The organism is Anaerocolumna sp. MB42-C2, from assembly GCF_030913705.1.
In the GTDB taxonomy this organism is placed as follows: Bacteria; Bacillota; Clostridia; order Lachnospirales; family Lachnospiraceae; genus Anaerocolumna.
Map to the genome: position 1 here is coordinate 2,422,199 of NZ_CP133190.1, position 57,671 is coordinate 2,479,869.

At 36.6% G+C, this 57,671-nt stretch carries 46 protein-coding genes (2 of these 46 running past the window's edge); 6 read left to right on the forward strand and 40 right to left on the reverse strand.

What is annotated here, in order from left to right:
- From RBU59_RS10665 to RBU59_RS10680, 4 genes are all read right to left on the reverse strand, one after another.
- Window positions 1–841 carry the 5' portion of an AraC family transcriptional regulator gene (locus RBU59_RS10665; protein ID WP_308147850.1) on the reverse strand. 1,484 nt of this gene lie to the left of the window's left edge, so the window shows 841 of its 2,325 coding nt (coding positions 1–841); it begins with the start codon at window positions 839–841; its stop codon lies off the left edge, out of view.
- Between the two features lie 142 nt (window positions 842–983).
- Window positions 984–2,609: an extracellular solute-binding protein gene (locus tag RBU59_RS10670; RefSeq protein WP_308147851.1), complete on the reverse strand. Its 1,626-nt coding sequence runs from the start codon at window positions 2,607–2,609 to the stop codon at window positions 984–986.
- A 129-nt stretch (window positions 2,610–2,738) separates the two neighbouring features.
- Window positions 2,739–3,608, reverse strand: coding sequence for a carbohydrate ABC transporter permease (locus RBU59_RS10675; protein ID WP_308147852.1), 870 nt, complete (start codon window positions 3,606–3,608; stop codon window positions 2,739–2,741).
- A gap of 258 nt (window positions 3,609–3,866) precedes the next feature.
- Window positions 3,867–4,829 (reverse strand): ABC transporter permease, encoded by a 963-nt coding sequence (locus RBU59_RS10680; protein ID WP_308147853.1) that lies wholly within the window; start codon window positions 4,827–4,829, stop codon window positions 3,867–3,869.
- Window positions 4,830–5,141: 312 nt separating this feature from the next.
- On the opposite strand from RBU59_RS10680, the gene RBU59_RS10685 reads away from it, so the two are divergent.
- From RBU59_RS10685 to RBU59_RS10700, 4 genes are all read left to right on the forward strand, one after another.
- Window positions 5,142–5,474 carry an ArsR/SmtB family transcription factor gene (locus tag RBU59_RS10685; protein WP_308147854.1) on the forward strand — a complete coding sequence of 111 codons (333 nt, stop codon included), beginning with the start codon at window positions 5,142–5,144 and terminating at the stop codon, window positions 5,472–5,474.
- A gap of 97 nt (window positions 5,475–5,571) precedes the next feature.
- Window positions 5,572–6,912, forward strand: a complete 1,341-nt coding sequence (locus tag RBU59_RS10690) for an MATE family efflux transporter (RefSeq protein WP_308147855.1) — start codon at window positions 5,572–5,574, stop codon at window positions 6,910–6,912.
- Window positions 6,913–7,110: 198 nt separating this feature from the next.
- Window positions 7,111–8,013: a UvrD-helicase domain-containing protein gene (locus tag RBU59_RS10695; protein ID WP_308147856.1), complete on the forward strand. Its 903-nt coding sequence runs from the start codon at window positions 7,111–7,113 to the stop codon at window positions 8,011–8,013.
- Window positions 8,014–8,038: 25 nt separating this feature from the next.
- On the forward strand, window positions 8,039–9,211 hold the full coding sequence (locus RBU59_RS10700; protein WP_308147857.1) for an ATP-binding domain-containing protein: 1,173 nt from the start codon (window positions 8,039–8,041) through the stop codon (window positions 9,209–9,211).
- Between the two features lie 79 nt (window positions 9,212–9,290).
- Here the strand turns inward: RBU59_RS10700 and RBU59_RS10705 are convergent, their stop codons facing one another.
- The 21 genes from RBU59_RS10705 to RBU59_RS10805 all read right to left on the reverse strand — a co-directional run bounded on the left by RBU59_RS10705 (window position 9,291) and on the right by RBU59_RS10805 (window position 36,212).
- Entirely contained in the window at window positions 9,291–10,256 is a 966-nt protein-coding gene (locus tag RBU59_RS10705) for an ABC transporter substrate-binding protein (protein ID WP_308147858.1), read from the reverse strand.
- Between the two features lie 234 nt (window positions 10,257–10,490).
- Window positions 10,491–11,495 (reverse strand): ABC transporter permease, encoded by a 1,005-nt coding sequence (locus RBU59_RS10710; protein ID WP_308147859.1) that lies wholly within the window; start codon window positions 11,493–11,495, stop codon window positions 10,491–10,493.
- Window positions 11,496–11,518: 23 nt separating this feature from the next.
- Entirely contained in the window at window positions 11,519–13,030 is a 1,512-nt protein-coding gene (locus tag RBU59_RS10715) for a sugar ABC transporter ATP-binding protein (protein WP_308147860.1), read from the reverse strand.
- Window positions 13,031–13,215: 185 nt separating this feature from the next.
- Entirely contained in the window at window positions 13,216–14,667 is a 1,452-nt protein-coding gene (locus tag RBU59_RS10720; RefSeq protein ID WP_308147861.1) for an ATP-binding cassette domain-containing protein, read from the reverse strand.
- A 45-nt stretch (window positions 14,668–14,712) separates the two neighbouring features.
- Complete coding sequence (locus RBU59_RS10725; protein WP_308147862.1) at window positions 14,713–15,723, reverse strand: sensor histidine kinase; 1,011 nt, start codon at window positions 15,721–15,723, stop codon at window positions 14,713–14,715.
- Between the two features lie 16 nt (window positions 15,724–15,739).
- Window positions 15,740–17,347, reverse strand: a complete 1,608-nt coding sequence (locus tag RBU59_RS10730) for a response regulator transcription factor (RefSeq protein ID WP_308147863.1) — start codon at window positions 17,345–17,347, stop codon at window positions 15,740–15,742.
- Window positions 17,348–17,380: 33 nt separating this feature from the next.
- Complete coding sequence (locus RBU59_RS10735) at window positions 17,381–18,244, reverse strand: hypothetical protein (RefSeq protein WP_308147864.1); 864 nt, start codon at window positions 18,242–18,244, stop codon at window positions 17,381–17,383.
- A 73-nt stretch (window positions 18,245–18,317) separates the two neighbouring features.
- Complete coding sequence (locus RBU59_RS10740) at window positions 18,318–19,367, reverse strand: ComEC/Rec2 family competence protein (protein ID WP_308147865.1); 1,050 nt, start codon at window positions 19,365–19,367, stop codon at window positions 18,318–18,320.
- A 432-nt stretch (window positions 19,368–19,799) separates the two neighbouring features.
- Complete coding sequence (locus RBU59_RS10745) at window positions 19,800–21,605, reverse strand: FAD-dependent oxidoreductase (RefSeq protein WP_308147866.1); 1,806 nt, start codon at window positions 21,603–21,605, stop codon at window positions 19,800–19,802.
- A 12-nt stretch (window positions 21,606–21,617) separates the two neighbouring features.
- Window positions 21,618–22,505, reverse strand: coding sequence for a carbohydrate ABC transporter permease (locus tag RBU59_RS10750; RefSeq protein WP_308147867.1), 888 nt, complete (start codon window positions 22,503–22,505; stop codon window positions 21,618–21,620).
- Window positions 22,506–22,515: 10 nt separating this feature from the next.
- The gene (locus RBU59_RS10755) at window positions 22,516–23,403 is read right to left on the reverse strand and encodes a carbohydrate ABC transporter permease (RefSeq protein WP_308147868.1); all 888 of its coding nucleotides are present in this window, start codon (window positions 23,401–23,403) and stop codon (window positions 22,516–22,518) included.
- Window positions 23,404–23,534: 131 nt separating this feature from the next.
- Window positions 23,535–24,359, reverse strand: a complete 825-nt coding sequence (locus tag RBU59_RS10760; RefSeq protein ID WP_308147869.1) for an alpha/beta hydrolase — start codon at window positions 24,357–24,359, stop codon at window positions 23,535–23,537.
- A gap of 66 nt (window positions 24,360–24,425) precedes the next feature.
- Window positions 24,426–25,799, reverse strand: coding sequence for an ABC transporter substrate-binding protein (locus RBU59_RS10765; protein ID WP_308147870.1), 1,374 nt, complete (start codon window positions 25,797–25,799; stop codon window positions 24,426–24,428).
- 180 nt (window positions 25,800–25,979) lie between these two features.
- Entirely contained in the window at window positions 25,980–27,266 is a 1,287-nt protein-coding gene (locus tag RBU59_RS10770; RefSeq protein WP_308147871.1) for a response regulator transcription factor, read from the reverse strand.
- The gene (locus tag RBU59_RS10775; RefSeq protein ID WP_308147872.1) at window positions 27,244–29,085 is read right to left on the reverse strand and encodes a sensor histidine kinase; all 1,842 of its coding nucleotides are present in this window, start codon (window positions 29,083–29,085) and stop codon (window positions 27,244–27,246) included. The genes RBU59_RS10770 and RBU59_RS10775 overlap by 23 nt, the downstream gene beginning before the upstream one ends.
- 244 nt (window positions 29,086–29,329) lie before the next feature.
- Complete coding sequence (locus RBU59_RS10780; protein ID WP_308147873.1) at window positions 29,330–31,942, reverse strand: ABC transporter permease; 2,613 nt, start codon at window positions 31,940–31,942, stop codon at window positions 29,330–29,332.
- 35 nt (window positions 31,943–31,977) lie between these two features.
- Window positions 31,978–32,646, reverse strand: a complete 669-nt coding sequence (locus RBU59_RS10785) for an ABC transporter ATP-binding protein (protein ID WP_308147874.1) — start codon at window positions 32,644–32,646, stop codon at window positions 31,978–31,980.
- A gap of 195 nt (window positions 32,647–32,841) precedes the next feature.
- Window positions 32,842–33,759 carry a sensor histidine kinase gene (locus RBU59_RS10790; RefSeq protein WP_308147875.1) on the reverse strand — a complete coding sequence of 306 codons (918 nt, stop codon included), beginning with the start codon at window positions 33,757–33,759 and terminating at the stop codon, window positions 32,842–32,844.
- A gap of 40 nt (window positions 33,760–33,799) precedes the next feature.
- Window positions 33,800–34,480, reverse strand: a complete 681-nt coding sequence (locus RBU59_RS10795) for a response regulator transcription factor (RefSeq protein ID WP_308147876.1) — start codon at window positions 34,478–34,480, stop codon at window positions 33,800–33,802.
- 16 nt (window positions 34,481–34,496) lie between these two features.
- Window positions 34,497–35,390 (reverse strand): GNAT family N-acetyltransferase, encoded by an 894-nt coding sequence (locus tag RBU59_RS10800; RefSeq protein WP_308147877.1) that lies wholly within the window; start codon window positions 35,388–35,390, stop codon window positions 34,497–34,499.
- Between the two features lie 219 nt (window positions 35,391–35,609).
- Window positions 35,610–36,212, reverse strand: a complete 603-nt coding sequence (locus RBU59_RS10805) for a hypothetical protein (RefSeq protein WP_308147878.1) — start codon at window positions 36,210–36,212, stop codon at window positions 35,610–35,612.
- 288 nt (window positions 36,213–36,500) lie between these two features.
- Between RBU59_RS10805 and RBU59_RS10810 the strand changes: the two genes are divergently transcribed.
- Together RBU59_RS10810 and RBU59_RS10815 are read left to right on the forward strand one after the other, a co-directional pair.
- Window positions 36,501–37,610, forward strand: coding sequence for a tetratricopeptide repeat-containing glycosyltransferase (locus tag RBU59_RS10810; protein WP_308147879.1), 1,110 nt, complete (start codon window positions 36,501–36,503; stop codon window positions 37,608–37,610).
- Window positions 37,603–38,685 carry a tetratricopeptide repeat-containing glycosyltransferase gene (locus RBU59_RS10815; protein WP_308147880.1) on the forward strand — a complete coding sequence of 361 codons (1,083 nt, stop codon included), beginning with the start codon at window positions 37,603–37,605 and terminating at the stop codon, window positions 38,683–38,685. Before RBU59_RS10810 ends, RBU59_RS10815 begins: the two co-directional genes overlap by 8 nt.
- A 250-nt stretch (window positions 38,686–38,935) precedes the next feature.
- Here RBU59_RS10815 and secD read toward each other — a convergent pair whose 3' ends face one another.
- From secD to xylB, 15 genes are all read right to left on the reverse strand, one after another.
- Window positions 38,936–41,098 (reverse strand): protein translocase subunit SecD, encoded by a 2,163-nt coding sequence (gene secD / locus RBU59_RS10820; protein WP_308147881.1) that lies wholly within the window; start codon window positions 41,096–41,098, stop codon window positions 38,936–38,938.
- A gap of 113 nt (window positions 41,099–41,211) precedes the next feature.
- Entirely contained in the window at window positions 41,212–41,646 is a 435-nt protein-coding gene (locus RBU59_RS10825; protein ID WP_308147882.1) for a hypothetical protein, read from the reverse strand.
- A 257-nt stretch (window positions 41,647–41,903) separates the two neighbouring features.
- A complete protein-coding gene (locus RBU59_RS10830; RefSeq protein ID WP_308147883.1) occupies window positions 41,904–42,065 on the reverse strand; it encodes a hypothetical protein in 162 nt (53 codons plus the stop codon).
- A gap of 189 nt (window positions 42,066–42,254) precedes the next feature.
- Window positions 42,255–43,457, reverse strand: coding sequence for a substrate-binding domain-containing protein (locus RBU59_RS10835; RefSeq protein ID WP_308147884.1), 1,203 nt, complete (start codon window positions 43,455–43,457; stop codon window positions 42,255–42,257).
- A gap of 62 nt (window positions 43,458–43,519) precedes the next feature.
- Window positions 43,520–44,515, reverse strand: a complete 996-nt coding sequence (locus RBU59_RS10840) for an ABC transporter permease (RefSeq protein WP_308147885.1) — start codon at window positions 44,513–44,515, stop codon at window positions 43,520–43,522.
- 12 nt (window positions 44,516–44,527) lie between these two features.
- Complete coding sequence (locus RBU59_RS10845; protein WP_308147886.1) at window positions 44,528–46,021, reverse strand: sugar ABC transporter ATP-binding protein; 1,494 nt, start codon at window positions 46,019–46,021, stop codon at window positions 44,528–44,530.
- Between the two features lie 25 nt (window positions 46,022–46,046).
- Window positions 46,047–47,030, reverse strand: a complete 984-nt coding sequence (locus RBU59_RS10850) for an ABC transporter permease (RefSeq protein WP_308147887.1) — start codon at window positions 47,028–47,030, stop codon at window positions 46,047–46,049.
- Between the two features lie 13 nt (window positions 47,031–47,043).
- Complete coding sequence (locus tag RBU59_RS10855; protein ID WP_308148576.1) at window positions 47,044–48,537, reverse strand: sugar ABC transporter ATP-binding protein; 1,494 nt, start codon at window positions 48,535–48,537, stop codon at window positions 47,044–47,046.
- A 348-nt stretch (window positions 48,538–48,885) separates the two neighbouring features.
- On the reverse strand, window positions 48,886–49,869 hold the full coding sequence (locus tag RBU59_RS10860; protein WP_308147888.1) for a substrate-binding domain-containing protein: 984 nt from the start codon (window positions 49,867–49,869) through the stop codon (window positions 48,886–48,888).
- Window positions 49,853–51,664, reverse strand: a complete 1,812-nt coding sequence (locus RBU59_RS10865) for a sensor histidine kinase (protein WP_308147889.1) — start codon at window positions 51,662–51,664, stop codon at window positions 49,853–49,855. The genes RBU59_RS10860 and RBU59_RS10865 overlap by 17 nt, the downstream gene beginning before the upstream one ends.
- Before the next feature lie 5 nt (window positions 51,665–51,669).
- Window positions 51,670–53,316 (reverse strand): response regulator, encoded by a 1,647-nt coding sequence (locus RBU59_RS10870; protein ID WP_308147890.1) that lies wholly within the window; start codon window positions 53,314–53,316, stop codon window positions 51,670–51,672.
- A 124-nt stretch (window positions 53,317–53,440) separates the two neighbouring features.
- Window positions 53,441–54,454, reverse strand: a complete 1,014-nt coding sequence (locus tag RBU59_RS10875) for an aldo/keto reductase (RefSeq protein ID WP_308147891.1) — start codon at window positions 54,452–54,454, stop codon at window positions 53,441–53,443.
- Between the two features lie 40 nt (window positions 54,455–54,494).
- Window positions 54,495–55,430 (reverse strand): 1-phosphofructokinase, encoded by a 936-nt coding sequence (gene pfkB, locus RBU59_RS10880; protein WP_308147892.1) that lies wholly within the window; start codon window positions 55,428–55,430, stop codon window positions 54,495–54,497.
- A 137-nt stretch (window positions 55,431–55,567) separates the two neighbouring features.
- Complete coding sequence (locus RBU59_RS10885) at window positions 55,568–56,617, reverse strand: galactitol-1-phosphate 5-dehydrogenase (RefSeq protein WP_308147893.1); 1,050 nt, start codon at window positions 56,615–56,617, stop codon at window positions 55,568–55,570.
- 5 nt (window positions 56,618–56,622) lie between these two features.
- A protein-coding gene (gene xylB, locus RBU59_RS10890) for a xylulokinase (protein WP_308147894.1) crosses the window boundary here: on the reverse strand, window positions 56,623–57,671 show its 3' portion. The gene runs 463 nt beyond the window's last position; 1,049 of the gene's 1,512 nt are visible here — the last part of the coding sequence; the start codon falls outside the window, past its right edge; the stop codon is at window positions 56,623–56,625.

Genomic DNA, 57,671 nt, shown 5'->3' on the forward strand with positions numbered 1-57,671 from the left:
TATAAAAAGAACATAACTGGTTTTTTCCGTTAACATCTAATGAGAAATACCCTTGTTCTGACTTTCTTTTATTAATCATCTGATATAAATTCATCTTAAGAAGTTCCAGATTATTTGAATGCTTCGCATTTGAGATTACCTCACCCCTGTTATTAAGGATTGTTACAAAACCATCATCCCCTTTATCAACTGTATATAAGCTGCGCAGCTTATCTTCATTAATGTTAAAAACCAGTGCACCTTTTAGGTTTGAGGTATATGGTGTAATTTTATAAATATAGGAAATACAGGTTTGCCCCTTATCCGCTTCTTTGTTGGAAAGAGATATTACATTAGACCGTACAAAATGTGAGGGTAAAATTATATTGCTGTAAGTACCGCTTTCCAGTTTTTCATACTCCCGTATCCACTTTTTATCGGCAAGCTGGTTAATTCTCACTACCCCAATATCGGAAGAGATAATATAATCAGCTCCATTTACATAAAAATAGACGGAGTAAAATAAATCATTTGTTCTTGCGTAATCTATGATAGAAGTTTCCAGCTTTAATAAATCAAACATATCATTGTGTCTTTTCACTATTTCATCAATGTTTTTATAACCGGCTAAGCTTTTTAAGGTTGTATCTACAGAAAAACGCATGGCATCCCGAAAGATGCTGTCGAATACTAAATCATTGGCATTACTGACCATTTGCAGGCGGTGAATTTCAGAATTGGCTATGCTATCTTTTGAAAAATGTGCAGTAGCATAATTATTTATCGTAGTTATGATACTAATTGGTATAATTAAAAATAGAATCAAAGCTACTAATAGTTTAAAAAAGTAAAACCGCTTCAAAATACCCCCCCTCCTTACCGTATAATTAATACTAATTTCATAGCTTAGTCGTTTATTAACAGTCTGTTTTAACTCTGAAATTGTATTAATTATACAGTATATAGACAATAGTCTAGTTTTGCAATTATCTACGACTTATTATTTATTGGTGGTTGGCATCCCAAACCTTTTGTCTTTCATCTACAATAGCCTGACCGCCTGATTCCAGAAATTCCTTAATTCCGGCATTCCATACATTTTCAAAATCCTCCGGTTTTGCAGTAATCGCTTTCGCAAATATTTCTTTCTGTTTTTCTTTCAGAGTATTTGAAAATTGTGCTTCTGAATCAATAGGATCCAAGAGTGTGGGTATGGTGTATCCATCATTTAGACTTATTTTATAAGCTTCTCTGAATACATCTTCATATCCCGGATAAGATCTGGCTATTACATCGATATTTTTAGCAGGGTCATCCATCTCCATACCGTTTACAACAAGTACATAGTCAATATTATTTGGTGAATTCATAATCATATCTCCGGTTGCTGCTTTCATCGCCGGCAGACCGTCCACCATATCGTAATTTACTCCCTCTTCACCTGTTTCAAGATAATAACGGATTGGCTGTTTACTCATCCAGTTCAGATATTTAACCGCACCATCAATATTTTTACTTGCTGCAGGAACAATTACATTAATTCCGTTTGGACTGTAATTCGTTTTAAAATATTTCCCGTCCGCATTTTTAAATGTATCAATCGGAACAAATTCTGCGGTAGGTACATTGGTTTTAAGCTGATCCATAATTCCGGGGCTGGAACGCAACGGCTGGTCATAAGCATGGATATAGGAACCAACAATACCTCTTGCAGTATCTGCATCCCCTTGTATATCGTCTTTGTAGAGCGCGAATTGCGGGTCTAATAAACCTTCGTTGTAAAGTTTATTTAAGAAACGAACTCCTTCTATGTAACCTGGAAGTAACAGGGTAAAGCTGCCCATCGGGCAATTAACGTACATCGTTTCTTCTGACAGGTTTGGTTCTATAAAGGATTCCAGAATTGTTGCACAACGCCAGGCGACATCGGAAGTTGCAGTAAGGGGAATCACATGGTCAACCTTACCGGGATTTTTCTCCTTAAAAGCTTTTAAGGCCTGATAGTATTCTTCCGTAGTAGTCGGCAAAGGCATGTTAAGTGCATCCAGCCAGTCTTTACGAATGTAGGTACCATATTTACCAAGTACGATTCGTTTAGCGGGAATTGCATATTGCTTTCCGCCAAATTGTCCCATGGATAAAATTGAATCTCCAAGATAATTTTTTAGATCACTGCCGTTTTGCTCCAGGCTGGAAGTTAAATCTGCTATACCGTTGTTCTTATAATAATTATAAATCGTACCTATATCATATGTAAAGCAAATATCGGGAGCCGTGCCGGCTGCCATTAAAACATTTAACTGGTCAATTTCCTGGGAACGTGGAACACTTACAAATTTCACATCCAGATTCAGGTCTTTTAAAGCATTTTCCTGTATCCATTTGGTCCAATAATTATTGGTGGGGTCACTTGCCCCGGTGGCACCACGGTCAAAAATCTCTACAGTCAGTGGTGCGGCAGGTTCTGTAGTTGGTTCCGTTTCCGCGGAAGATGATGCCTCCGTTGATGTCGATTTCGATTCTGCCGGTGCTGCTGTTTTTTTTGTTTTGGCTGCACATCCGCTTACCATAGCTACTATCAAAGTAAGCACCAGTGCTGTACGCCCCATTTTACATAATACTTTTTTCATACTGATTCCTTATTCCTCCTTATTAATATATGTGTCTATTCGGTAACTTAGTTGATTTCACGCTGCCAAATAGTCACTATTTTTATATACAAGCCTGAATGGCTGAATATAAACTAGCTTCAAAACAAATTAGCCCTTCACTGCGCCAATGGTTGCTCCCTCAATAAAATACCGTTGAAGCCAGGGATAGATTAGTAATATCGGAACTGTTGCAAACATGACCGTAGCTGCTTTCATGCTTTCACTTGTAACCATAGTAACAACATTTGCCTCCGCATGTGTGTCTATGGAAGAAAGATTATTTACGATCTGATAAAGTTTAAGCTGAATTGTATAAAGATTACGGTTTGATATGTAAAACAATGCATCCTGAAAACCATTCCACCGTCCAACCGCATAAAACAGTGCCAGGGTTGCCAATACAGGTGTTGAGAGCGGCAGATAAATCCTTGACAGAATTGTCCAATGGGAAGCACCGTCTAATTTGGCAGACTCTTTCAGGCTTTCGGGTATCGATCTAAAAAATGTTTTAAGTATAATCATATTAAATACACTAAGACAGGACGGAATAACCAGCACCCAGAAATTATCCAATAAGTTAAGATTTTTTATATTGATATAATCCGGAATAATCCCGGCATTAAAGTACATGGTTATAATAATTATTATATTAATAGCCCTTTTTCCTACAAGCTTTGATTGTGCCAACGGATATGCACAAAAGGTGGTAATAATCATAGAGATTACCGTACATATTAAGGTCAGATATGCTGTAAAAAAAAGGCTTTTTACCACACTTGCATCGGATAATACGTAACTATAAGCTTTTGTCGTAAATTCAACCGGCAATAAAAACACTTTATTGTTGGTAATGGCAGAATTTGAGCTTAAGGAAACTGCCATAACGTTCAAAACCGGAAATATACAGATACAGATGATCAAAAATGCAACTATTACGATGATCCAATCCGCTGTTTTCGTTTTTTTTGATTTAATCATTATTTTACCCAGTACATACTACAGACAGGTCTGCAGTACGTCCACTCCTAAAAACGGTCGAAAGAAATCGTACGTGGTAGTCCTTTCTTTTCTATTTTCCTTTCAACCTAGTGCCCGTCCTTAGGGCATAAATCCTGAAGAACAATCTCTATTTTCTATTCACCTAAGTCTATGTACCGAGGCTTTGGGCCTGTTTGTTCCTGGCAGGACTATTCAACCTAACCCAAATGGCATAAGAATCTGCCAGCAGCTATAAAACTACATAATTCCTTCTTCTCCTAACCGCTCCGTAATTACATTAGCAAGGACAAGAAAAATAATACATACAAGAGACTGAAATAACCCAACTGCCGTTGCTATGGAATACTGCTGTGACTGTAAACCAACCCGGTAAACAAAGGTACTAATAACATCTCCCACATTCGTTACAAAATAATTACTCAATGCATAGGGTCTGTCAAATGCAATGGATAAAATACGTCCTAAATTTAATATTAACAGAGTCACTATGGTTGGGCGGATACCTGGCAGCGTTACATGCCAGATTTTTTTCCACCGGTTTGCACCATCGACAACGGCTGCTTCATAAAGTTCTGTATTCACTCCGGTAATTGCCGCTAAATATATTATCGTATTCCATCCAATACTCTGCCATACACCGATTAGGATATAAGAAATGATCCAATGTACCGGTTCATTTAAAAACGGTACGGCTTCCATACCAAATTTTCTTAAGAGCAGATTAACAAGTCCTGTATTCGGGGCAAATACCTGCAAGGCTATACCGCTTATTATAATCCAGGATAAAAAATGGGGCATATATACCACCGTCTGTGTAAGCTTCTTGAACTTCTTAAAACATATTTCATTAATTAAGAGTGCTAACAAAATCGGTGCCGGAAAACCTACAATTAAATCTAAAAAATTTAGTACAATCGTATTTCTTAATGCCCGATAAAAACCATCCATAGAAAATACTTGCTTAAAAATATCCAATCCCACCCAGGGACTTTTCCATATTCCCTGAAACATATTATAATTTTTAAATGCAATAACAATGTTTGTCATAGGAACATATTTAAAGATAATCAGATAAATAATAGGTAATAAAAGCATTAAATATAGTGCATAATCATTTTTGACCTGTTTCAATTTTTGATTTTTAACTCTTACTCTTTCTGTTTTATGACTATTTGCCTTTAATCCGCGAGTTGAACTCATTGAAAAACCTCCTGTATTTTTATCGTAATGTGCAAATAGCACAAAGCGTAACTAATATATCTGGAATTATATAGCTTATTACACAAATTAACAATTGACAGAAATGATTTTTTACGGACACTTTTGATTTTTTGCAATGAAACCTAATATTTTACCGGGTTAAGGTGTTCTATAGTCACAAATTTTTGGATATTTCAACAAAAATAATGATTAATTTAAATGATCTCAGATAAAATCTAATTAAGTCTTGACTTAATCAAACAGAATACTATAATCTAATTCATATATACTTTAAGAAAAGAGGATGTCCCTATGGATATTACAATGCAGCTAAAAGCTATATCCGAACCTAACCGATATAAAATTATCAATTTACTTCTGGAACGGCATTACTGTGTCCGGATCATTGCCAAAAAGTTAAATATCAGTGAATCTGCGGTGTCACAACATATGAGTGTTTTAAAGGAAGCCGGCATTGTATACGGTAAGAAACTGGGTTATCATATGCACTACATTGTTAAGACGGACACCTTAAGATATATAAGAGATGAGATGTCTAATATGCTGCAAGCAGCCGAACAATCTGCATTAGAAATAAAAAATTGTTCCTGTGAATTGTCTCGCGAAAAAATTGCGAGCCATTAGAAGAATAGTAAAAGGCGCTATTCTTCGAGATTTTACACTGGGTGAGTTTAAGCCTTAGCGTAAAGAAATTTTGAATTATGAAAGGTTATTAAAACAAATGAAAACAAATGATATGCTTCGTGGCAGTGCAGGGAAATCTTTATTTTTATTTGCGCTTCCCATGATTATAGGAAACCTGTTCCAGCAATTTTATACTATGGTTGATGCTGTTATTGTCGGGCGTTTTGTCGGAGAAGATGCACTGGCAGCCGTTGGCGCTTCCTATGCTCTTACAACTGTATTTATTTCCATCGCAATCGGGGGTGGCGTGGGTGCTTCGGTCCTGACAAGCCAGTACCTTGGCGGAAAAGATTACACTAAAATGAAAACCTCTATCTTTACCGCACTTTTTACTTTTCTGGCAATCAGTCTTTTCTTAGGGTTATTCGGTGTCCTCTTAAGTTCTTCCATTATGCAGTGGTTGAATACGCCGGTAAATATCTTAGGACAGGCCTCATTATATTTGCGGATCTATTTCTTTGGTTTACCCTTTTTATTTATGTATAATGTGCTGGCTTCCATATTCAATTCCCTTGGGAAATCACAAATACCACTCTATTTATTAATATTTTCATCTATATTAAATGTATTTTTAGATCTTATTTTTGTTATTAATTTTAATATGGGTGTAGCAGGTGTAGCATGGGCCACCCTATTAGCCCAGGGAGTTTCTGCGGTCATATCCTTTTCTTTATTGCTAAAACATTTAAATATCTATTCGGACAAAGGAACTATTAAAAAATACGATCTCTCTGCTTTGGGAAAAATGTTTAAAATAGCAGTTCCCTCGATCCTCCAGCAGTCCATCGTATCCATTGGTATGATGTTAGTTCAGTCTGTAGTAAATGGTTTTGGTTCCGAGGTTCTGGCCGGTTACTCTGCTGCAATGCGGATTGAAAGTATTGCTGTCGTCCCCCTTGCAGCCATGGGAAATGCCGTATCCACCTTTACCGCACAAAATATAGGTGCCAATCAGAAGGACCGCGTTAAAAAAGGATATCAAAACGGATATATTATTGTTGCCGCCTTTGCCTTAATAATCTGTGTGACGTTGGAATTATTCCATACCCCAATCATATCAGCTTTCTTAAATAAAGAAAGCAGCACTCTGGCTTTACAGACAGGTACTGCTTATCTAAAATTTATGGGATTTTTCTTTATAATGATTGGCCTTAAAATGATAACGGACGGTTTGCTTCGAGGTGCCGGTGATATGAAAGTATTTACCATTGCTAATCTTGTGAACTTATCAATCCGTGTTTTTGTGGCATTTAAATTTGCCCCTGTCTGGGGAGTAGCCGCCGTATGGTATGCGGTTCCTATGGGTTGGACCGCCAATTACCTATTATCTTTCAGCAGATATTTGACCGGGAGATGGAAAAACATAAAGTTAAAGTAATTAAAAATATTTATATATCAAACGACGAAATCAAAGATAAGATAAATTACTACTTTTGAAAAACAACGTTATTTTCTTTTATTCATATGTTAATAACAGAAATTTAGAATTTACAAATTCTGGATAGCGATGTATGATTTATATATTGCATATAAATATTTAGTATTTCTATGAGTATACCTGATGGAGGTAATTCACATGACTGATGAAATAATAAGAGATGAAGCGGGTTATTTAGCAAAAGTACAAAAAGCGATACATGAAAAACTAGATGAAATTGAAGTTTCAATGGATAAAAATAAGCAGTTAGTCATCAATCAGAAAAAATATTTATGGGGAAATATTTATGAAATGGATTTGCAGGAAATAGCCTCAAACAGGGAAGACATCTCCCGTGATATTGATGATCAAAATTCTATGTTTAAAACGAAACGTTTATTAGAAAAACTACTTGATAATACTTATTTCGGAAGAATTGACTTCGTATATGAAGGTGAATCGGACGAAAATGCCGAGAAAATATATATCGGTTTAGGAGGTTTTTCACCTAAGTCAAGTATTGGACAACTTGTGTATGACTGGCGGGCACCTATTTCCAGTTTATATTACGACTATGAAAAAGGACCGGCCTCCTATGAAGCTCCTGCTGGAGATATTGCCGGCAAAATCATTTTAAAAAGGCAATTTAAGATACGTAAAGGAATTATGGAGTATGCTTTTGATGGCAGTATTAAGATTGATGATGACATATTACAGCGGGAATTATCACAAAACGGAAGTGTGAAGATGAGAAATATTGTATCTACCATACAAAGAGAACAAAATTTAATTGTACGTGATAAAGATACCAAGATTATGGTGGTACAAGGAGTTGCCGGTTCCGGGAAAACATCAATCGCACTTCACAGAATTGCTTATTTATTATATAAAAACAGGAAAAATATTAATTCAAGCAATATTATTATCATATCACCTAATGCAGTTTTCTCAGATTATATCTCAAACATTTTACCAGAACTGGGAGAGGAAAATATCTGTGAAATGAAATTTGATGAATTGGCACACAAAGAATTAAAAGGATTAGGAACTCTCGAGGGGTAAATACACACAGACTGAATATATTATTATGGTTAACAAACCAGATGATATACGAATTCAAAGAATAAATCTTAAAAATACTTCCGTATATACAAAAGAAATTATAAGCTATATCGATGTATTGGAGCGAAAGATAATATCTTATAAAGATTTAGTTTTTCATGATATTATCTATGAAAAAGAAGTCATACAATCTTTATATGAAAACCGATTTCACACAAAACCAATATTTGAGAGGCTTAAAATGATAAGCGACTACATTGCGGATAGATACGAAACAGATTTTAATGTATCAGTCAGTAAAAAGAACAGACAACAAATATATGATAGTCTATTGGAAATGCTTAATTTTACAGATGTTGTAGCACTTTATCAAAATTTTGTTGATTATTTGTCAAACAAATATGATATTCTTAAGGGTGACAAAATTGATACATGTGAAATTCTATATGAAGATATCTATCCAATCGTATTGATTAAGATATTACTATTTGGAACACATGGATTTCAAAATATAAAACATGTGATTATTGATGAAATGCAAGATTATAATGCTACACAATACGAAATACTGAATCGAATATTTGATTGTAATATGACTATCTTAGGTGATATTCAACAAGTTATATATAAAACAAATGATGATGTAATTGAAAAACTAAAAGATATGTTCCAGGACAGAGTTAAATTAATAAAAATGATGAAAAGTTACAGGTCAACTTTGGAAATAAGTGAATTTTGTAAAAATATCTGTAATGCCACGGAAATGGAACCTTTTGACCGGCATGGAAAAGAACCATTAATCGTAAAGTGCAACGGATACAATAACATGGTTTTAGGCATAGAAAAAACCATTAATAAAGTTGATCCAAAAAGTTATTCAACAGTGGCTGTAATATGCAAATCCAAAAAATCAGCTCAGAAATTCTATAATAGTATCAGGAATAAGGACGATTACTATTTGATGAACGACGAAAATACAGAATTTAGGGAAGGTAAAATAATCACAAATGCATTTCTTGCTAAGGGACTTGAGTTTGACATGGTTATTATACCAGAAGTTACAATAACAAATTATAAAACTGATATCGACAGGCAGATCTTGTACGTGGCATGTACGCGGGCATTGCATGAATTATATTTATATTATTATGATGAAGTAAGTGAGTTCATTCAAAAGTACCCTGTGAAAATACCTTAAAATTCCCCAAAATAAAATCTCGGATATGCTGTAAAAGCTGAATACTTGCCTTAACAGCATTTCCGGGATTTTAAATTTATTATTCCAGACTAGCTTTGTTTATTACAGATACTCCGGTATCTACATAATCAGCTCCGGTGTCTTCTCCTGCTAAAGCTTTTGCTGCTTCTTTCATTCCCTCATACCCCATAACATCAGGGTTCTGAGCCATTGCACAAAGAATATAGCCGCCTTTGATCAGTTCAAGGATTGTATCGGATTTATCAAAGCCTACACCAATGATCGTATCCCCTGATTCCTGAATTGCATTACCGATACCAACACTTGATCCTTCATTCGCCCCAAATAATCCAACACAGCCGGAGGTAATATAGTTAGCCGCGATATCTTTGGATTTGGCCGCATCCCCTTCTCCGTATTGGGTTTCCAGTAACTCATAAGCCTTACCGTCAAACGCGGAACGGAATCCTTTTTCACGGGCTACACAGGAGGCGGTAGCTGCATTTACATTGACAATACCTATCTTACCGGCTGTTTTACCGGCTGCCTGTAAGCCTTTTAACATCTCTTCACCTGCTGTTTTACCGGCTGCTTCATTATCGGTTGCCAGAGTTTGGATTGCAGGATAATCTGCTGCAGAGTCAACATAGATAATTTTAACTCCGGAGGCTTCTGCTTCTTTTAAGGCTGAAGTTACTGCATCAGGACCATTCGCTGCAAGAAGGATAGCGTCTGCTCCGCCTGCAACCGCATTATTGATACATTCGATTTGTTTTGCATCATCTTTTACATCAGGAGCCAGCCACTCATAATCAATATTACCAAGTTCCTCTACCGCTTTCTTACATCCTGCGTCAACATTAACCCAGTGCTGATCCATCTGATCCATGGTGATTAAGTATACTTTAAACTTTTCTCCGGTTGAAGCTGCCGTTGCTTCTCCCTTATTGTCCGTACCTGAGCTGGTTACCGCCTGATTTTTAGAACACCCCGCTGCCAATACCAGACATAACCCCAGAATAATTGCCAATACCTTTCTCTTCATAAAAGAAACCTCCCTTAATTATTTTATATTTAAGTAAAAGCGAAACTACTATATGTTCTATATGCCATACTATTGATACAATTTCAGAGCAAAGCTTGCTCTTAGGTCAATTAAAGCCAGAAGCAAATATCAGCTGTATGGTACTTTCGGAAAAACCATATCGTTTCGCAAATTACCTAATATCTATATCTAATCTTTCGCTTTAACATCTGTAACTTATATTCAATATGTAACCTAATTTACTTTTTTCTTTCTCGGTTTACCGGTACGTACTACAACGTCTAATAATACGGATACCACCACAATAATACCAATGGTAATATTCCGGATTGCAACCGGTGCACCGGCAAATTGAAGTCCGTTCTGTAGGACACCCCATATAGATGCACCTATCACGGTCCCAAGGAGAATTCCCTGTCCTCCCAGTGTACTAACACCTCCGATTACAGATGCCGCCACCGCATATAATTCATAACTGTTACCGGCATCCATGGTACCCATCCCGGTTGTCGCACAGATCATAAGCCCCACCGTACAGGCACAGAGCGCACTGACTAAATACGCTTTCATTGTTGTAGAATGTACGTTAACACCGGAAAGCCTGGCTGCATCCAGATTACTTCCAACTGCATAGATATGTCGTCCCGATCTCGTTTTGCTTAAGATAAAATCAAAAATCACCCATAATACGGCAGCAATCCAGATTGCATTATATAATCCTAACGTTTTACCATAATAGAAAAAATTACGAAATGTTTCTGCACCCTCTCCAATGGAATTAGTATTATAATTGTTATTAACTATCTGTGCGATTCCCCGTGCAATTGTCATTGTACCAAGGGTAGCAATAAAAGGCGGCAGCTTACACTTTGAAACCAATTCACCATTTAATACTCCAACCGCAAGACAGCTTATAATGTTAATCAATACAGAAACCCATGGGTTCAGACCCTTAGTCATCAGTGTTGCCGATATCATACAGCTCATCCCCACGACAGAACCGATGGACAGATCAATATTGCCTGTAATAAGTACATAAGACTGTCCAATCCCTATAATCAGGATAGGCGCTATCTGTCTGAGCAGATTCGCTACATTCTTCCCCGAAAAAAATATAGGATTAACTATACCAAAAACAATACATAAAACGATAAGACCAATTGTAACGGTAATTACCTGGCCCATCCCCCTAACAGCCAGGATTCTTCTAAGCACATTCTGTTTTTCTGCTTTATCCATGTTAAATTCTCCTTTATAAGCTATTATGATTTCAGCTCTGTCTTTTTATCAAAACTGGTCGCTAACTTCAGAATCTTATCCTGAGTGGCTTCCTCTGTTTTTAATTCACCAGTTATCTTACCGTCACACATAACAATAATACGATCGCTGATTCCCATTATTTCAGGCATTTCTGAAGAAACAAACAGAACTCCGATTCCCTGTTTTTTTAAATCATTCATTAAATTATAAATCTCTATTTTTGCAGCTACATCAATCCCTCTCGTTGGTTCGTCAAAGATGACTACCCTTGATCTTCTTCTAAGCCATTTGCCGACTACAACTTTCTGTTGATTTCCGCCGGACAGACTTCCTGCATCCACATCTGAATTAGGCAGTTTTATTTTTAAATCTTTTATGGCTTTATCTGCCATCTCATTTTCTTTTCTACGGTTCACAACTCCGGTTTTACCGCAAAGGATATCCAGATTTGGTAATGCAATATTATCCCGGATACTGAGTTTGGTACACAGACCATCTTTTTTCCTGTCTTCAGGAACCAATACAATACCGTTTTTGATTGCATCCATGGGTTTTTCTATTTTCACCGGTTTCCCGTCCAGAATGATTTCACCGTTCTCTTTCTGATCCACTCCGAATACAGCTCTTGTAGTTTCCGTTCTTCCAGCTCCCATAAGTCCGGCGATTCCTACAATTTCTCCCGCATATAATTTAAAATTAATATTTCTTACCATACGGCCGGCATTCAGTTTTCTTACCTCCATGATCTCTCCGCCTAAATCACAGGTGACTCTCGGAAACTTTTCTTTAATCTCACGTCCGGCCATACAAGATATTATCTCTGACAAGGAGGTATCTTTATAATTCATGCTTTTAATAAACTGTCCGTCCCGTAATATGATTACACGGTCCACAATATTTTCCAGTTCTTCCAACCTGTGTGATATGTATACAATACCGCAGCCTTCCTTTTTCAGCTTATGGATTATGGTAAATAATTCTTCAATCTCTTTGGAAGTCAGAGCTGAGGTTGGTTCATCCATAATAAGTATTTTTGCATTACAAGACAGTGCTTTTGCAATCTCTACCATCTGCTGCTTCGAAACAGCCAGATCTCCCACAATGGTTTCAGGATGGATATCAATATTTAAGCTGGTCAATATTTTTTCTGCTTCTTCATTCATTTTCTTAACTGAGAGCATTCCATATCTGGTAATCTCACGGCCCAAAAAGATATTTTGTGCAACAGTTAAATGTGCACACATATTAAGTTCCTGGTGTATAATGGCAATCCCCAATTCCTGTGCCTTTTTCGTATTCATCTCCTCAATAGTTTGACCAAATACTTTTATTGTACCGCCATCTTTTAAATATACACCGCTTAATATTTTCATTAAGGTTGATTTGCCTGCACCATTCTCACCAAGTAATGCCAGTACCTCACCTGACATTAAATTAAAGGAAACATCATTTAAGGCCATTACACCCGGAAAGCTTTTTGATACATGTTCTATTTCAACAATATATTGATTCATAAATACACCCAGTCTTTCTGTTTCTTATATTTGCAGCAGTCTTTCTTTTTCTATATTTTTATTTTCGCCGTTTTGAGTAATCATCAGCCGTAAATAGAACCTAAAATAAGTATATCACCCCTATTCTTTTGTAACAGGGGTGATTCCTTGGATTAATGGGGATATTCTTTTGTTTTTAATTTGGATCATACCATGGTTTTTATGGAACCGAATTCTTCCTTGGAATACTCTTTCACTACGGCACCTTTCTCTATTACTAAAAGCCGATCCGCAACCGTTAAAGTATCCGATATATTAACTGCTAATATAATAACGGTAATTCCTTTTCTTTTTAGTTCCCGGATTAAATCTGCAATGTGTTTCCGAAGATACATATCCGCTCCCGAAAAAGGCTGCAGACAGAATACTATACCCGGATTGTATAAGTGAATACGGTAATAAACCAGGTTATAAAGGGATGTTAACTCTAATTTCGATAAATCTTTCGCATAAACATCGTCTCCCAAAATACTTTTATATTCACGTATGATACTCTTTTTAATCTTTCTCCTCATAATATTAATATCTAACTTTTTATCTACCAGAAAAGTGAGGTTATCAATATAACTAAGGCTATAAAAAAGCATTTTTTGGGTGGCATTTTCGGGAATGACTGATATTCCATTCTGTAAGGCTTTCTTAGATATACTTTTCGTGTAATTCTGATTGTTATATAAAATCTGTCCATATCTGGGGGGCTGCTCTCCGTTCATAAGTTCTAATAAATCCTTGAATATGGTATTATTCATATCAAAAAGTACGGTACAATCACCCTTTTTAATTGAGAAAGACATGTTATTTAAATCAGCCGTAAACACATTTTCGAATTTCAGGATTCCCTTTTCACTGTTTCCCGGGATTTTTGGTTTTGTATCATAAAAGGAGATGGTATAAACATGGATCAGGTCACTCTTCTTTTCCATCTCGTCCAATATCTTAATAACCGAACCATCTTTCATCAACGCTGCTCTATCGCAGATAGAAAAGATTTCTTCATGATGGCTTCCTATAATCATAAAAGTATATCCCTTACCTGAATAGTAATGAATTAAACGGTATAACTGATTTAAATCCACTACACTTAAGACATTACTGATATCACTGATAATAATTAAATTCGAACCGGTAATAACCGCCTTTAATAATTCTACAACACACTGTTCAAAGGGATTTAGATTGGCGACCAGTTCACCCGGATCTATTTGAATCTCCATTTCTTTTAAGAAACGGTTAACCTGTCCTCTTAACACCTTGTTATTTATGATGTACTTTTTAAAACTTCTGCGAAGAACAAAAATATTATCGGAAACAGTCAAGTCCTGAATCAGTTTGCTTTTCTGGTCAATGACATATACCCTGTTCATATTGTTCGTGCTGTGTTCATAATAGTTTACCAATTCATTATTCATATAAATCCGCCCATAATCAATGGGACTATTCTGGCACAACAGCTGTACAAGTTCTGTTTTCCCCTGCCTGTCGATCGGAATTAGTCCCATAATTTCACCTTTATAAATCTGCAGATTAATATTGTCCAGGTATGTAACACCGTCACAGACCTTTGTTACATTCTCCATTCGAAGTATTTCTTCTCTCATACTGACTCCCCTTGCAGAGACTTATGCTGAATATCTGCCTGCAGTTCATTCTTTCACCTTTGGCAATGTTATGATTACATCCGTTCCAACCCCTACGGTACTGTAAATATAAATACCATACTGATCACCAAATAATAATTTAATACGGTTATTAACATTAACAATGGCTATTCCGCCCTGCCTACCTTTTAGCCCTGTTACATCATCAAGACTGGCAGAACGAAGCTGTTTATTTAATAAATCCAGCTGTCCCTTTTCTATCCCAAGCCCATCATCCGATATCAAAATCAGAAGACGGTCCGGTGTAGTCTGAATCTTTATCCGCAGATTTCCAATTCCTATCTTTCTCTCTATTCCGTGATAAATGGAATTTTCTACGATCGGCTGCAAAGTCAGTTTAGGCAGACGAAGTATTAGTACCTCTTTTTCATCTTCTTCCGCATACTCTACATTAACTTTTAACCGGTCTCCAAACCGGTACTGCTGAATGATATAATAATTCTGTATATTGGTCAGCTCATCTTCTAACGTAACCAGGTGATCCACATTGGATATGGTATATCGAAAGAATGTAGCAAGCGCTTCCGTCATATCTGCTACTCCGTCCATTCCCGCACATAACGCCTCACTTCTGATTCCCTCCAGTGTATTATATAAAAAATGAGGATTAATCTGGTTTTGTAATGCCAGGTATTCTGCCTGCTTTTTAGACAGGTTAAACAGTTCCTTGGTATCTAACATATCTTTCAGGCGCCCTGTGGCCGCTTCCATCTGTTTGCTTAATGGGCATCGCAGATCGAAAATGCCCTGTAATATTAATCCCTTTGAAAATAGGTCCAGTGCTTTGCTTGTCTCCTTATATGGCTTATACACCCATTGATACCCTAAATAAAATAGTAGAATATAAAAACAAAAACCAAATGCAACAAACAATCCATACTTTTTCTCTTTCATGACAGCTATTGTAAAAATCACAAGTGTAAGTAATGCCAAAAATGACATCAGGCAAAATAATACCAGACTTCGAAAGGAAAGATACCTGTTCTTTTGTTTCATACCAGCTCCCATTCCACTAGGAATATAATTTACGGTATTCATTTGGTTTTAGATTGGTATATTTCGTAAAAATCTTGCTGAAATGCTTTAAATCGCTGTAGCCAACCTGTTCACAGATTACCGCAATACTATGGTTCGTTTCTTTTAAAAGTTCCTTTGCTTTATTGATCCTTACCTCCGATAGATATTCTAAAAAAGTATAACCTGTCTCCTTTTTAAATAAAGAGCTAAAATAAGTTGCATTAAATCCCACTGTATAACTTACCTCGTCCAAAGTGATTGGTTTCATGTAATTGCTTTGCATATATTGTTTTGCCTCTCTGATTGGTTTTGTATCCATCAATTTCTTATCTTCAATGACTTTCTCTAAACAGGCAATTATCAGATCTGTGAGATATTGGTATAAAGAATTTACGGATCCCATATCATCGGCGTTTACATTAAATTCATCAATAAAGTTTTCTCCGGTTAATATGGGTAATTTATTATTTCGCATGGAAAATAAAAATATATTACACACTTCTTTTGCCATCTGAAGGATCTCATGTCCACTGGTTTCCGTACGGCTTTTTAATCCCTCCCTTAAAACCCGGATAGATGCTTTCACACCCTCTTTATCCAATCTTTCCAGTGCAGCATTCATATCACGATTGAATTCATAAAACAACTGACTCTCAGCTAAATCAGTAGATATAATAACTTCTCCCTCAATTACACGGTTATTTCCTGTAACAAGCCGCTGTTCATAGGCCCAGACTGCGGATTTATAAGAATCCTGTATCAAACTAATATCTTCTTCTGCTATTCCGAGACCAATTGTTACTTCCAGGTTTACAAAAATTTCTTTCTGTAACTGCAGTTCATCCAATAAAACCTTGCATTGGCGGCGAATCTGTTTTTTATTTTCGGTCTTATAGTTAAGCAGACAAAAGCAAATATTATTAACAAAATAACTTTCAAGGTCAATGCAATAATCAACAAAGTAATTACGAATGATCTTCATGATTTTTTCTTCCAGAAAGGTAACATTACTGGAATAGGAACGTTCTATCCCATCTAATTTTACTGTTATTATCTGAAACAAACCCTCCTTAAGATGGTACCCGTATTCTTCATTAACAGCATCTACCGTAGTGTCTTTCATCCGCTTCTGAAACAATACTCCGCTGAATAAACCCAGCCTTAATTTTTTTATATTGTTTTTCATACTAAGTCTCAGCTGCTCTTCTTTCGACAATAATTCTACCCGTTCCAGATATTCGTTAGACATCTTGGTTAATGCAGCCGTCAGTTCATCTTTCTTGATCGGTTTTAATAGATAATCCGAAACCCCATATTTAATTGCTTTCTGTGCATATTCAAACTGTTGATATCCACTGATAATGATAAATTGAGTGGATTCATTATATTCCTTGACTTTAGAAATAAACTCAAGCCCATCATATCCCGGCATTCTGATATCCGTGATCACGATATCCGGATTATGCAGCTGTATTAGCTCAAAGGCCTCCACACCATTATGTGCAATTGCTTCTACCCGCATTCGAAGTGAATCCCAGTCAATCAGTTTATAGATCAGCTGACATATTTTATCTTCATCATCGGCAATGATTACTTTCAGCATATACTCTCCTATCCAAGAATTTATTGCAGCTTTTTAAGAAGAAACCCTGCCGAAAGCAGCCTGAGTCTCTACCGGGCTTGAACGTCTTTCGGTGTCCGGAAGTCTTCTCTCTAAGGCAGCGAAGGAAATCTCTATATCCTCGTGTACTTCATCGGCAGAAAAAGCACCGACGGTGACCATATCCATATCACGGAGGGTATTCCATACAAAATTAAACCCGACAAACGGTGTTACTCGGCCGGCAGCCATAGGTTTGATGGTCATTACCGGCTTTTTGGCATTATGTATGATTCGGGCAACGGTTTCCACCTCGACCTGCATAAGAAAACCCATACAGTTATATATTTGGATGTAGGTTTCCACATCATAACCGTTGTCATCCGAATAGGTAATTAATTCCGGCATATGCGCAGAAAGCCCCGGTACCATCCCGGCATCCCGTATCATTTTGGTATAGTCGGAAAGCCTGTCTATAACACCTTTATTCTTATTTACCAGCTGTTCAACACTTGAATGATGGATGAGGCATATTTTAGATCCCCTTTTCCCGCAAGCCTTAATAACCTCTTCTGCTTCTCTTCGGCCCTCCGGTGTATCATTCACATTAATACAGGGAGTGTCAATCCTAATAATCGGTTTCCCTGTTTTCTGTTCCACATCCTTTACCCCATCTTCCAGGGTCTGGCTTAACCCGAATGGTGCCATAATCGTGTCAACGCCATATTCCAAATAAGCTTCCAGAATGGGATACATCTTCTCCTTTGTATCATAACAGCTTGTAATCATCTTATCCGCAGCTGCACCGGTATGGCTCCAGCCAAGTAACCAGTTCGTTCCCATTATCATCCTTGATAATGAAATTCCTGCTACCTCAGTTCTCGGAAATAGATTGCACATAAAAAATACCTCCTTTATTATTATGAAACATTACTAAATTGAGATACGACTTAATGTAGTAACCCCATTTCTACTACGGCCGATACCCTATAATGGATGTATTAGCCGTAAATATTTTAGGCTCAACATATCGGATTGCTATTGTCGAATAATCTCCTCTTACATCGCCGGAGAAAACGATTGTACCGAAATTGATGTCCTCAGAAATAAGTTCTTCCAGCCTGTTACCAAATGCAGCATTATCCGGAGTCGATTTAAGCGTTGTAGTGACCAGAGAAATAACAGGACAGACTTCTTCTATAAAGTATTTCGGTGAACTGTGTTTATGACCATGATGTGCTATTTTTAAAATGTCACTTCTAAGATAAAACGAATTATAAAGAAGTAGATCATTTAAACCGCTTTGACCCATATCACCTAAAAATAAAACCGACTTATCACTATAGATTACTTTGAAAATAAGGGAATCATTATTTATATTCCCAGCCATAGCTTTTGCCGATACCCCCGCTTTCAGATAGGAGTCAAATCGGTTGAGCCACCAGATTTGAACCGTATCATCAAGACTTAGATGACTGTTTAAATTAGTTTTATACGGAAAGATCCATAATCCGGTACCGGCATCAAATAATTCTTCTGCTTTGGCAGCTAAAGTACCCGGATCCGGTAAAACCTCTAAATCAAATTCTTCTTCATAACGATTTAGATATCTTAAAATACCATTAATAAACTTAACATAATTTTTATACCGGTCTTTTGGGATTATATCTAATTGCGCTGCTGTATATTTTCTTGCATAGATATGTTCTATGGTTTGTGCGGTTAAACTCCGTTTTATAGAATTCATGTAATCAATAATTGACAGATATGCCCCCATATGATCACTGTCAAAATGTGTAATCGTCAAAGCCTTTAAACGGGTAACCTGCCTTTTTATCAATAGACCTATGATATCTTCTGCATTTATAGAATTACCGGTATCTACAAGCATAAAATCGGTATTCTTCCAAAGCAAAAAAGAATCCGCATTACCAATACGGCATATATCTATATAGAAAGTACCTGGACAAAAATCTAAAGTTTCTTCTGGTGAATTAAAAATACCGGACTGTTGTAATGGCATATTTGATTCAGATTCCTCTGTTTTTTATCCTCCAATATATTTCACTGATGTTAAAAAAGTTCCATCCCTGTCATGATAATGATAATCTTCCTTAAGTGAGTCATGCGTTTCCTGCCTGTCGGGCTTTTTATTTCATAGGGAAGTTCGGAGAACACTCCTATGAAATAAAAAACTTGCCCATCGGCAAGTAGTGATTACAGCGTTTACAAAACGGACTATAAGTTGAGTATACAATTAACAGCTAATAAAATCAAGAAAATTTTTCCAATTATGCACAAAGTGATTGGGTTTTCATATTCTCTTAAAAAATTAATAAAACAGAGTTCCCTATTTATTATTTAATCAATCTCAAATATTAATAGGGAACTCTGTTTTACTAAATTCTTTATGCACTTGAAAAACCTGTAAGCAGAATAAAACATCGTTAATATTTTAATATATCCGTACTTCATAAATAGTTACATCTTTACATCCATGAGTGGAATTTATACAAAGTGTAATTTTATCTGCTCTAATTGATTCTGTAAATGTTAATTTATTAACTCTCTGATGGTTATCCTTAACTTTTTGTGAGAAAACTTCCTTTTGATCCATATAAAAATGAATACTGTAATCCTTGACCAAAGTTTGCGGTATTCCAGGTTCCTGCATCACTCTTGTAACCTTGGAAAGTGAAATCATGATTTCTTTAGACAAATTTGAATCAAACTTTAAAATCAATTCTGAAACTTCAGTTGGTTCAAAAGCTAGAGTTAACCATTCACCAGTTTTATCGATTCCCATTGACTTCCAACAGTTATTTTCATCCTTTACCGTCCTTGACATTCCATTAATAACAAGTTCCGGCTTATAACCTTTCTGCCAAGACGATGCAGTTACTTTAGAATGACGTGCGATATCTTTTTCATCTTTATTATAGATAGAAGGAATATAACAATCATCTTTTATGAGTTTTTGCTGAAGTTTCTCAATGTCAGTTCCTATTTCCCTTGGTGTACATCTTTTAGCCACTGCTAGGGCTGCTGCTGTTCCAACTGCCTGCCCACCCACCGCACAAGTAGCCATAACTCTTATTGAGCCAAACGCCATATGTGTGGCGCTGATATTTCTTCCAGCCATCATAAGGTTTTCTATATTTTTTGAATAATAGCACCGATACGGTATGGTGTATACATCTTTTAATTTAATAAAATTCGTTGCTTCACCGGAATACATAAACCCTTCCGGCGGATGCATATCCATCGGCCAGCCGCCATAAGCAACAGCATCATTAAATACTTTGGATTCTTTAAGATCCTGATATTTTAAGATATAATCTCCCATAATTCTTCTGCTTTCTCTTTTGCCAGGCAGAAATTGAACCCATTCCAATTCATAATTCTCGGCACCGTGATCGCCTTTATTCTTTATATGATCCCAAATTCCATACAAATATTTTAGTAACTCATCCCGTATTTCTTCTCCATCCTTAATTACATCTTCGGTTCCCCCAAGTTCCAGCCACCAGTAACCCGAATCCACTCCATAGTTTTCCATAGCACTTACCATATGACTGTGCCCGCGATTCTTTAGTTGTTCTTCCGTAACATCATATGCCCAGAAAGGTTTTATAAATTTAGATGGTTTCCCAGTATCTTTTGCACAGAACATAATGGTATTTCCCATCGTGTGTTTATCTGCCTGTTCTGGAGCGAACTCTTCGTCAAATTCACTCCTTGCCTCTCTTCCCATTCGGCATTCTGCTCCCGCCTGATAGGCAACATTCCCATCTCCTGTGCAATCAATATAAATGTTCCCTTGAAATTCATAAGACTTTTCTGTTGTCCACTGATGTGCATATATTTTTTTAATTACATTATTTTGAGTTATCACTTCTAACGTTTGAGTATTCAAAAATAGCTCCAAATTTTCCTGGTACTTTACCTTCTCCCAATTAACCGTATCAAGAATGGAAAATGAATGCAATGGATTTCTGCTTCGGTTTTCCAATAATATCTCTTCAATAATACCGGTTTCTCTGGCATTAGGTCGGTTCATGTGACTATCAGCTCCACAAATATGCATGCGTATTTCAGAGCTTGCATTGCCCCCAAGAACGGCCCGATTTTGAATGAGAACAGTACGAGCTCCATCTCTGGCAGAAGAGATTGCTGCACAAATTCCTGCCATTCCACCTCCAACCACTACCACATCATATTTTTTCACAATATATTCTTTATAATTTCTGTTCCTATCCATATATATTACCCTCTATCCTTTCACTGCACCGGACATTAACCCTTTTACAAAGAATTTCTGTCCCGCTAAAAATACAATAAAAACAGGTATTAACGCTGACGCTGATGCCGCCATTACTAAATTATACTGTGTAGAAGTTTCCTCAATAAAGTTGGTTAATGATACCGGAATAGTATACAATCTCCAATTTGATAGGAATACCAATGCATCCAGATAGTTGTTCCAATTCCACAGGAATACAATCATCGCCAATGATGCCATAGATGGTTTTGCAATAGGTACCATGATATGTGCCCATATTTGGAATTCATTTGCTCCGTCTATGTATGCCGATTCTTTTAACTCATCCGGAATCTGCATAAAATACTGCCTCATTAAAAATGTTCCTGTAACTGTAATAATTCCTGGTAGTATTAAAGTAAGATGAGTCCCCAGTAAATTTATCTTACTGAACATTACAAATTTAGGTATTAATGTAACCTGAGATGGAATCATCATAGTGGCAAGATACCCAAGGAATAGTATATTTCGTCCTCTAAAATCAATTTTTGCAAAAGCATAACCAGCTAAAGTACTTGTCAAAACCGCACCGATTAAATTTATAAATGCAATCTTTAAGGAATTAAAATAAGCCAATCCAAAATGATAGTCTCTTGTTGCTCCCCCACCAATGTTCCATACTTCTTTATAATTATTTAAATTCAAACTTTTTGGTATCCATCTGATTGGTAATTCCATCACATCTGCTGATATTTTCATAGAAGCACTTAGCATCCATATAAATGGAATAATCATTGTAATTCCTACAATCGCTACGATTATTGTGATAAGCACTTTAACTAATATACCTTTGCTTTTTAAAGATATTATTTCTTTGTTTTTCTTATTCTTTTCTTTCATCACTTGCCTCCTAGTAACTAACCCATTTCTTTTGATTTTTCCATTGTATTAAAGTAACTATAAACAAGAGAATAAATAGAATCCATGACATTGCCGATGCATAACCCATTTTATAAAAACTAAATGCAGATTGATAAATATAATATACCAATACGGACGAGGAAGAACCTGGGCCGCCTCTGGTCATTAACTGGATGGGTGCAAATACCTGAAAAGAAGAAATCAGTGTTGTTATTATTAGAAAAAATGTTGTTGGTGACAAAAAAGGAATTGTTAATTTTAAAAATTTGATTATTTCTCCGGCACCATCAACCTCAGCTGCTTCATACACATCTTTAGGTAATCCTTGTATTGCCGACGTATAAATCATAACTGCATAACCAATTCCCCCCCATACGGTCATAATGATAACCGCCGGCAGTGCCCATTTATAATCGCCCAGCCATTGAGGTGGATTTTTCACACCCATTGATTTAACAAATTGCGTAAACGGTCCCCAGGGTGAATACATCATAACCCAAACGATCGCTACTGCTACAACATTCGAGATATATGGCATAAATAAAGCCAATCGTATCGGTGTTTTGGCAAAACAGAATCTGTCAATTACGACCGCTAATATAATTGCTATTACTAAGGTGAATAATACAACACAAACTGCAAAAATAATTGTATTTTTTAAGGAATCTACAAACCATTTATCCTTCCATATATCCAGGAAATTCTTGAATCCTACCCAGTTCCAATTTCCAAATCCTTTTGTAAAATCCCAATCTGTAAAACTGATTATTAAGGAATATACAATTGGAATAAACGTAAATAGCAAGACACCTATTAAATTGGGCAATATGAAAACATACCCTGCCATATCCTTTTTTGTCTGTCTGCTTAATTTCACAATATTACCTCCTGTTCTTTTCTTTATAAAAAGTATATAAAAAAAGACCACTTACATCCATGAAGTAAATGGTCTTTTTATTATAATAATCTGTTTATTGATGCACGCCTTTTTTAAAAATAATTATTATTTTACGAATTTGTTTTAATATCTTTTAATTTTTTTACCCAAACTGAAAACATGTCAATCCAGTTTTGTATTTCAGGTCTGCACTCGAACTTTTCAGTACTTACTTCTTCTGTTCCAAGGCTTAGCCCATGATTTCCCTCACCATAAATGTGAAGTTCCAATGGTATCTTATACTTGCACAACTCCGTTGCAAATAATAAGGAATTCTCAACTGGCACCGTCTTATCCGTATAGGTGTGCCAAATAAAAGTAGGCGGTACATCTTTTGAAACCTGTTTCTCTAAAGACAACATTTCCAAGAGATTACTTTTATCCTCTCCTAATAAATTTTGAAAGGAAGCTTGATGTTTGTTTTGAACAGATGATATGACGGGATAAGAGAGTAAAAGAGCATTCGGTCTTATTTTTTCCTTTTGGCAATGTAATTTATTATATAGGATATCTTTACTCCAGAAAACCCCCAAACTGGCGGCTAAATGACCGCCGGCAGAAAAACCACAGACTATCAATTGTTCTTTATCTATGTGCCACTTATCCGCATTCTCTCGAATTAATTCCATACTTTTTGCCAACTCTAACAGGGCTTGCGGAAAATTCCCGTATTCTGTTGTATAGTGCAGAATAAATGCATGAAACCCTTTTTGATTCATAGCGATGGCAACCGGCTCTCCTTCTCTGTTTGATGTAAAGCTATATCCGCCGCCAGGACATATAATAACAGCCGGCCGCTTTCGGTTTAAATCCATTTCAATAAAATTATCAAGTATATATGTTACTAAAGCAGCTTTTTTATCATTGACTTTAATATCAATTTTCTCATGTATCATAGTTATTTTCCTTTCTGTAAGATTTCTCGTGAAAATAGAAAAAGGAGGGAACCCCCTCCCTTTTTTCTATTTTAATAACTCATCTGATCTAGATTTTGCATCCGCAAATGCTGTATCAAGATCCTTTTGATCTGTAAAATAAGCTTCTGTTTCTTCTGCCAGTATCTTCTGTATCTCCGGTAAGCTGGTTGTTATCGTCGGTATCGTAAGTTTTTCACCTCCTACAGGGAAAACGAGAGCTTTTGCAGAATCCATATCTATTAAATCCTCTGCTCCTTTTGAGAACGATTCAGCTAATACATTCTTGTCAACTTTATTACACAATGCAATACGTCCGCCTGCTGCCATCGATGACACACCTTCTTGCGTATACCATTTCACAAATTCCCAAGCGGCATCAACATTTTCTGATTTGGGATTAATACTGATCTCATCGCCTAAACCACCATATACATAATTTCTCTGATCTTTCGAAATAACCGGATAAGGTGCATATGCAGTAACAAAATCATGGGGATATTGCTCTTTATCTTTTACACTGCGAATTGCCCAGTTTCCGACAATCATAGCCGAATGCCCTGTTAAAAACATACTTTCCTGAGTTAATTTTTGTGTTATGCTGTCCACATGGGTAGGCGCTGTTTTGTCAACATTCATTGTATTGTATACTAATTCAGCTGTTTTCTTAAGTACATCATTATCAAAATTAGTTTCTTTACCGCCTTCTTTGTATAAAGGATTACCGCCTAAAGTCTGCATTGCCAGATACAGCCAATATTCAGTAATGTTTTGCTGAGTATTCCAGAACATACCATATACTTTATCCTGGCCTTCGCCTTTGGTTAACTTTTTACATACCTCTCTAAATTCATCAAAAGTCCATTCCGTAGGAATTGCAATTCCGGCAGCATCAAACATATCTTTATTTAAGAGAAGTGTACCTTTTGTAATAACACTTGCTATTGAATACGGTTTACCATTGATATAATCTGCTTTCACGTCACTGCCAAACATGCCTTCATAATCAAAATTATCTCTGGTCATTAATTCTGAAAGGTCAAGCGCCATTCCGCCTTCTGCTCTCTTCTGCATCTTATAAGTACCGTAAGATACGTATACATCAATATCGCTTCCGGCTAAAAGGCTTGTCTCAAGTTTTAAATTTCCCTGATCATCATTTACATACCTCTCATACTCTACTTGAATACCTTTATCTTTATATTCTTCATTAAAACGGTCAACAACATCCTGCGGACCTGTTTCCGGGGGTACACCGCCCCAAAATCTAATTGTCACCATATCTTTGTCACTGCTTTTTTTTCCTGCTTCTTCATTTGTAGTGACTTTTGTTCCTGCTGTTTCTTTTTTTGCCCCACAACCCGCTAGTAATGAAGTGCACAGAACTGCTACCAAAATAATTGAAACCAATTTACGTTTCATCTTGTATCTCCTCCCGATGGATTATTTTAAATACAGTTTGATTATATAGTCACAATCTTCAATTCTCCATTAAGTAAATTGCTATTTTCTTATACAATAATACTTTTTTAAAGATGCAACAATTTATTTATTATCACTTTATTTTGAAATATCATCATTATTTTTTGATACAAGTATATCTTAGATACTTTCTCCGATTTCTTCTGTTTTTTCAATAAAATTTTTACGGTATACATTGGGAGCAATGCCAATAATTTTTTTAAATAATATACTAAAATAGTTGTAGTTTTCAATTCCTACTAATAAGGCAACCTCATTAATCTTAATATTTTGATTCTGCAGTAGTTCACAGGCACGCATAATTCTTGTACGATTAACATAATCAGTAAATCCCATTTTCATATTGTCTTTAAACACATGTGAAAAATAACTCTGGCTCATATTTATTTCTCTTGCTGCAATCTCTATGCTTAAATTTTCATTCAGATGTTCATTTATATATTCTTTAATAATCCTGATTTCACTTCGTAAATTATCATCACAGAAATGTAATTTTCCACATTCACCCGGCAGTCTTTGGTATAATGCATTTTTACATTCATTTACTGCATAATGTATTCCTTCAATGTTGTTATAAATTTTACTGATAACTCCGGTTACATTAATATCAAAATATCTTTTTAGATATTCAAAAATGATCTGAAATTTTTGATTTAATTCACTATAAATCTTTCCCTGATCATCAAATCCTTCCGTTTCAATCAAATATAACACATCTTCCGCATCATAGTTAAATCCTACAATATTAAACTGTTCTTCTAAAATCTCAGTAATCATATTTTCCATTGAAAATTTGGTTAACTGAATGCTGGTGATTTTTCCGGTTAATACATCCCTTGTAAAATCATCTATTCCAACCATCATTACTATGTATGGTTTGTTAAAAGGGAATCTAACGTTAACAATATTTAATTCTCTTAATATCTCATCTCTATCTATATATGTTTTTTCAGCCAGCATTTTTATCAATGTACTTTTTATTGCTTGTCTGTTTTTACGAACGACACTTTCCATTTCATTATTTGATGATTTTCCTAACTTCTGATTCACTTCCCCCAGTATTTTTAATATCTCTTCTTTATTGATGGTTAATTTAAATACATAATCTAATGCGCCTAATTGCAATGCTTTTCTCACATTATTAAAATCATTATGATTGCTCAATATAACAAATTGTATATTGTTATATTTTTCTTTGCATTCCTCGATTAATCGAAAACCATCCATTTTATCCATTACTAAATCGGTAAAGATTAAGTCCGGATGATATATTTCAATTTTTTCCAATGCATCTTGACCGTTTTCCGCTTCGGCAACTACCTGATATCCTTGTTCTTCCCAATCAATTATTGACTGCATACCCAGCCGCACCATGATCTCATCATCAACAATCATTACGTTCTTCATAATTCTCATCATCCTCTTTTATTAAAGGTAATTTTATTATAACACTTGTACCGCTATCATTTGCTCGTTCAAAATGTAAGCCATACGTATTTCCAAATCTGATTTTTATTTGTTCATTTACATTATGAATACCGATTTTGTTAAATTTTTTATACTCTAATTGATTATCCTCCAGACTATTTTCACAATTCTCCTGATTTATATGAACCATTTGCTCATCCGTTAACCCTTTTCCGTTATCCTCAATGATTATTTGTAAATAATCTCCTATCGTATCCGCTTTAATCGCCAGTATGTTATCTTTTTTATTTTTCCCAAAACCATGTACAATCGCATTTTCAACAATAGGCTGAAGCATAAAGCGTATTATTTTGTATTGAAGTAAATTATCTGGTACCAGGATTTTTGTTTCACATAAATTTCCATAGCGCATATTCTGAATCTTAATATATCCTTTTAAATTTTCAATTTCTTCTTCAATGGATACCAGATCCTCTCCTTTTCCCATACTGTATCTTAGCATATTGCCAAGAGCATCTATCATTTCTACAATATTATCAGCTTTTTTAATAATAGCCATCCATCTGATAGTACCTAATGTATTAAACAGGAAATGTGGATTTAATTGAGCTTTTAGAAACTCAATACGATACTGTTCTTTTACTTTCTGTTCCACTTTAATTTGCTTAAACAGTTCTTTGATGTTTTCATTCATATTATAAAAAGAGCGATTTAAATGGCCGATTTCATCATTTCTCTTTACATTCAGTTCTTTATAAGACGTATCTATATTCATATCATATTGATTCATATGGTGTGCCAATAGCTTTATTGGTTTCACAATCATAATTGCTATAAAATAGATTACTATAATTAATATTATAAGAGCAGCCATTACTAATATGTTCATTTGTTTTGTGAAGGCTCTAAACTGCTTCATGACATCCTGATAATCAGAAAAATAACATACTTTCAATTCTTTTCCATTCATGGTCCATTTTGCATCGATATTATAATTACACAATAAGTAGTCCGAACCATTGATCAACTTTACTTTATCTTCTACTACATCTTGATAATATTCTTTTGGCATAGTACTTGCCGCTTCAGGTAATATTCCATTTCCCTGGTCTAATCTTAATATTATCTGTCCGTCTTCATCACACACATAAATGTTATCACCAGGATTTGCATACTTCTCCAAGACCTTGCTGATTTGATCCTGCCTTATACTAATAATTAATGTACCTATCTCATTACCAACTACAGTTTCATTAAGTATACTTCTGGATAATCCTATATATTTATCTGTTTCTTTGTCTTCTAAAATAAAAGCATCCGAAAATGCAGCCCATTGTACATACCCTTTATTATCATGACTTTGCTTAACAAATTCTTTATCCAACAAAAAAGTATAGTCATGATAATTCTTTTCCCAGTTTGAATATATATCTTGATTATTATCAATAATGGTTATTTGTACTTTATTAGCATCGAAAACACTGTTCAGCATAATCTGATAAACAACATCATCAAAAACTTTATATTTTTTAAAATAAGAATCCTTACTCTGCAATTCATTTTTTAATAATTCACTCGACACAATGATACTTGATAAATTAGACAGCCGATCAAATGTCTCATGTAAATCTTCTTCACTTTTTGTAAGTGTTTGTGCCGTTCTTGCATTTAATTCTGATATAATATAATTTTCAAAACGACTCTTCATAAAAATTAATATCAAATCCATAGGGATAACAGCGAATATAATAAGAATCAGAAATATCTTAGCAGTTAAGGTAAATGATTTTTTTTTCATAATTAGAATCATCCTTTTCAGAAACAAATATTAGTATTCGAGGGAAAGGCAGCTAAATTTACCTTTAAGTATACAATCGGCAGCATATAAAAGCAAGCAAATATCACCAATCGGGCTTTAATACTATTTTTTACCGGTATCTTTTGCAATAGAAAAAGAACATTTAGAAATAGAATCGTTAACTATTTCTAAATGTTCCAACAAAATCCTTATTTAACCAGCTTAACCTTATAAAACGTTTTTCTTATTCTTCCCTTAAACGTTCCACAATACTGTACTTTCTTATATATTGATATGTTATAAACGGAACCCCCAGGGCAATTACTATAAATGCCGGTATGGTTACTATAAACGGTACAATAGTAAAATGATAGGAAAAATATGCTGCTATGTGATTAAAAGCACGTATTAAAGTAAGAGAGAGGAAACTTCCCACTATCATACTGATGGCTGCCGTAAAAAGAATGTAATAAAAACCTTCGTACAGTAATAATTTCTTTAATTGTTTATCCGTCATACCGATACTCTGAAGCATGGCGAATTCCCGTTTTCTGGTTATGGCACTGGTAAGCATCGTATTAATGAAGTTAAGAACCCCGATAATGGCTATTACAAATGCAAGAGCACAGCCTACCAGCGTAATAACGCTCATCATGGAGGTAAACTCACCCCGCAGACTTTCCTTACTTTGATAGGCCATATTTGGGTCTATTTGTGTGGTGTACGAGTCCAGAAATTTTACAAAAGAAGCTTCCTTTTCATCTTCAACCTGAAAGCTGGCCCCAAACGGTTCTGCCAGTCCATCCATTTTCAGTAATTCCTCTTTCGGTAATATGGTAGTCAAAGCATTTAAGGCAAACCTTTTTTCCGTCATGGAATAAGGAAGGTCTGCGACTGCCATAACTTCATACTCTTTCTGATGGGTGTATATTAATTCCTTACTAATTATGTTTCCCTCAGAATCCTTAATATCCTTATATCCGGGATCTGAATCTGCAAAATTCAGGGTAATGATATCGCCGGGATGATAATAGGAATCTGTATTATCTAATAGAGGCGTTACTAATACATAGTTTCCGGTACGGAATTTTTCTAAATCAAAAGTACCCTCCAATATTCTTAGGTTCTTAAGCAGCTCTTCATCATAGGCAAACCGCTGTTCTGAGATTGGTTTATTCTCTGCTGCGGTTTCTTCTGCTTCTTCTTTATTGTACTCCCGGATATCAAGTTTATTTTCCTGATACAATTTCTTGAATTGCTTATATCCCTCCTCAGACAAGGTATGATTCAACTCGCCGTAATCGTGATATAACAGATTTCCTGTCTTTACACCATCCTGTCTTAAAGCACTTTGATAAAATTCCTCAGAAAGCTTTAAATTAGGTCCATATTGAATCATATCTGCGGAAAATATCATGGCATCACCGGTTAACATGCTTTCCAGATAGTCATTCAGACTGAAACTTTTTATAAAGGTAACAACCTCTGTTAAAAGAATTACACTTAAGGATAAGGAAACGATTACGATAGCTGTTTTCTTTCTGTTTCTTACCAGGTTCGTATAGGCCATTCTGGAAATTTTCGCACCTGACGTAGTTTTTTTACCCTTACCCTTTGTTTTGCTGTCTTCTGTGAACTTCAGTGCTTCCACCGGAGATATACCTCCGGCTATTTTACTTGGTTTACGGCAGCTGATTAATACGGTAAACAGTGAAAAAATACCTCCAAACAGAAATATATAAGGATTGGCTTTGAGTGCAAAACCAATGGTGCTGATGCCATTTGTTACTTTAAAAAGAGCCGGCATCATTATTTTTCCTATGAGAAAACCACAAAATAACCCAATGGGAATCCCAAACAGGGACAATATGAAAGCCTGTCTTAATACTAAAGCCTTTATCTGTTTTTTCGTCGTACCGATTGTTTTCAGTAATCCGTAAAATCGGATATCATTCAGTATGGATATATGAAAAATATTGAATATAATCAGGAAACCGGTTAACAACATAACGAAAAGTGCAACGGCCAACATAATAACAGAGGTTATGTCTATATCTGAAATCTTTTCCGTTAAATAAGCCCAATTAATGCCAATATGGGTATCATCCAGCCGGAGGTTGCTGTCTTTTAAAACCTGTCTCATATTTTTTTCAATATTCCTGGAATTTTTAAACATAACATTGACCTGATAAAGACCTTCACCGGACTGCGTGGGATATTCTTTGTATCGCTCCCGTATTTCTTCATCGGTTCTACCCTTTTTCAATTCTTTTAAAAAGTCCTCTGAAATATAAACCCCGCTGGCACCCATCACCGGGTCTCCCTGATACCATCCGGAAAGTATAAACTTTTTATCATACTCTTTTCCAAGAAAATCGAATTGAAGTCTTACCTCTTCCCCAACTTTATGCGGTATTTGCAGCAGGTCAAGCACAATCGTATCAAGTACTACTTCATTCTCTTCCTCCGGCAGAGCCCCCTCTTTCAATTTCATAAAACCAAATTTAAGATTGTAAGGCTGCATGTAACGAATCTCTGTCTGCCTTTTTGCGAGTTTCTTATTCCTGGCGATTCCTATAAAAATATCATATCCGTAATCCTTTACAAGAGGATCTGCTACCAGGGTTTCATATTCCGCCTGTGTTACGGCTTTAAAGCCACCATGTGCCTTTGTACCGATCTGGCGCATTGTCTGCTCCTCTGTGATTTGTACCATTCCGCTGCCAAGTGTGAAAAGTGATGTAAAAAGCAGGGAGGTCAAGGCAATTGCCACAATTGCAAATAGATTACGCATACGGTTGTTTTTCAAGCTGTTCCTTGATAACCTGCGAATAATCTCTTTATTATTATTTCTCATATTTACCTCGCATTCCGCCGCCAACGGCGGCACACTTATCCCTCAATAATTTTACCGTCTTCCATGTGTATGATCCTGTCACATAGCTGAGCTAATGCTTCATTATGTGTAATCATTACGATGGTCTGATTGAATTTCTGACCTGTAGTTTTTAACAGTCCCACCACCTCCGAGGAAGTTTTGGAATCCAGGTTACCCGTAGGCTCATCCGCCAGAATAATGGAAGGTTTTGCCGCTAATGCCCTTGCAATTGCAACTCTCTGCTGCTGCCCGCCGGACAACTGGTTTGGTTTATTATAACGTTTTTCTTCTATTCCTAAGGTTTTTAAAATATCTTCCACAAAATCCGTATCAGCCTGGTTTCCATCCAGCTCTAACGGCAATATAATATTTTCATAGACATTGATAATGGGAAGCAGATTATAATTTTGAAATACAAAGCCGATATTTCTTCTTCGGAATATTGTTAATTCATTTTCATTAAAGCCTGAAATATCTCTTTCTCCTATGGTGACAGAACCACTGGTGGGATAATCTAGTCCTCCCAGCATGTGAAGCAGTGTAGATTTTCCGCTGCCGCTCGTTCCGACAACAGCAACAAACTCTCCTTTATCAATCTCCATATCCACCCCATCCAGTGCTTTTACTATATTAGGGGAAGTTCCGTAATATTTCTTTAAATCCTTTGTTTTTAATATACACATAACACTCCTGTCCGCATAGCATGTACTATGCCTGTCTTAAGGTTAATAAAATATATTATCATTCACAGCCCTGCCTAAAGGCTGAAGAACCGTAAATATAATAATAATGAAACTATATAAAGTGTAACAAAAAAATCTTTCACACTAATGACAATATAAAAAAAGTTCTTACAATTTTGTAAGAACCAGGTAATATTATAATCTACTGTTTAATAAAAATACAGAGAAACTGCTGCCTTTTCCGACTTCCGAAGATACGGTTATATATCCTCCTTCTTTCGTTAAGATCAATTGGGCCAGATATAGACCGAGCCCTGTTCCTTCCTTTTCCCTGACCTGCTTTCCCCGGTAAAACCTCTTAAAAATCTGATTATATTCCTCTTTCGGAATTCCGATTCCCTCATCAATTATCATAATCTTTGTATAGAGTTCCATGGGAACTACCCGAATCAATATTTTTGAATCTTCTTCCGAATATTTAATTGCATTATCTAAAATATTGATAAAAGCCTCTTTGGTCCACTTTCTGCTATGCAGCAGCTTACAATCGGCAAAATCTTCCACTTCAATTTGAATATTTTTTTTAACCGCCCCAGCATAAACCAGACTGATACTTTCGGAAAGTGTTTCCTTTAAATCAGCCGGTACCGCCTCAAATTCAATAATTCCTACTTCTAACCTTGATATTTGGATCAGCATCTTAGTCAGCCATTCCATTTTGCTGTTTTGTTCACTTAACTTGGAGACAAATTCCTGGCGTTCCTCCACGCTTAAACTTTCATCCTTTAACAGTTCAATATACATAGAGAGATTAGCCAATGGAGTTTTTAACTGATGGGATAAATCAGAAAGCAGGGCCGCAATTTCGTCTTTTTCTGATTTTGCTTTGACTATCTCATAGTCAGCCTGTTCCAATATCTTTCTTAACTGCTTGGCAAATTTTGATTCTCTGGTCTCATCGGTCTCTCTTATCTGGTCCGTATTACCGGTTAAACTGCTCTGGATGATCCGGCTTATTTTATCAAATGTTTTATTTACATACATTCTGCAGGCCAGTACTGTTAAGGCACAAACACAAACCGCAATGATAATTACAATCCATATAAGTTTCATATCGGTTTCCTTCTTCCCTGATCCAAAGTACACGGTATGTTTATTCTTCCCTCCAAAGGTAACCCAACCCATGTATTGTTCTGATATATTTGGGATTCCCGGGATCATCTTCTACTTTTTTACGTAACCTGCGTATATTTACCGGTAACGTATTTTCATCTACAAACTTACTCTCCTTATCCCAAATATTCTCTAACATCTGATTTTTTAATAATACCTGGTTTTTATTCTCCGCTAAATAACAAAGTATCTTAAATTCCGTAATACTACAGTCAATATCTGTCCCGTCCTTACTGATCTTCATCGTCTTTTTGTTAATTCGGATTCCATTGGTAATAAGCACCTCTTCTGCTTCTTTTCTACTCTTTCTTCTTAAAACTGCCGAAACTCTGGCATTTAATACGGACAAGGAAAATGGTTTCGTTATATAATCATCTGCTCCGGATTCTAATCCAATTACTTCATCTATCTCCAAATCTCTTGCCGTCAAAATAATAATCGGAACATCTGAGTTTTCCCTAATTTCTTTACATAACAAAAGGCCGTTTCCGTCCGGCAAATTTAAGTCCAGCATAATAAATTCAAACGTATTCAAGTTCAATACCTTTTTTGCTTCAATTAGGTTAAAAGCCTGGGTGGCCTGGTATCCCTCTTTCTCAAAGAAAAAGGAAATACCCCTGTTTAAATCCCTGTCATCTTCTACTACTAAAATTTTTTTCATAGTATTCTCCAACTGATTAAGCCCGATAAGTAAGCGGAAGTATTACCTTATCCATTGCAAATATAGTATCACATTCTCCCAAAACAAATAGTGTGGTATCTTCTTCCTCATAAACAGTAGTAACTCCGGTCTCCGGATTTTTTGGGGTAAATAATAATTGTGCTCTTTCACATGAAGAATCTGCAACTTTTGATAAAATCTCAGTTAACGAAACATCTGTATAACCGTATATATCATAGCAAATGAGAGTTTTTTCTTGTTGTTTTGCTAAAACGATTATATTATATTCTTCTAAATAATAGATATGGTCTTTTTTGTCCATCATGGCATGAAACATAACTAACTCATAGTTTTTACTCATATCAATCCTGGAAAATGGATTAGGCTGCCTGCACAAGCCAAGCAATCGATTAAAATCATCCTGATCGGACATGTCTAATTTACGGATGGCCGATTTTTTACCTGTTAATGGCAGGATTCGCTGAAATTCGTTTTCTTTCCTAAAACCAAATTTCGGATAAAAATCCAGGACGGAATCATTAGCATACAGATATATACCGTCACAATTCATTTTCCAATCCTTTAATACTTTCTCCATAAGAAACCGCAAAAGTCCTTGTTTCCGGTATTCTTTATCCGTCATTACCGTACTTAATTGAATATATTTTTTTGTATTACCCTCCATACTGAATTCATACGGGATAACAAGAATATTGGCTGCCGCCTTTTGTCCGTCAAAAAGGGTATATGGTATCGTTTTATCATTCCAGAATCCCTTTTCATACCACTTTTCCAAAGATAACCCGCCAAAAGTTTTCTGGGTCAGCAGATCCAGACTTTGACGCAAACAGGAATCCTCCTGATAATTTTTAATAAAACTGTAAGTTTTTCCATTTATGTTATATTCCATAATTTCTTCCCCTATGTTGATTTATTTATCCCTGACCTTTGACCATATATTTTTAATCCTCAATTTTTATTCCTTCTGGTGTTGTCTTCCTCCGTTGAAAAATCAAAACGATTTTTTCGTTTTTTCTCCGATTTCATGAATTTGCATCATTTTCATCTCCTATATCCATTTATATATCTATGGTATAAATGATGTATCTGAACACCTAAGATTTATAACTTAGCTTTGATATTTTTGTATTATAGCTTCAAGTTTTGGTTGTATCTCATTCTTGCTGCAGATTCTCATACGCCGGAAATAAGCATCATTAAATATATCGGACTCATATAATTCACTTAATTCATCATAATTACCGCGGGTATCAAGAAATTGGTTTATAAGTGTTTCTGAATCCATATTATCAAAAGCAATATAATAAAATACACTATAGTCTTTTATAAGATTACTTACGTTACTGAGCTGATCCGCTGATGCAGTCAATCCGATCTTAGAAGTATTTACTTTTATTGAATTTTGTACTTTTATGCCGAAAATCTTATTGTCAACTTCTTTTTTAGATACTACTTCCTTAAAGGGAATACGATGATTGTCAAGTATTGTCTTCAATTCATTTATTTTATTATCAGCTTCTTTATGTTTTTTAACATAAAAATTATCGGCATCAACTACTAAAAGACTGTTTTTATTTTCACTGTAATCCTGAATGAAATTGATTAAAAATCCCTCCGGTTCATTCAATTTATAATAATCAATAAAATAAAGGTCTTTGCCCTCATTATTAACTTTCTCTAATTTGATTCTTTTACTTCGGAATATTCCCATATGGCCATCCTTTCCTTTGTTGTTACATTTAACCAATCTATTCATTTCAATCCATTACTTTCCTATGAATCAATTCTGTACTTAGCTTGTATCACATAGTTAAATTTTATAACATTAGAACATGTTTTTCAATTAATTTTTTAATATCCTTTGCTTAACACCCAAATCTCTTTCAGCATATTATATAAATAATCAGAGTATTCATACGGCTTTTTTCTTCCCTTTTTATTAATATAATACTCTGATTCAAATCAGACTATTAAGGAAAGACAGAGGTGTATAAATCAAATGAATAAATATAAGATATGCGTTTATGCGATATGTAAAAACGAAGAGCAGTTTGTAGACCGCTGGATGGATTCAGTTAATGAGGCTGATATGGTTGTGGTGACAGATACCGGTTCAACGGATCAATCGGTTGAAAAACTCCGCTTAAGGGGTGCTGTCGTATATTCAGAAACCATTGATCCCTGGCGGTTTGATACTGCCCGCAATATTGCTTTGAACCACATTCCGGAGGATGTGGATGTCTGTGTTGCTAATGATATGGATGAGGTTTTCGAAAAAGGCTGGCGTGAAAAACTGGAAGATGCGTGGCAGCCAGGTAATACCAGGGCAATGTATACTTTTACCTGGAACCTGAAACCGGACGGTACCCCAAATAAGCAATCCGTTATGGAAAAAATCCATAGACGCCAAAACTTTCGCTGGGTACATCCCGTTCATGAAATATTGCAATACACCGGTGAAGGCGAAGAGTCAATCGTACGGATACCCGGTTTGGTATTAAACCACCGACCTGATCTTACCAAACCCAGGTCCCAATACCTGCCTCTGCTGGAATTGTCCGCTAAAGAAAATCCCCAGGATGACAGGACAGCCTTTTGGCTTGGCAGAGAATATATGTATTATGGTCAATATGACAAATGTATTCCGGAGCTTAAGCGGCACCTAAGTCTTCCCTCGGCAAAATGGGATGAGGAACGTTCTGCTTCCATGCGTTTTATAGCTAAATGCTATCAGCTTAAGGGGGATTATAAGGAAGCACAGAGTTGGCTGTTTAAAGCAATTGCCGAGTGCCCGCATATAAGGGAACCCTATCTGTATTTGGCGAGACTTGGCTATCTTGAAAGCAATTGGCCCCTTGTTCACCTAATGACGGAAAAAGCATTAGCCATCACTGAGAAAACAGGCAGTTATCTCCTCGAAACCGACTCTTGGGGTTATGAGCTTTATGATTTGGCAGCCATCTGCTGTTACCGGCTTGGAATGTATGAAAAAGCTCATAATTATGCGCTAATCTCTATTAAAATGGAGCCAAATGATATCCGTCTAAAAAGAAATCTGGAGTTGATAGATATGAAATATAATGCAGCTTTGGAGTCCTCTCATGAATAAGTATAAAGTATGTGTCTATGCGATCTGCAAAAACGAGGAGAAATTTGTAGACCGATGGATGGATTCCATGAGTGAGGCCGACCTTATCGTAGTAACCGATACGGGTTCCAATGACAAAACCACAGAAAAATTGTTAAGCAGAGGAGCTTATGTTTATATGGAACAAATTAATCCCTGGCGATTTGACACCGCACGTAATCTGTCGCTGGACCATGACCCTGCTGATGTTGATATCTGTGTCTGTACGGATCTTGATGAACTATTTGAAAAAGGCTGGAGAACACATCTGGAACAGTCCTGGACACCGGATGCCAAATCCGGTAAGTACATCTACAACTGGAGTTTAAAACAGGACGGCTCTCCCGATATCCAGATGTATTATTCCAAAATACATGTGAGACAGGGGTTTAAATGGATTCATCCTGTCCATGAATGGCTGAGCTACTATGGCAAAGAGCCTCTAAAAACCGTAATTATAAACGGTATGGTACTGAACCATTACCCAGACAATACAAAATCCAGAAAATCCTATCTACCTCTTTTGGAACTGGCAGTAAATGAGGATCCGGAAGGAAGCCGTGTCACTTATTACCTGGGAAGAGAATATATGTACAACAGCGAATGGCTAAAATGTATTGATACTTTAAAGCGGTATCTTACCCTGCCTTCCTCCGTGTGGAAAGAGGAACGTGGTGCCGCCATGCGATGGATTGCAAATTCGTACTTCCAGTTAAAAGATTTGAAACAGGCTTACAGCTGGTTTTTTAGGGCAATTGCTGAAACACCGGATATGCGTGATCCATATGTTGAGTGTGCAAAAACCGCATATCTGAAAACCGACTGGCCTATGGCATTTTTTATGTCGGAAGAAGCACTAAAAATCAAAGAAAAATCTAAATCATTTGTAAATATGGGCTATTGCTGGGATTATACTCCCCACGACCTGGCCGCCATCAGCTGCTACCGGCTTGGAATGTATGAGAGGGCCAAACAGCACGCTGAAGCTGCAATTGAAATCAGTCCTTTCGATGAACGGCTTAAGAAAAATCTGCAGCTCATTGAAAGGAAGCTTTAATAAAGAGAAGATACCTAAAAGGGAATACTACATCGTTATGTTCTTAACTAATGCAGTATTCCCTCTCAGTTTGTTAGTAATATAGGTGATTGCAAAACAATATAGCTATCTAAATATTACATATATTTCATACGAATTTTATAACTTCAGTTGCCTTTAGGGGCAAGATTCAACTCTAAAATTCTATGAATTACATGTCATATAAATGCAAATTTTAAGTTTTGCAATTTCACGGCCTTAAACCTTTTCCTCAGGCTTTTCTGTTCTTCCAGCCAGCCCATAAAGTACCTGCAATACAGATTGATGAATAACATCCGGTCAGAATACCGAAAAACATCGGCAATGAGAATTCCCTGATGGAATTAATCTGGAATACCACGGAGGCAACCATTATAATAAGAACGCAGATTGCAGTGGTTAATGAAGTATTGATTGACCTGGCAAGTGTCTGCGATGTACTTGTATTCATCAAATCCACTACAGATATCTTACTGTCATTTTTTCTGTTTTCACGGATTCTGTCATATACTACTATTGTATCGTTAATCGAATATCCTATAATGGTGAGGACTACCGCTACAAAAGCATCATTTAAAGGAATACCAAACAGTACAAATGCAGAAAACACTACAAATACATCGTGGATCAATGCTATCAGGGCAGTAATACCGGCAGACAGACCTGACATTGCGGAAAATCTTATCCAAACGTAAATAACGATGAAGATAGAAGAAAGTACAATGGCAATTCCTGCATTCCTAAGTGCTTTTGCACCAATATATGGCTCTACTACATAAGTCTCTGAAAGTTCTGCATTAACCTTATCTCCGGTACTGTTAATTACTTTAGTAATTTCTTTTTGTTCGTCCGGTGACATACCCTCATTACCGGCAAGGGTAACCGAAAGTCTTTCTTTACCGGTCATATTGTCTTTCTTAATCTGAACCGTAACCGGTCTGTTGGTCTGTTTTTCGATTGCATCCTTTATCTTATCCGTATTGGCACTCTCCGAAGCCGTATAACTTAATACGGCACCTCCGGTAAATTGTGTATCCAGTTTTACCCCTTTTACAAAACATCCAACAATTCCGGAGAGAATTATAATACCAGAAATAATTGCAAACACATATTTCTTCTGATAAACCGGTAATATTTTTACCTCTTTCTTTTTTCTATACCACTTTTCATTATTCCATAAGCGGAAATCGGCAAATGATAAGAGGAGCATTTTTGATACGTTAACACCCACCAGCAGATTCACAACCATACCTGCTAATAATGTATAACCAAAACTTAACATGGAACCGGATCCAAAAATCATTAAAATAACCGCAACGATAGCGGTTGTAACATTACCGTCTAATACGGAAGAAAAAGCACTCTTATACCCGTTTCTAATGGAACTTCTGACAGAAACACCTTTCTTTAGCTCTTCCGATATACGTTCCGAAATAATAATATTGGCATCTACCGCCATACCCAGTGTTAAAATAATACCGGCAATACCCGGAAGGGTAAGGGTATACTGTGGGATAGAAATGGAAAGCATCTGCAATACCATTTGCAATACCAGTGTAATACATGCGATAATACCCGGCAGTTTATAATAACTGATCATAAAGATACATACCATAAAAAATGCTATGATTCCGGCTATTACCATAATATTTAAAGCGTTATTCCCAAGTGACGGACTAATGGTTGAGAAATTAGTAGTTTCCAATGAAAAAGGAAGCGCACCTGCGTTAATTTTATCAGCTAATTCCTTTGCTTCTTCAAAACTGCCAAGGCCGGTTATTACAGCTTTTCCACCAGCTATCTTAGTCTGTACCGTAGGATTGGATATCAGATTATTATCCATATAGATACTCATTTTCTGGCCAATTAAATCACCAGTAGCTTTTTCAAATAATTTTGCTCCATTGGCATTGAACTGCAAAGCCACCTGATAGCCGCTGATTATATTATTCGATTTATTAACTTCCGGGGATGCATTCTCAACATCTTTCCCCTGTATCAATACTTTCCCATCAGGATCCTTAAAGGTAAGTTCTGCCATTTCTCCTAATTCCGCAATAGCATCCTCCGGATTAAAATTCGTTTCACCGGATTTCCAAGGGAATTGAACGATAATGTAACCGGCATTCTTATCCACCGTTACTTCACGATCAGCAATATTCTGATTATCAAGTCTGGTCTCTATTACTTCCCTGGCTGTATCAAGCTCATGTTCGGTAGCCTTGCGATCCAATCCCTGGGGTTCAAATATTGCTTCCACTCCACCGCGGATATCAATACCAAAACGCATATCAAATACACCCTTTACGCGGCTGCCTAGTCCAAATCCTGCTATATAAATAAATGCCGCTATAGTAATAAATATGACAGCAAGCATTTTCTTTCCTGGTTTCATAAATAATCCTCTTTTCGTAGTTTTTAGTTTCAGATACTGTTTAAATTATTATAGTAATTTTAATAGACAAATATCCGGCCGGAATCTGAATATCAAAATTTATTATAAGGTATTTACACTAAATACCCTGCGGCTGCCCCTTTTTCACCATCCGAATTATGTATGAAAAGAATTAAATACCTTCTTATTACATACGCATTCAGTAATAAAGCAAGTAAGACTTTTAAAGTAAAAGGATAAACACCTTTGTTTTTTATTAATAAATTTAGGAAATCGAACGAGTTTATTTTGGGCGATAATAAATTCACAGCCCCGGACGAGATATCTGAAGTCACTTCATCCGACAGACTTCTTGATATCTCGGCTATTTTATCTACTCTTTTATTATGCCAGAAAACTGTTGAAAGATTGTTGATCGCAGCAGTATGTAATGATTGAAATTCAGTTTCAACATCAAGAGCGTAAAGTTCTGTTAATATTAAGACTAAACATAATAAGAATGTTTTTAGCCATGATATTTCTTTCTTTTTTTTTGAACGGTATCTCAATGTTAAACCTCCTGTAACAACACACAGTTTCCTGATTCTTTAATAATTTAAGGCTTTGTCCCATAGTTTTGCATTGTTATTTTATCATATATCAATAATTTATACAATATTATTATAATAGTATAAAAACTTTATAGTTTATTAACGTTACTGTTCACAGGCAACAAACGCGACGTGTTTTTTATGAGTGTATTGTCACAGAAAACCGGAGAATAACAGCGTAGGAACGCTGCCTTTGCAATATTGATATAAATTAATTAAAAAAAACCGTTGCAGAAGCTGTTTCCTCCAATACGGATGATATAGGATAGTACTCCAAGTAAAACAATTAAGACAACCGGTATTAAATAGGCACCAGTTAGCTTTACTCGTATTCCCCCTAATACGGAATACTCTTCTTCCATCATTCTTTTCTTCACCGTATTGCCCCTCCTATCTTAAACTAATACCCATGCTTTTGGGCATAAATAATGAAGAATAGCGTTTTTGCTATTCTTTTAATGGCTCGCATTCCTTTCGCGGGACTATTTATACGTAAAAGAAGGAGCAGCTTCTATTAAAAGCAGCTCCTTCTTTTTAGTAAGTTTATTCTATTTCAGAAGTAGATATTAGTCATATAAGTTTTGAGCTATTTCTTCACTGGCAATATTATCTTTATTGTACCATTGGCATCCTGTATCAACATTGCTTACTGTTTCACCATTAGCAACCTGTACCAGTAAGTCAACCATTTTCTGACCGATAGATACCGGAGCCTGGGTAACAGCACCATATAAGGTTCCACTGGTTACTGCAGCTTTAAGAACGGAACCAGAGTCAAAACCTACACCGATAATCTGGCCTTCGCCTGTTCCTAAAACACTTAAGTTATCATTAGCTGTAACAACACCCTCAGCTGCTGTCTGGTTAGAACCGAAGATAGCAATTGTGTCTTTTTGATTTAAGATTGTGGATGCTTCGATTGCTGTCAATTCTGTTGTAGTCTGGGAAGGTACTCTAACTTCAATGATAACATTAGCGCTCTTCTCATCTACTACAGGACTTTTTACATTCTGTACATAATAATCATTACCAACTACAGCCGCTGTTTTACCGTCAGCTGAAAGTTTAGTAATCATTTCATCAATAAATCCTAAACCACGGTTACAGATCGATTCGGACGTAGCATCCTGGTTAACAACACCAATTCTAACAGGACCGGACGCATTTGCTACTCTGTCTTTAATACCGTCATACATACCGTCTGCTGCTACTGCACCTGCTTTATAGTTATCGGTTGACGCGTTGGCATATACAGCACCCTCCGGAGCGGCCGGAACACCGGAATCAAATCCGATAATCGGAATATTAGCGTTCTGAGCTGCTGTAATTGCATCTAATGCTGCTTTTGTATCAAGGGATGCTAAACCGATTGCCGCAGGTTTTGCATTCACTGCACTATTTAACATCTGCACCTGATCTGCGATATCTGATTCAGAGTTAGGACCAACCATGTTGATTGTTACTCCTAATTTTTCTGCTTCAGCAGAAGCTCCTTTATAAACGGCCTGCCAGTAAGTGGACTGAAATCCTTTTGATACAATTTCAAAGTGATAAGCAGATTTTGCTACGATATCACCTGTGGATGTTGAATCAGAAGTTGCAGCATCGTCTGTTGTTGCTTTAGCAGTCCCCTCATCAGCGGTTGCTTCCTGAGTGGGAGCTGTTGTTGGTGCTGAATTGTCTGATGTATCAGCTTTTTTTCCGCAGCCTGTTAACATGGTTGCTACCATAGCTGCACTAAGTAAACCTACCAAAAATTTCTTTTTCATTTTTGAAACCCTCCATTATTTTTCATTTATTTATGAACCGCATACGCGTTTACATAACATGTTTATTTGTCTTTTCTCTTTAATACATCAATCAGAACTGCGCTTAATAATATAACACCTGTAATAATCTGCTGCCAGTTAGCCTGCAAACCGATATAGGGAAGTCCTGTTTTTAACATTGACATTACAAATACACCAAGTAATGCGCCGACAATAGAACCGGATCCGCCGGTTGTGGATACACCACCGATTATTGCACCGCCGATAGCATCTAATTCCAATCCTGCTCCCGTACCGGGATTAATACTGGTAAAGGTTGCTGCATATGCGATTCCGGCTAAACCTGCAAATAAACCGGATAAAACATAGGCAATAATAAGATATTTTTTAACATTTACACCGGAGAGCCTTGCTGCTTCTTTATTACTGCCGATTGCAATAATGTAACGGCCAATCTTAGATTTATTTAAGACAATTGACATAATTATAATTAATACAATAATCAGTAAGAAACCTACCGGATATTTCATCGTACCGATCTTGAGTTTAAAAATACTTCGAAACCATGCTCCGTCCGTTCCTGCCTGGGGCCAGGGAATACCAAAACCACCGGAACAAAGAGAACCTAAACCTCTGGTTATCATCATGGTACATAAGGTTGCAATAAATGGCGGTAAGTTCATTATTGCTACTAAAATACCATTTAATAAACCGATTAAAACACCAAACAGAATCGCTACCAGCATTCCAAGTGCAACCGGCCAGTGTTTATAAACAACCAGATAACCGCCGGCAATAGAATAGCATACAAGTCCGGTACCGATCGATAAGTCAACCCCGCCTGTAATCAAGGTAAAGGTTACACCAATTGCCATTAAAGTAATGTAATAGGAATAATCCATAATACTTAAAACAGTAGAATACTGTCTAAAGGATGGACTCGCTATACAAAAAAATGAAAAAAGGGCAATAATGATAACTAATACAATTGTTTTCTGTGTACCCATTTTTCTGACAAACGGATTATTCGTTAATATACTTCCATTTTTATTTGACATCACTTTCTCCTCCTAACTTCTGAGCGTTGCCGCATTCATAATCTTTTCCTGTGTTGCTTCCGCTATATCAATTTCACCGGTTTTCTTTCCTTCACACATAACTACGATACGATCACTCATTCTTAATATTTCTGTCATTTCAGAAGAAATCATGATGATTGACTTTCCTTCTGCTACCAACTCATTCATCAGATGGTAAATCTCATTTTTTGCTCCTACGTCAATTCCTCTTGTAGGTTCATCAAAGATCAGGATGTCACAGTTTCTTACAAGCCATTTCGCAATTACTACCTTCTGCTGGTTACCTCCTGACAGGTTTACTACCAGCTGGTCCGTACTTGGAGTTTTTGTTTTTAACTGCTCAATATATTTCTGAGTAACTTCTTTTTCTTTTTTCTTATTGATAAAGATTCCTGACATAAAGTTCTCTAAGGAGGCCATGGTAGTATTCTCTGCTACGGTCTTTTGTACTACGATTCCGTAACGTTTCCGGTCCTCTGATAAATAACCGATTCCATTGGCCACCGCATCCATAGGTGTTTTGATATCTACTTTTTTACCATTTACATAGATGTCTCCGCTCTCAATCGGATCTGCTCCAAACAGTGCTCTTGCCGTCTCTGTTCTTCCAGCTCCCATCAGCCCGGAGAAACCTAAGATTTCACCTTTATGGAGCTCAAAACTTACATTCCGTACCATTTTCCCTGCATTCAGATGTTCTACCTTAAGGACTACCGGTGCATCTTTTGAAACGTTACTTTCTGTCTTCGGATCTTCATAGATAACACGTCCTACCATCATGTTAATAATATCATTTTTGGTAGAATCTTTTGTAATCAACGTTCCTACATATCCGCCGTCACGCATTACCGTAACCCGGTCGGTTATGACTTTGATTTCATCCATTCGGTGGGAAATATAAACGATTCCCAGACCCCTGCTCCTTAGATCTTTTATAATCTTGAACAGTTCCTCTATCTCTGATTCCGTCAGTGCGGCGGAGGGTTCATCAAATACGATAACCTTTGCATCATGGGAGATGGCTTTTGCTATCTCACACATCTGCTGTTTTCCTACCGTAAGCCTGTTCATTTTTTCATTAGGATCTATGTTAATGTTCAGCTTATCAAATAGTTTTCCTGCTTCTTCATTCATTTTGGCATCATCAATCAGTTTTCCTTTCATGAATTCTCTGCCAATGAAGATATTCTGCGCCACAGTTAGGTGCCCCATCATGTTAAGTTCCTGGTGTACGATTACAACACCCGCATCCTGTGCTTCTTTCGGGTTATTAAATTCCAGTTCCCGGCCTTCATAGGTTATGCTTCCGGAATCTTTCTTATAGATACCGGTCAGTACTTTCATCAGTGTTGATTTTCCGGCACCGTTTTCCCCCATAAGGGCGTGAACTTCGCCTTTTTTTACCTCAAAATCCACATGGTCCAACGCATGCACGCCCGGAAAAGATTTATCGATCCCTTTCATTGTTAATATTACTTCGCCCACGTTTTCACCTATCTACCTTTCCTGCTTAGTTTCTTCTACGTTTGGACATAGCATCCATATATACAGCGATTATAACGATGATACCCGTAATTACTAACTGATAATCTTTTGTAAAGCCCATTGCCAGGATACCCTCCTGAAGTAAAGCTATAATCATGGTACCGATAAAAGTACCTCCGATCGATGCAATACCGCCTGCCATAGAGGTTCCGCCCATTACCGCAGCTGCAATTGCTTCATTGTTGTACTGATCGCCAAGACCCGGCTGAATCGTAGTATAGGCTCCTACAAAGAAGATTGCCGCAATACCGACTAATATACCACAGATCATGTATGCCATCATTTCCCACTTCTTTACATTAACACCCGATAAACGAACCGCTTCTCTGTTACTGCCGATACATAATATATTACGTCCAATTTTTGTCTTATTTAATATGATTGCACAAATGATAGCGGTTATACCTAAAAAGATAAGGCCTGTTGGCACATCCACACCACCGATATTTGCTTTCACCAGATAACGGTACCAGCCATTCGCTTCCGCCGCCTGAGGCCAGCTTACAGATTGTGTTTTGGTGAATACGGAACCGACACCCTTTGATATCTGCATGATTGCCATGGAAGTAATAAAGGGAGGGATACGGAAATATGCAACCATATATCCATTTAAAGCTCCAAAAAGCAAACCAACCAGTATGCTTACGATCAAGCAGGGAATCAACGGCCATCCGCTTTTGGTCAGTAACTGACCTGATACTAATGCTGCACAGAACATAACCGGTCCGATGGAGAAATCTATTCCTCCGGTACCAATAACAAACGTTACGCCCAATGCAAGAAATCCCAAGAAATATGCATAACTTAATGCACTTAATATTCTGGAATAGCTAATAAATGTTGGACTGACAATAGCAAATGCAAAGTACATCAAGATTAAAACGAAGCATAGCACCAGCTTATTAAATCCAATTTTTTTAACCAAAACATTGTTTTTAATCTTTTCCACTTCTTCTTTCCTCCTAGTTTCTAAGCGTTGCCGCATTCATAATCTTTTCCTGTGTTGCTTCCGCTATATCAATTTCACCGGTTTTCTTACCCTCACACATAACTACGATACGGTCACTCATTCTTAAAATTTCTGTCATCTCAGAAGAAATCATAATAATTGATTTTCCTTCCGCTACCAGCTCATTCATCAGATGGTAAATCTCATTTTTCGCTCCTACATCAATTCCTCTTGTCGGTTCATCAAAGATCAGGATATCACAGTTTCTAACAAGCCATTTTGCAATTACCACCTTCTGCTGGTTACCTCCTGACAGGTTAACTACCAGCTGATCCGTACCTGGAGTTTTTGTCTTTAGCTGTTCTATATATTTCTGGGTGACTTCTTTTTCTTTTTTCTTATTAATAAAGATTCCAGACATAAAGTTCTCTAAGGAGGCCATGGTGGTATTCTCTGCTACGGTCTTTTGAACAACGATCCCGAAACGTTTCCGGTCTTCCGATAAATAACCGATTCCATTGGCAACCGCATCTATCGGTGACTTGATATCTACTTTTTTACCATTCACATAGATATCTCCGCTTTCTATGGGATCTGCTCCAAACAATGCTCTTGCCGTCTCCGTTCTTCCGGCTCCCATAAGCCCTGAGAAACCTAAGATTTCGCCCTTATGCAGCTCAAAGCTTACATTCTGCACCATTTTTCCTGCATTCAGATGTTCCACCTTAAGGACTACCGGTGCATCTTTTAAAACATTGCTTTCTGTCTTGGGATCTTCATAGATAACCCTTCCTACCATCATGTTAATGATATCATTTTTGGTAGAATCTTTCGTAATCAGCGTTCCTACATATCCGCCGTCACGCATTACCGTTACACGGTCAGTTATGACTTTGATTTCATCCATTCGGTGGGAAATATAAACGATTCCCAGACCCCTGCTCCTTAGATCTTTTATAATCTTGAACAGTTCCTCTATCTCTGATTCCGTCAGTGCAGCGGAGGGTTCATCAAATACGATAACCTTTGCATCATGGGAGATGGCTTTTGCTATTTCACACATCTGCTGTTTTCCTACCGTAAGCCTGTTCATCTTCTCTGTAGGATCTATATTTATATTCAGCTTATCAAATAGTTTTCCCGCTTCTTCATTCATTTTGGCATCATCAATCAGCTTGCCTTTCATGAACTCTCTGCCGATGAATATATTTTGTGCCACGGTAAGATGGCCCATCATGTTAAGTTCCTGGTGTACGATTACAACACCTGCATCCTGTGCTTCTTTCGGGTTATTAAATTCCAGTTCCCGGCCTTCATAGGTTATGCTTCCGGAATCTTTCTTATAGATACCGGTCAGTACTTTCATCAGTGTTGACTTTCCGGCTCCGTTTTCGCCCATCAGTGCGTGAACTTCTCCTTTTTTTACCTCAAAATCCACATGATCCAACGCATGCACGCCCGGGAAAGATTTATCGATCCCTTTCATTGTTAATATTACTTCGCCCACGTTTTCACCTTCCTTTTGGTCTATTCTTTCAGGCATTTCTCAGTCTCTTACTATGTAAATAGTATATAATCAATTACAGTATTATTTAATAGAATATCTTTTTAAAAATAGTTAAAATTCTACTGACTGTATCAAAATTAACCATAAAATCGACCATTATGGAAACTCTTTTCATGTATAATTCCATTATTTATATCCATTTACACTGTTTACCTTCATATTTCCTGTGAAATATAACAAATAACTGTCCATAAACCAAGCTGAAATAATAGGTCACCCCCCGGTGTCTTTCATAAAAAAAGAAGTTTTTGCAAACTGCTCATAAATGATTTGCAAAAACTTCTTTCTTTACTCCCCCCAGAACGGGAATAATAATTTCTGATTTTCTTCTGTATACATATTATTTTTCGTAATTAACTGTGAACCGGAATCCACGTTTTTTTCAACTTTTTTACCTTTAACCAATTTAACTGCTTCTTCGATTCCAAGGTAACCCATATTAAAAGATTTCTGGATAATAATTCCCTGAAAGACTCCTTCTTCTAACAGTTCAATTTCTTCAATTGAGCTGTCAAAACCGATTACTTTCACTTTACCTGCCAGCCCCAGCCTCTTGATCGCCCTGGCTGCACCGACCGATGAATATTCATTTAACCCTGCAATCATAGTAAGATCCGGATATTCTTTCAGCAACTCTATTGTTAAACTATAAGCTTTGCCAAATTCGGAATCACAGAAGACCACATCTACTATTTTACTTTCATCCGATCCTAATCCTGACCGAAGTCCCTTTTCCCTCTCAATCGCTGTTGATGCCGTTTTAACGTGACCGACAATTGCAATTTTAGTATTCCTATTTACAAAAGTTTTCATATATTCGCCCATTTTTTTACCGGCCAGATAATTATCTGTAGCTACCAGCGCATCCTGGACATTCTCATTTACAGTGGAGTCAATGAAAACAAGCTTTATATTATTATCGGCGATTTCTTTTGCTTTCGCTGTCGTTTCCGAATAATCCGCAGGGGACAGGGCAATTGCATCGGGTTTTTGCTTAATGGCCCAGTCAATCAATTGATTCTGTCTCGCATAATCCTCTTCCGCATCGGGAGCCACAACCTTTAAATTAATATTAAACTCTTTTGCTGCCATTTCGGCTCCTCCGATTAAAGCGGACCAGAATTCATTGGAATCATCTATGATTTTTGGTATATATATTATATTTATGGGTACTTCTGTTTTTAAGCTGTTCTTCACTATTTTATAAATACCGGGTACTAAAATACATAGCGATAATACTGTAATTATTAATATCTTATACTTTTTCACCATTATCCCCCTGTACTCTTCTCTTCGGAATTGTGATTGTTGCAGTTGTTCCTTCTCCCGGAGAACTTTCATACGTAATTCCATAGTTCTTGCCGTAATACAACTGAAGTCTCATCTGCACATTAAAAACTCCTACTCCATTGGATTTAAAATTATGTTTATGTTCATCAAAAATGTGAGCCAGAACTTCCTCCGTCATACCTACACCATTATCAATGACTTTGATTATTATATTATTACCGGCAGAATATCCCCGGATCGTAAGCAGACACATGGTTTCTTTAAATTTGATTCCATGATAGATTGCATTTTCTACTATAGGCTGGAGAACCAGCTTTACAATCTCATATTGGCAAATGTCCTTGTCCACATCAATCTCGTACTCTAATTTATCTTTGTATCTCATCTTTTGTATGGTTAAGTAACTTGTAATATAACCGACTTCCTGCTCAATTGTCAGTACCTCATTCTCATTGCTAATACTTTGCCGTAATAATTTAGCCAGTGATGCGGTCATAAGTACAACTTCTTTATTTTTATTACTTTCTGCCATCCAGATGATAGAATCCAATGTATTATAGAGAAAATGCGGATTGATTTGGGATTGTAAGGCTTTTAACTCACTTTTTCTCTTTTGTTTCTGCTCATAGATATTTTCTTCCATTAATTTTTTGATTTCCGCAGTCATGATATTAAAGGATTTGCTTAGACTTCCAATCTCATTTTCTGATATCACTTCAATGTTAGCATTGTCAAAATGTCCTTTTTCGACTTCTTTCATGGAATCCTTCAGTTTTTTAATAGGCCTGGTAATCCTGGTTGAAATAAAAACAGAAATAATCATTGCCGCCGCAAGTAAAATAAAAGCTACCACAATATAGATAATCTGGGTCTGTGTTTTGTTCTTCATCAATTCCGATTCATAAACAACACCAACTATGGTCCACCCTGTTTTCTTGGAAGTGGATATGGTATAAAGTTTACTTTCATCCCCCTCATCGGTTACAAAATAATTGGTCTTACTATTTAAAACCTGATCAACCCGCTCAGTTTTTAATCCGCTGTAAAGCAGCTGCTGCTGTGGATGATAGATGATATTGCCGTCACGGTCCAGAATAAAAACGTATCCTTTTTCACCAAGACTATTGTTTTCACACATATCACTAATTACGTTATAATTTAAATCAATAAAAAATATACCCGAGGTTTTATTGCTTATTGGATTTTTTATACTTTTACTTAAGGTTATAACCCATTTATAATTATTTTTAATCACATTTTGTACATGGGAGGAAGATAAAGCAGTTTTATCCGGATATAAAAAAGCATAGCGGTACCAATCCAGACTGAAGAGAGAAACAAACTCATTCAACATATCAGTACCGTCATTAATAATATATCTTCCATTGCTGGAAATTACTGCAATATTACATATATCCTGCCTCGCTTCCATAATTGTGTTAAACTGATCTAAGATAGCCGTGGCATAAAGTGATTTCTGGTCTTTCGTTAAGTTATCATAAAACAGGTAATCTTTTACATTTTCATTATTTGTAACTAAGGATGATATGTTTTCCATGTAATTGATATAAGAATCAATATCACCATTAACCTGTTTTATTAACTGCGTGGTATTATCAATTGAATTATCCAGTACGGTATCTTCTGTATAATTTAATGATATTAATAAAAATATCAATAATGAAAAAACAATTAATGCAGAAAAGGAAAACAATATGGTAAGGCGAATGCTTTTGAAATGATGTAATATTACATTCTTCTTACTTTCTTTATTCAAAATGGTTACCTCTTCTCCTTAGCATATTCAGACGGAGTCTTTCCTGTCATTTTCTTAAACGCTATACTGAAATAATGCGGATCACTAAAACCTACTTTTTCTGCTATTTCATAGTTTTTTAAATCTGTGTTTTCCAATAACTCTTTTGCTTTTTGCATCCGGATACGGATGAGTACCTCCATAAAGGTCTCCCCTGTCGTATTTTTAAATATAGTACTGAATCTGCTGGCGCTTATGCTAAGATACGAACAGATTGAATTAAGATTTAAATTGGTATCTGCATAATTTTTTTCTATATAATCCATGGCAAGCAGTGCCTGCCTTTTGCCGCCGATATTTTTCTGCATATCTATTTCATACATCGCTTTATAACAATATTCTTTCAGTAATTCCATCACTTTACCCAGTGTTTTTGATTTAGCAATGTCTGTTAATAATTGATTTCTCCTTATATTTAACTGGTTTTCATCTAATTCAGAAGCTTTTAACGTATTATTTATTGCTAAAATTATCTGCTGCAGGTGTAAATCGATTCTATTTTTATCAGCCAGGGACCTTTTTATGGTATCTTCCATTTTATTTAAAATGTGCTCTATATTCAGTTTATCTTTCATCTTAATGGCTAATATCAGGGAATCAATCCTGTCTTCCAGTATTATTTCCTCATTTATTTTTTGGCTTCTCACGATGTCTTCCATATCAATAATACTGCTTTCTCCGAAAAGGTATTGATACTTCATGGAATCCTGTGCTTCCTCATAGGATATATGAATCTCCTTAGTGTCTTTTACCTTTCTTCCAATACCAATGGTAACTCCAAGATTCATAAATTGTTTGATTTTACTGCTTATTTCTGTGCTGATACTTTTTACTTCCTGATCAAATGCCTTCGGTTTATTGGTTCTAAACAGTATAAAAACCCTGTTATCATTACCCAGGCAGGCAAGTCCGACCTGATATTGGTCTAATATCTCATCGCAGATATTGTATACGGCAAATGTCATTAAGGAACTATATTGTTTGTTCTGTTCCTCATCCTTAATATCAGAATCAAATTCAATTTCAACAATAGCCACTCTGTAATCGGAAGCATCTAATATAATATTATTTTCCAGAAGAGCTTTCTCATTTTCTTCTGCTGTTTTACTGCCTTTAATTAAATCATCGATTACTTTTGATTTAATCAAAAGTTTATTTTTATTATAGCTTTCATTTAACCTTACTAATTTCTCTGCTTCCTTTTTATTTTTATCCATTTTTTCTTTCAGGTCCGTTAAAATTTTAGATAATTCGGAAGCAGTTACCGGTTTTAGAAGATATTCTTTTACATTATACTTTATTGCTTTTTTAGCATATTCAAAATCATCAAAACCACTGAATATAATAATGTTTATATTTTTTAAATGGTTGAAGATGAATTCACTTAATTCCATTCCATCCACATAAGGCATACAGATGTCAGTAAGAACAACATCAACCGAATTTTTCTCCAGAAATTCAATTGCTTCTTTACCATTTTGACAACTTCCTGCCAGTTCATACCCCAACTCATCCCATTTTATATTCTCACTGATGGCCTCTCTTACAAGAACTTCATCATCCACTAATAATACCCGATACATTGCTTTCACTCCCATAATTTTCTTAGCCAAAAAGCTGCTGCAAAAGCTTAGAATTACTTAACTTGCGTATACCGCAAATTGATATTTTAAGATTTTTGCAACAGCCTGATATATTGTTAATCACTTTAAGTAAACGTTTCTATTCATTCACTTTTTATTTTGTTATTGTTCCGCCTAAATCCCAAAGGTCTTCCCAACCTTTAGCACCTTCCCACAAGAAAACCTGTCCTTTTATCAAACGGTTATTTTTATCAATGGATTTTAAAACAGCCATTTCTTCCTCTGTTAACGGATCTTCTGTTGTGCATTTTAAATTACTTAGATATTCATTCTCATGAATGGAAAAAGGAATGGGAATCTGTCCCCTTTGTACTGCCCATTTTAAGCAGACAACAGCAGGATGTACATTATGTGCTTTCGCAATTTCCACTAATTCCGGAACCTGAATATCCGCAATATCATCAGCTGTTTTATCACGGTCCGGTCTGGTTGGAGAACCGATTGGACAAAAACCGATTGGCTGAATTTCATGTGCAACACAGTAATCGAATAATTCCGGCTGCTGGAAGCATGGATGTAATTCCATTTCGATAGCTACAGGTTTAATTCTGCATAAAGGAAGAACTGCCTCTAATTTAGGTATGGTCATATTGGACATACCAATGTATCTTACAAGTCCCATATCAACTAATTTCTCGCATTGTCTCCAAGTCTTCATAAATTCATCTACATTGAAAGGTTTTGAATCTGGATTACGGGAATCTCCGTCACAGCCCGGTGCATGATAATTTGGAAATGGCCAATGAACAAAGAAAAGATCAATACAATCTAAATGTAAGTCTTTTAAGCTCTTAGCGCAGGAGAGAAGTACATCTCCTTTACCGTGTTTATCATTCCAGACTTTTGTCGTAATGAATAATTCTTCTCTTTTTACGGTTCCTTTGTCAAATGCCGCCTGGAATACTTCACCGATCAGGTCTTCATTACCGTAAACTGCAGCACAGTCAAATAAACGATAACCAACTTCAATCGCACCGGCTACTGCTGCGGAAACCTGTTCCGGTGTAAAACGATCGGAACCGAAAGTTCCCATTCCGATACCAGGCATATATTCGCCTGTATATAATTTTCTCTGAGGCACTGATTTTGGATCAATAAATGCTGTCATAATATATTCTCCTTTATTTTTGAATTTTATATAAGATTAATTAATAAATTAATTTTTCCACTTTAATTTGGGGTAAAAGTTCCAACATATCTTTTGTCATAAAAAATCCGGTTTCCATACGTTTTGCATTAGCCGCGGAAATTGCACTGGCAAGTTTTATGGTTTCTACCATGGACAATCCTCTGGAGAATCCAACTGCAAACCCTGCAATCATAGAATCCCCGCATCCCACCGTATTAACCGCTTCTATCTTTGGTACAAATGCTCTATATATGCCTTCTTCACAGGCAATCAGAGAGCCGTCGGAACCACAGGATATTACAACAACTTCAATTCCTGATTTTTGAATCTCAACAGCCGCTTTTATTAAATCTTCCTGACTGTTTAATTCCTTACCGGTTAACATTCTGATTTCATCCATATTGGGCTTAATCATGGTCGGTTTTGCTATTAAGGATTCCTCCAGTAATTTTCCGCTGGTATCCAGAATGACTTGCTTATGATGTTTCTTTGCAATCTGAATCATTTCTTTATATAATGAACCGTCCATTCCTTTGGGAACACTTCCGGAGATAGCCACCACCGAACATGTGTCAATGAGTGAAAGAAATTTTTTCAGCATTTCTTCTTCATTGGCATCTGTTATACATACGCCCGGCTCCAGGAATTCCGTCTGGGTATGATTCGTTTCATCATAGATGTTAATGCAGGATCTGCTTTCTCCGCTGATATGCACAAAATCACTTTTAATATTATTACCGTCCAGTGCTTCTACAATATAATGACCTGCATGTCCGCCTACAAACCCGGTTGCCGTTACTTCTTCACCGGCAATTGCTGCAACTCTGGATACATTCAGTCCTTTTCCTCCGGCGGAATAAGTACATTCTTTTACCCGATTTACACTGCCGGTCTGCAAATTCTCTACGACATACCTTTTATCTATCGCTGCATTTAGGGTAACCGTTAATATCATTATTATATTCCTTTCCTGTCAGTGTACCGACCTGTTAAGTATTGGGCTGTCTGTCAATACACTAATGTCTTATAACCATATAATCCATTTATTATACGAGAGTACAACCTGTATTTTGGCAATCAGTGACACGTACACTATTCTTCATTCACCAACAGGATTTTACCGTTTACGGCACCGGGCACCTTAAATAACTGAAATGCCTCCTGTGCTTTGCTCATCGGATACTTTCCGGCAATTAGATCCTGGTCAAACTTTAACTGTCCGGTTGCATAATAATGGGCGGTCAGTTCCCATTCTTTTCCCGGGAAAGGTGCGCTATAGGACATCCAGGAACCGGTTAATTTAAATTCTTTACGATTCATGTTTTCCCACAATTTCTGTGAAAATTCCAAAGTAACATGAGGCGTACCGATAAAGCATACATGGGATTTATTTGCTGCTAATTCAAATGCCATATACATGGTTGGGGCTGCTCCTGCTGTTTCAAAAACGAAGTCATAACCTTTTCCGTCCGTATATTCCATGGCTTTTTCCAAAAATCCCTCTTCCGTGGTATTCAACACTTCATCCGCTCCAAGGCGTTTCGCAAGTGCAAGTCTTTCGTTATTAATATCAAATACTACCACTTTCTTAGAACCATAAATTTTAGCCCACTGCATAGTAAATAAACCAATGGTTCCTCCGCCTAATATGGCAACATTTTTTCCGCCCTGATAATCATTCTGCAAAAGTCCATGAAGAGCTACGGTAGAAGGCTCAAACATAGCGCCTTGTTCAAAGGAGATGCTTTTATCGAATACCACTGCATTTCTTTCAGGGATTACAACGTAATCCGCATTGCTGCCCTGTTCTCTGGAACCGATAAAGCTGTAATGTTTACACAGAGAATAATTACCGTTCTGGCAGTCTTCACAGGTCAGACATGGCAGCAGAGGCGCACCGGAAACTCTGTCTCCGACTTTTACTTTTGTAACGCCCTCTCCGATTTCTACCACCTCTCCGGAAAATTCATGTCCTAATACAATAGGGTAAAAATGTACACCATTATGCAATACTCTTGGAATATCAGATCCGCAGATACCGGATGCTTTTACCTTGACTTTAACCGTACCGGGTTTTGTTACCGGTTCTTCATAATCCAAATATTGTACATCTTCATTTGCAACGACTACTGCTGCTTTCATTAATCTTACCTCTCCTTCATAGTATTTTTTAAATTATGATACAATTCCAAATATGTTTTGTAACTTTCCTCATATACCTTATGATTCTCCATATTTGGCTGATGATATCTTTTCACTTTAACAGTCATTTCTACCGCTTCTTCGAAATCGCGGTACATTCCCACACCAACACCGGCTAAAATAACTGCTCCCAGGGTAGTAGCCGAATCGGTAGACGGAACGGCTATCGGTTTTCCTGTAACATCCGCTTTGATCTGAGTCCAAACCCGGGAATTTGCTGCTCCCCCCATGGCTTTTAACTCACCCACCTGTGCACCTGCAGCCGCTGCAACCTCCAGATTATGCTTTAGGGAAAAAGCCACTCCCTCCATTGATGCTCTTATAAAATGCCCTTTGGTTTTGCTGTAATCCAGTCCGTAATATACACCTTTTGCGTTCACATCCCAGATTGGTGATCTTTCGCCGGCCATATATGGTAAAAATACCATTCCGTCACAACCCGGATTTACTCTGGCAGCGGATTCATCAAGAAGTGCCAGAGAGGATTTACCGATACGTTTTCCCTCTTCTCTTTCAAAGTCGGCGAATTCTTTATCAAACCATCTCATTACTCCACCACCGCCGGTGGTGCCGCCCTGGAGCAGCCACAAATTGGGTACCACATGAAAACTAAGAATTAAGTTTGGATCTGCACTGTATTCCTTAAGGCAGATACTCATTCCTCCTGCCTGACCGCCCTGTTCCTGCGTCTCATAGGGGTGTATGACTCCTGCTCCGAGCGTTCCGCAGGCAGCATCCAATCCACCTGCAACAACGGGAATACCTGCTGCCAGACCGCTTAATTCTGCAGCTTCCTCCGTCACATAACCAACCACCTGATGACAGTCATAGATTTCCGGAAGAAAACGAAACGGAATACCAAACCGCTCACACATCTCTTCATTCCAGGTTCCGGTATGCATATCAAAACAATGTAGTCCATAACCCTGGGATTTTTCCTGGCTTAACACTCCTGTCAGTCGATAAACGATAAAACTGTTGGATTGCAATATTT

Excerpts from the sequence above, each read along its gene's own strand:
- RBU59_RS10670 (WP_308147851.1), bottom strand. The coding sequence starts at position 2,609 with ATGAAAAAAGTATTATGTAAAATGGGGCGTACAGCACTGGTGCTTACT.
- RBU59_RS10675 (WP_308147852.1), bottom strand. The coding sequence starts at position 3,608 with ATGATTAAATCAAAAAAAACGAAAACAGCGGATTGGATCATCGTAATA.
- RBU59_RS10680 (WP_308147853.1), bottom strand. The coding sequence starts at position 4,829 with ATGAGTTCAACTCGCGGATTAAAGGCAAATAGTCATAAAACAGAAAGA.
- RBU59_RS10685 (WP_308147854.1), top strand. The coding sequence starts at position 5,142 with ATGGATATTACAATGCAGCTAAAAGCTATATCCGAACCTAACCGATAT.
- RBU59_RS10690 (WP_308147855.1), top strand. The coding sequence starts at position 5,572 with ATGAAAACAAATGATATGCTTCGTGGCAGTGCAGGGAAATCTTTATTT.
- RBU59_RS10695 (WP_308147856.1), top strand. The coding sequence starts at position 7,111 with ATGACTGATGAAATAATAAGAGATGAAGCGGGTTATTTAGCAAAAGTA.
- RBU59_RS10700 (WP_308147857.1), top strand. The coding sequence starts at position 8,039 with ATGGTTAACAAACCAGATGATATACGAATTCAAAGAATAAATCTTAAA.
- RBU59_RS10705 (WP_308147858.1), bottom strand. The coding sequence starts at position 10,256 with ATGAAGAGAAAGGTATTGGCAATTATTCTGGGGTTATGTCTGGTATTG.
- RBU59_RS10710 (WP_308147859.1), bottom strand. The coding sequence starts at position 11,495 with ATGGATAAAGCAGAAAAACAGAATGTGCTTAGAAGAATCCTGGCTGTT.
- RBU59_RS10715 (WP_308147860.1), bottom strand. The coding sequence starts at position 13,030 with ATGAATCAATATATTGTTGAAATAGAACATGTATCAAAAAGCTTTCCG.
- RBU59_RS10720 (WP_308147861.1), bottom strand. The coding sequence starts at position 14,667 with ATGAGAGAAGAAATACTTCGAATGGAGAATGTAACAAAGGTCTGTGAC.
- RBU59_RS10725 (WP_308147862.1), bottom strand. The coding sequence starts at position 15,723 with ATGAAACAAAAGAACAGGTATCTTTCCTTTCGAAGTCTGGTATTATTT.
- RBU59_RS10730 (WP_308147863.1), bottom strand. The coding sequence starts at position 17,347 with ATGCTGAAAGTAATCATTGCCGATGATGAAGATAAAATATGTCAGCTG.
- RBU59_RS10735 (WP_308147864.1), bottom strand. The coding sequence starts at position 18,244 with ATGTGCAATCTATTTCCGAGAACTGAGGTAGCAGGAATTTCATTATCA.
- RBU59_RS10740 (WP_308147865.1), bottom strand. The coding sequence starts at position 19,367 with ATGCCATTACAACAGTCCGGTATTTTTAATTCACCAGAAGAAACTTTA.
- RBU59_RS10745 (WP_308147866.1), bottom strand. The coding sequence starts at position 21,605 with ATGGATAGGAACAGAAATTATAAAGAATATATTGTGAAAAAATATGAT.
- RBU59_RS10750 (WP_308147867.1), bottom strand. The coding sequence starts at position 22,505 with ATGAAAGAAAAGAATAAGAAAAACAAAGAAATAATATCTTTAAAAAGC.
- RBU59_RS10760 (WP_308147869.1), bottom strand. The coding sequence starts at position 24,359 with ATGATACATGAGAAAATTGATATTAAAGTCAATGATAAAAAAGCTGCT.
- RBU59_RS10765 (WP_308147870.1), bottom strand. The coding sequence starts at position 25,799 with ATGAAACGTAAATTGGTTTCAATTATTTTGGTAGCAGTTCTGTGCACT.
- RBU59_RS10770 (WP_308147871.1), bottom strand. The coding sequence starts at position 27,266 with ATGAAGAACGTAATGATTGTTGATGATGAGATCATGGTGCGGCTGGGT.
- RBU59_RS10775 (WP_308147872.1), bottom strand. The coding sequence starts at position 29,085 with ATGAAAAAAAAATCATTTACCTTAACTGCTAAGATATTTCTGATTCTT.
- RBU59_RS10780 (WP_308147873.1), bottom strand. The coding sequence starts at position 31,942 with ATGAGAAATAATAATAAAGAGATTATTCGCAGGTTATCAAGGAACAGC.
- RBU59_RS10785 (WP_308147874.1), bottom strand. The coding sequence starts at position 32,646 with ATGTGTATATTAAAAACAAAGGATTTAAAGAAATATTACGGAACTTCC.
- RBU59_RS10790 (WP_308147875.1), bottom strand. The coding sequence starts at position 33,759 with ATGAAACTTATATGGATTGTAATTATCATTGCGGTTTGTGTTTGTGCC.
- RBU59_RS10795 (WP_308147876.1), bottom strand. The coding sequence starts at position 34,480 with ATGAAAAAAATTTTAGTAGTAGAAGATGACAGGGATTTAAACAGGGGT.
- RBU59_RS10800 (WP_308147877.1), bottom strand. The coding sequence starts at position 35,390 with ATGGAATATAACATAAATGGAAAAACTTACAGTTTTATTAAAAATTAT.
- RBU59_RS10805 (WP_308147878.1), bottom strand. The coding sequence starts at position 36,212 with ATGGGAATATTCCGAAGTAAAAGAATCAAATTAGAGAAAGTTAATAAT.
- RBU59_RS10810 (WP_308147879.1), top strand. The coding sequence starts at position 36,501 with ATGAATAAATATAAGATATGCGTTTATGCGATATGTAAAAACGAAGAG.
- RBU59_RS10815 (WP_308147880.1), top strand. The coding sequence starts at position 37,603 with ATGAATAAGTATAAAGTATGTGTCTATGCGATCTGCAAAAACGAGGAG.
- secD (WP_308147881.1), bottom strand. The coding sequence starts at position 41,098 with ATGAAACCAGGAAAGAAAATGCTTGCTGTCATATTTATTACTATAGCG.
- RBU59_RS10835 (WP_308147884.1), bottom strand. The coding sequence starts at position 43,457 with ATGAAAAAGAAATTTTTGGTAGGTTTACTTAGTGCAGCTATGGTAGCA.
- RBU59_RS10840 (WP_308147885.1), bottom strand. The coding sequence starts at position 44,515 with ATGTCAAATAAAAATGGAAGTATATTAACGAATAATCCGTTTGTCAGA.
- RBU59_RS10860 (WP_308147888.1), bottom strand. The coding sequence starts at position 49,869 with ATGGTGAAAAAGTATAAGATATTAATAATTACAGTATTATCGCTATGT.
- RBU59_RS10875 (WP_308147891.1), bottom strand. The coding sequence starts at position 54,454 with ATGACAGCATTTATTGATCCAAAATCAGTGCCTCAGAGAAAATTATAT.
- pfkB (WP_308147892.1), bottom strand. The coding sequence starts at position 55,430 with ATGATATTAACGGTTACCCTAAATGCAGCGATAGATAAAAGGTATGTC.
- RBU59_RS10885 (WP_308147893.1), bottom strand. The coding sequence starts at position 56,617 with ATGAAAGCAGCAGTAGTCGTTGCAAATGAAGATGTACAATATTTGGAT.